At 66.9% G+C, this 56,903-nt stretch carries 52 protein-coding genes, 1 tRNA gene and 1 riboswitch (1 of these 54 cut by a window edge); of the genes, 15 read left to right on the top strand and 38 right to left on the bottom strand.

Annotated elements, in window-relative coordinates:
• From speB to ASF72_RS02085, 5 genes are all read right to left on the bottom strand, one after another.
• Positions 1-569 carry the 5' portion of an agmatinase gene (gene speB, locus ASF72_RS02105; RefSeq protein WP_050683939.1) on the bottom strand. It extends 496 nt beyond the left edge of the window, so 569 of the gene's 1,065 nt are visible here — the first part of the coding sequence; its start codon is at positions 567-569; the stop codon falls past the left edge of the window.
• 188 nt (positions 570-757) lie between these two features.
• Positions 758-2,836 carry an iron ABC transporter permease gene (locus ASF72_RS02100; RefSeq protein WP_056596137.1) on the bottom strand — a complete coding sequence of 693 codons (2,079 nt, stop codon included), beginning with the start codon at positions 2,834-2,836 and terminating at the stop codon, positions 758-760.
• Between the two features lie 4 nt (positions 2,837-2,840).
• Positions 2,841-3,806: an ABC transporter substrate-binding protein gene (locus ASF72_RS02095; RefSeq protein ID WP_050683940.1), complete on the bottom strand. Its 966-nt coding sequence runs from the start codon at positions 3,804-3,806 to the stop codon at positions 2,841-2,843.
• Positions 3,803-4,663 (bottom strand): ABC transporter ATP-binding protein, encoded by an 861-nt coding sequence (locus ASF72_RS02090; RefSeq protein WP_200933606.1) that lies wholly within the window; start codon positions 4,661-4,663, stop codon positions 3,803-3,805. The genes ASF72_RS02095 and ASF72_RS02090 overlap by 4 nt, the downstream gene beginning before the upstream one ends.
• Positions 4,664-4,724: 61 nt before the next feature.
• Positions 4,725-5,300, bottom strand: a complete 576-nt coding sequence (locus ASF72_RS02085; protein WP_050683941.1) for a cupin domain-containing protein — start codon at positions 5,298-5,300, stop codon at positions 4,725-4,727.
• Positions 5,301-5,561: 261 nt separating this feature from the next.
• Between ASF72_RS02085 and ASF72_RS02080 the strand changes: the two genes are divergently transcribed.
• Positions 5,562-7,082, top strand: a complete 1,521-nt coding sequence (locus ASF72_RS02080; RefSeq protein WP_056596134.1) for a sodium:solute symporter — start codon at positions 5,562-5,564, stop codon at positions 7,080-7,082.
• A gap of 105 nt (positions 7,083-7,187) precedes the next feature.
• Here ASF72_RS02080 and ASF72_RS02075 read toward each other — a convergent pair whose 3' ends face one another.
• Positions 7,188-7,412 (bottom strand): hypothetical protein, encoded by a 225-nt coding sequence (locus ASF72_RS02075; protein WP_056596132.1) that lies wholly within the window; start codon positions 7,410-7,412, stop codon positions 7,188-7,190.
• Between the two features lie 230 nt (positions 7,413-7,642).
• On the opposite strand from ASF72_RS02075, the gene ASF72_RS02070 reads away from it, so the two are divergent.
• From ASF72_RS02070 to ASF72_RS02050, 5 genes are all read left to right on the top strand, one after another.
• On the top strand, positions 7,643-8,827 hold the full coding sequence (locus tag ASF72_RS02070) for a VIT1/CCC1 transporter family protein (protein ID WP_442854146.1): 1,185 nt from the start codon (positions 7,643-7,645) through the stop codon (positions 8,825-8,827).
• Between the two features lie 31 nt (positions 8,828-8,858).
• A complete protein-coding gene (locus ASF72_RS02065; protein ID WP_050683944.1) occupies positions 8,859-9,782 on the top strand; it encodes a matrixin family metalloprotease in 924 nt (307 codons plus the stop codon).
• A 210-nt stretch (positions 9,783-9,992) separates the two neighbouring features.
• Entirely contained in the window at positions 9,993-10,733 is a 741-nt protein-coding gene (locus ASF72_RS02060) for a GntR family transcriptional regulator (protein ID WP_050683945.1), read from the top strand.
• A gap of 19 nt (positions 10,734-10,752) precedes the next feature.
• Positions 10,753-11,646, top strand: a complete 894-nt coding sequence (gene iolB, locus ASF72_RS02055) for a 5-deoxy-glucuronate isomerase (protein WP_056596130.1) — start codon at positions 10,753-10,755, stop codon at positions 11,644-11,646.
• A gap of 61 nt (positions 11,647-11,707) precedes the next feature.
• Positions 11,708-12,781: a LacI family DNA-binding transcriptional regulator gene (locus ASF72_RS02050; protein ID WP_056596128.1), complete on the top strand. Its 1,074-nt coding sequence runs from the start codon at positions 11,708-11,710 to the stop codon at positions 12,779-12,781.
• An 88-nt stretch (positions 12,782-12,869) separates the two neighbouring features.
• Here the strand turns inward: ASF72_RS02050 and ASF72_RS02045 are convergent, their stop codons facing one another.
• Positions 12,870-14,108, bottom strand: coding sequence for an MFS transporter (locus tag ASF72_RS02045; protein WP_056596125.1), 1,239 nt, complete (start codon positions 14,106-14,108; stop codon positions 12,870-12,872).
• 150 nt (positions 14,109-14,258) lie between these two features.
• Between ASF72_RS02045 and ASF72_RS02040 the strand changes: the two genes are divergently transcribed.
• A complete protein-coding gene (locus ASF72_RS02040) occupies positions 14,259-14,732 on the top strand; it encodes a MarR family winged helix-turn-helix transcriptional regulator (RefSeq protein ID WP_050683948.1) in 474 nt (157 codons plus the stop codon).
• A 33-nt stretch (positions 14,733-14,765) separates the two neighbouring features.
• Here the strand turns inward: ASF72_RS02040 and ASF72_RS02035 are convergent, their stop codons facing one another.
• From ASF72_RS02035 to ASF72_RS01970, 14 genes are all read right to left on the bottom strand, one after another.
• Positions 14,766-15,806: a Gfo/Idh/MocA family protein gene (locus tag ASF72_RS02035; RefSeq protein WP_050683949.1), complete on the bottom strand. Its 1,041-nt coding sequence runs from the start codon at positions 15,804-15,806 to the stop codon at positions 14,766-14,768.
• Between the two features lie 52 nt (positions 15,807-15,858).
• Positions 15,859-16,854: a Gfo/Idh/MocA family oxidoreductase gene (locus tag ASF72_RS02030; protein ID WP_056596122.1), complete on the bottom strand. Its 996-nt coding sequence runs from the start codon at positions 16,852-16,854 to the stop codon at positions 15,859-15,861.
• Positions 16,855-16,887: 33 nt separating this feature from the next.
• On the bottom strand, positions 16,888-17,790 hold the full coding sequence (locus tag ASF72_RS02025) for an ATP-binding cassette domain-containing protein (RefSeq protein ID WP_056596119.1): 903 nt from the start codon (positions 17,788-17,790) through the stop codon (positions 16,888-16,890).
• 12 nt (positions 17,791-17,802) lie between these two features.
• Entirely contained in the window at positions 17,803-18,846 is a 1,044-nt protein-coding gene (locus ASF72_RS02020) for an ABC transporter permease (RefSeq protein WP_050683952.1), read from the bottom strand.
• A gap of 54 nt (positions 18,847-18,900) precedes the next feature.
• Entirely contained in the window at positions 18,901-19,896 is a 996-nt protein-coding gene (locus ASF72_RS02015) for a substrate-binding domain-containing protein (RefSeq protein ID WP_157370870.1), read from the bottom strand.
• Positions 19,897-20,166: 270 nt separating this feature from the next.
• Positions 20,167-21,585, bottom strand: a complete 1,419-nt coding sequence (locus ASF72_RS02010) for a sugar porter family MFS transporter (RefSeq protein ID WP_056596116.1) — start codon at positions 21,583-21,585, stop codon at positions 20,167-20,169.
• Complete coding sequence (locus ASF72_RS02005; protein ID WP_050683954.1) at positions 21,582-22,457, bottom strand: sugar phosphate isomerase/epimerase family protein; 876 nt, start codon at positions 22,455-22,457, stop codon at positions 21,582-21,584. The genes ASF72_RS02010 and ASF72_RS02005 overlap by 4 nt, the downstream gene beginning before the upstream one ends.
• Positions 22,458-22,500: 43 nt before the next feature.
• Complete coding sequence (locus ASF72_RS02000; protein WP_056596113.1) at positions 22,501-23,514, bottom strand: Gfo/Idh/MocA family protein; 1,014 nt, start codon at positions 23,512-23,514, stop codon at positions 22,501-22,503.
• Between the two features lie 28 nt (positions 23,515-23,542).
• The gene (locus ASF72_RS01995; RefSeq protein WP_050683956.1) at positions 23,543-24,460 is read right to left on the bottom strand and encodes a sugar phosphate isomerase/epimerase family protein; all 918 of its coding nucleotides are present in this window, start codon (positions 24,458-24,460) and stop codon (positions 23,543-23,545) included.
• A 40-nt stretch (positions 24,461-24,500) separates the two neighbouring features.
• Complete coding sequence (locus ASF72_RS01990) at positions 24,501-26,015, bottom strand: CoA-acylating methylmalonate-semialdehyde dehydrogenase (protein ID WP_050683957.1); 1,515 nt, start codon at positions 26,013-26,015, stop codon at positions 24,501-24,503.
• Between the two features lie 55 nt (positions 26,016-26,070).
• On the bottom strand, positions 26,071-27,999 hold the full coding sequence (gene iolD / locus ASF72_RS01985) for a 3D-(3,5/4)-trihydroxycyclohexane-1,2-dione acylhydrolase (decyclizing) (protein ID WP_056596110.1): 1,929 nt from the start codon (positions 27,997-27,999) through the stop codon (positions 26,071-26,073).
• A gap of 48 nt (positions 28,000-28,047) precedes the next feature.
• The gene (locus ASF72_RS01980) at positions 28,048-28,998 is read right to left on the bottom strand and encodes a Cgl0159 family (beta/alpha)8-fold protein (protein ID WP_056596108.1); all 951 of its coding nucleotides are present in this window, start codon (positions 28,996-28,998) and stop codon (positions 28,048-28,050) included.
• Positions 28,995-29,999 (bottom strand): 5-dehydro-2-deoxygluconokinase, encoded by a 1,005-nt coding sequence (gene iolC, locus ASF72_RS01975; protein WP_050683960.1) that lies wholly within the window; start codon positions 29,997-29,999, stop codon positions 28,995-28,997. Before iolC ends, ASF72_RS01980 begins: the two co-directional genes overlap by 4 nt.
• 190 nt (positions 30,000-30,189) lie before the next feature.
• A complete protein-coding gene (locus tag ASF72_RS01970; RefSeq protein ID WP_050683961.1) occupies positions 30,190-30,594 on the bottom strand; it encodes a tautomerase family protein in 405 nt (134 codons plus the stop codon).
• A 189-nt stretch (positions 30,595-30,783) separates the two neighbouring features.
• On the opposite strand from ASF72_RS01970, the gene ASF72_RS01965 reads away from it, so the two are divergent.
• Both ASF72_RS01965 and ASF72_RS01960 read left to right on the top strand, forming a co-directional pair.
• Entirely contained in the window at positions 30,784-31,107 is a 324-nt protein-coding gene (locus ASF72_RS01965) for a metalloregulator ArsR/SmtB family transcription factor (RefSeq protein WP_082178144.1), read from the top strand.
• Positions 31,104-31,586 carry an SRPBCC family protein gene (locus ASF72_RS01960; RefSeq protein ID WP_056596105.1) on the top strand — a complete coding sequence of 161 codons (483 nt, stop codon included), beginning with the start codon at positions 31,104-31,106 and terminating at the stop codon, positions 31,584-31,586. Before ASF72_RS01965 ends, ASF72_RS01960 begins: the two co-directional genes overlap by 4 nt.
• Positions 31,587-31,732: 146 nt before the next feature.
• Here the strand turns inward: ASF72_RS01960 and sucD are convergent, their stop codons facing one another.
• The 6 genes from sucD to ASF72_RS01930 form a co-directional block, all read right to left on the bottom strand.
• The gene (gene sucD, locus ASF72_RS01955; protein WP_056596103.1) at positions 31,733-32,635 is read right to left on the bottom strand and encodes a succinate--CoA ligase subunit alpha; all 903 of its coding nucleotides are present in this window, start codon (positions 32,633-32,635) and stop codon (positions 31,733-31,735) included.
• Between the two features lie 11 nt (positions 32,636-32,646).
• Positions 32,647-33,816, bottom strand: coding sequence for an ADP-forming succinate--CoA ligase subunit beta (sucC, locus tag ASF72_RS01950; protein WP_056596100.1), 1,170 nt, complete (start codon positions 33,814-33,816; stop codon positions 32,647-32,649).
• A 233-nt stretch (positions 33,817-34,049) separates the two neighbouring features.
• Positions 34,050-34,745, bottom strand: coding sequence for a hypothetical protein (locus ASF72_RS01945; protein WP_056596325.1), 696 nt, complete (start codon positions 34,743-34,745; stop codon positions 34,050-34,052).
• A gap of 49 nt (positions 34,746-34,794) precedes the next feature.
• On the bottom strand, positions 34,795-36,084 hold the full coding sequence (locus ASF72_RS01940) for a glycosyltransferase (protein ID WP_056596098.1): 1,290 nt from the start codon (positions 36,082-36,084) through the stop codon (positions 34,795-34,797).
• A 117-nt stretch (positions 36,085-36,201) separates the two neighbouring features.
• Positions 36,202-38,709 (bottom strand): DNA helicase PcrA, encoded by a 2,508-nt coding sequence (gene pcrA, locus ASF72_RS01935; protein ID WP_442854148.1) that lies wholly within the window; start codon positions 38,707-38,709, stop codon positions 36,202-36,204.
• 82 nt (positions 38,710-38,791) lie between these two features.
• Positions 38,792-39,622 carry an inositol monophosphatase family protein gene (locus ASF72_RS01930; protein ID WP_056596092.1) on the bottom strand — a complete coding sequence of 277 codons (831 nt, stop codon included), beginning with the start codon at positions 39,620-39,622 and terminating at the stop codon, positions 38,792-38,794.
• A 32-nt stretch (positions 39,623-39,654) separates the two neighbouring features.
• Here ASF72_RS01930 and ASF72_RS01925 point away from each other — a divergent pair, with 32 nt between their 5' ends.
• Complete coding sequence (locus ASF72_RS01925) at positions 39,655-40,284, top strand: hypothetical protein (RefSeq protein WP_056596089.1); 630 nt, start codon at positions 39,655-39,657, stop codon at positions 40,282-40,284.
• Here the strand turns inward: ASF72_RS01925 and ASF72_RS01920 are convergent.
• Positions 40,281-41,024: a DUF998 domain-containing protein gene (locus tag ASF72_RS01920; protein ID WP_056596086.1), complete on the bottom strand. Its 744-nt coding sequence runs from the start codon at positions 41,022-41,024 to the stop codon at positions 40,281-40,283. The genes ASF72_RS01925 and ASF72_RS01920 overlap by 4 nt on opposite strands.
• Positions 41,025-41,105: 81 nt before the next feature.
• Between ASF72_RS01920 and ASF72_RS01915 the strand changes: the two genes are divergently transcribed.
• From ASF72_RS01915 to ASF72_RS01905, 3 genes are all read left to right on the top strand, one after another.
• A tRNA-Arg gene (locus ASF72_RS01915) sits at positions 41,106-41,178 on the top strand.
• Between the two features lies 1 nt (position 41,179).
• The gene (locus ASF72_RS01910) at positions 41,180-41,659 is read left to right on the top strand and encodes a DUF6314 family protein (RefSeq protein ID WP_050683972.1); all 480 of its coding nucleotides are present in this window, start codon (positions 41,180-41,182) and stop codon (positions 41,657-41,659) included.
• Positions 41,656-42,063, top strand: coding sequence for an NUDIX hydrolase (locus tag ASF72_RS01905; RefSeq protein ID WP_050683973.1), 408 nt, complete (start codon positions 41,656-41,658; stop codon positions 42,061-42,063). The genes ASF72_RS01910 and ASF72_RS01905 overlap by 4 nt, the downstream gene beginning before the upstream one ends.
• Positions 42,064-42,067: 4 nt before the next feature.
• Here ASF72_RS01905 and ASF72_RS01900 read toward each other — a convergent pair whose 3' ends face one another.
• Both ASF72_RS01900 and ASF72_RS01895 read right to left on the bottom strand, forming a co-directional pair.
• The gene (locus ASF72_RS01900) at positions 42,068-43,981 is read right to left on the bottom strand and encodes an ABC transporter ATP-binding protein (RefSeq protein ID WP_056596084.1); all 1,914 of its coding nucleotides are present in this window, start codon (positions 43,979-43,981) and stop codon (positions 42,068-42,070) included.
• A 52-nt stretch (positions 43,982-44,033) separates the two neighbouring features.
• Positions 44,034-45,689: an ABC-F family ATP-binding cassette domain-containing protein gene (locus ASF72_RS01895; protein ID WP_050686643.1), complete on the bottom strand. Its 1,656-nt coding sequence runs from the start codon at positions 45,687-45,689 to the stop codon at positions 44,034-44,036.
• Between the two features lie 239 nt (positions 45,690-45,928).
• Here ASF72_RS01895 and ASF72_RS01890 point away from each other — a divergent pair, with 239 nt between their 5' ends.
• Both ASF72_RS01890 and ASF72_RS01885 read left to right on the top strand, forming a co-directional pair.
• The gene (locus tag ASF72_RS01890; RefSeq protein ID WP_050686642.1) at positions 45,929-46,666 is read left to right on the top strand and encodes a hypothetical protein; all 738 of its coding nucleotides are present in this window, start codon (positions 45,929-45,931) and stop codon (positions 46,664-46,666) included.
• The gene (locus ASF72_RS01885; protein WP_056596082.1) at positions 46,663-47,400 is read left to right on the top strand and encodes a hypothetical protein; all 738 of its coding nucleotides are present in this window, start codon (positions 46,663-46,665) and stop codon (positions 47,398-47,400) included. The genes ASF72_RS01890 and ASF72_RS01885 overlap by 4 nt, the downstream gene beginning before the upstream one ends.
• A 233-nt stretch (positions 47,401-47,633) precedes the next feature.
• On the opposite strand, the gene ASF72_RS01880 is transcribed toward ASF72_RS01885, so the two are convergent.
• The 8 genes from ASF72_RS01880 to ASF72_RS01845 form a co-directional block, all read right to left on the bottom strand.
• Positions 47,634-50,678, bottom strand: a complete 3,045-nt coding sequence (locus tag ASF72_RS01880; protein ID WP_056596080.1) for an alpha-mannosidase — start codon at positions 50,676-50,678, stop codon at positions 47,634-47,636.
• 129 nt (positions 50,679-50,807) lie between these two features.
• Positions 50,808-51,686, bottom strand: a complete 879-nt coding sequence (fdhD, locus tag ASF72_RS01875) for a formate dehydrogenase accessory sulfurtransferase FdhD (RefSeq protein ID WP_056596077.1) — start codon at positions 51,684-51,686, stop codon at positions 50,808-50,810.
• Between the two features lie 51 nt (positions 51,687-51,737).
• Entirely contained in the window at positions 51,738-53,120 is a 1,383-nt protein-coding gene (locus ASF72_RS01870) for a molybdopterin molybdotransferase MoeA (RefSeq protein WP_056596074.1), read from the bottom strand.
• Positions 53,117-53,410: a DUF6457 domain-containing protein gene (locus tag ASF72_RS20880; protein WP_050686634.1), complete on the bottom strand. Its 294-nt coding sequence runs from the start codon at positions 53,408-53,410 to the stop codon at positions 53,117-53,119. Before ASF72_RS20880 ends, ASF72_RS01870 begins: the two co-directional genes overlap by 4 nt.
• Complete coding sequence (gene mobA, locus ASF72_RS01860) at positions 53,407-54,105, bottom strand: molybdenum cofactor guanylyltransferase (RefSeq protein ID WP_056596071.1); 699 nt, start codon at positions 54,103-54,105, stop codon at positions 53,407-53,409. Before mobA ends, ASF72_RS20880 begins: the two co-directional genes overlap by 4 nt.
• A gap of 62 nt (positions 54,106-54,167) precedes the next feature.
• Complete coding sequence (locus ASF72_RS01855) at positions 54,168-54,668, bottom strand: HNH endonuclease (RefSeq protein WP_050686630.1); 501 nt, start codon at positions 54,666-54,668, stop codon at positions 54,168-54,170.
• Positions 54,669-54,957: 289 nt separating this feature from the next.
• Positions 54,958-55,752, bottom strand: coding sequence for an NlpC/P60 family protein (locus tag ASF72_RS01850; RefSeq protein ID WP_050686628.1), 795 nt, complete (start codon positions 55,750-55,752; stop codon positions 54,958-54,960).
• A 164-nt stretch (positions 55,753-55,916) separates the two neighbouring features.
• Positions 55,917-56,615, bottom strand: a complete 699-nt coding sequence (locus ASF72_RS01845; protein WP_050686626.1) for a C40 family peptidase — start codon at positions 56,613-56,615, stop codon at positions 55,917-55,919.
• 61 nt (positions 56,616-56,676) lie between these two features.
• A riboswitch (cyclic di-AMP (ydaO/yuaA leader) is annotated at positions 56,677-56,851 on the bottom strand.
• Positions 56,852-56,903 lie beyond the last annotated feature (52 nt).

The raw sequence follows: 56,903 nt of genomic DNA, 5'->3' as shown, positions 1-56,903 counted from the left end.
ATGGCTTCCGTGTCCAGGATGCCTTCCTCCACGGCGCGGCGGAACGGGGTGCCGTGGGTGTATTCGGCGCCGAAGTAGGTGTCCCAGGTGTCCAGGTGCGCATCGAAGTGCAGCATGGCGATGGGCCCGCCGGCGCGTTCGGCAGCCGCGCGCAGCAGGGGCAGGGCGATGGTGTGGTCCCCGCCCAGGGTGACGAGCTTGCTGCCGCCGGCGGTGAGGTCGAGCGCGTTCTGCTGGACCGTTTCGATGGCCTCGTTGATGTTGAAGGGGTTGACGGCCATGTCGCCGGCGTCCGCCACCTGTATGTTTTCGAAGGGGCTGACGTCCCACGCCGGGTTGTACGGGCGCAGCAGCCGGCTGGCCTCGCGGACGTGGTTGGCGCCGAACCGGGCACCGGGGCGGTAGGAGACGCCGGAGTCGAAGGGAACACCCACAACGGTGACATCAGCCTTGGCCACCTGGTCCAGCCGCGGCAGCCGGGCATAGGTCGCGGCGCCGGCGTAGCGGGGAATTCGGGATGAATCGATGGGGCCAAGGTTGCCGTTGGCTTCGATGCGCAGCTCTTCCATGGGAGGGGCTCTCCTTCGCGGAGTTGGGGACTGATGTGATTGCCATCATACGCCACAGTTGTCTAATGGGCATCAAGTGTTTACAGAAAGTTGGCGAAACGTCCGACGACGGCAGCCCCGGAAACGGAAATGGCCGGGGCGGGTGCCGCAGCACCCACCCCGGCCATGGCCGGATTTTTCCGGCGTCGTCAGCCGGCCTGCCGGGCCCGCGAGCGCCACAGCAGCCAGATGAAGTACGGCGTGCCCAGTACGGCAGTGAGCAGCCCGGCGCCCAGTTGGGCGGGGGCAATGACGGTCCGGCCCAGCACGTCCGCGGCTCCCACCAGGATGGCGCCCAGCAGGATCGCCGTGGGCAGGACCCGCGTGTGGCGCCGGCCCACCAGGGCCCGGGCGGCGTGCGGCGCGATCAGCCCCACGAACCCCACGGCCCCCACCGCCGCAATGGACAGCGCCGTGAGGATCACGCTGACCACCAGGAACAGCAGCCGGGCGCGTGCCAGCGGGACGCCCAGCAGCCGCGGGGTGTCCTCGTCCAGGCTCAGGATGTCCAGTTCACGGTGCCGGAACGCCGTCATCGGCACAAAGACCAACAGCCCGGCGGCCAGGGGAAGGACGTCCAGGAAGGTGCGGCCGTAGGTGGAACCGGCCAGCCAGGTGAGGGCCTTGGTGGCGTTGAACGGATCCGTCAGCACAATCACGAGGCTGACCAAGGCCTGGGTGCCGGCGGAGACGCCCACCCCGATCAGCACCAGCCGGTTCTGCTGGTAGCCGCCCCGGGCTGCCAGCCCGAACACCAGGGCCGCCGCGAGCGCCGCCCCGGCCAGCGCCGCCAGGGAAATTCCCCATGGGCTGACCAGGGGAACGGTGGAGACCACCAGGACGGCGGCCAGTCCGGCACCGCCGGAGACCCCGAGCAACCCGGGTTCGGCCAGCGGGTTGCGGGTGATGGACTGGATCAGCGTTCCCGCCAGGGCCAGGGCCGCTCCCGCGGCCATGGCTGCGGCCACACGGGGCGCCCGGGTATCCAGGACAAAGCCCACCACTTTGCCGCTCTCCCCCGCCAGCCAGTTCAGGACATCCCCGAGCAGCAGCTTGGCATCGCCCAGCAGCAGGGAGCCTGCCAGCACAGCCAGGGCCACAGCAGCCAGGACGGCAACCGTCAGCAGGTACCGCCAGCGCGGCGGCAGGGGGTGGTGGTCCGTAGGGGTCACGGACCCGGAGTCCTTGGCCCGGAAAGCCAGGACGATCAGGAACACGGCCCCCACCAGCGAGGTGATGACGCCCGTGGGCACCCGCACCGATGCATCGGCGCCCACCACCGCGCGGAGCGCAACGTCCGAGGCGAGGATCAGGTTGGCGCCCATCAGGCCGGCAAGGGGCAGGAAAAAAACAGCCCGGCCCAGCCGCTGGACTCGGTTGGCCAGGGGCCGGACCAGGGCAGGTGCGCAGAGCCCCACAAAGCCGATGGGCCCGGCCAGGGTAACGGCCGCGGCCGACAGGAGGACGGCGAGCAGGACTGCACCAACCCGCGTGGACCGGACGTTGACGCCCAGGCTCCTGGCGGCGTCGTCCCCCAGGCCCAGCGCGTCCATGCGCCGGCCCAGCAGGAGCAGCCCGGCCAGGCCGATCACCAGCAGCGGCGCCACCTGGACCACGCCGGAGGTGCCGCCCTGGCTGATGCTGCCCTGGCCCCACTGGTAGAGGCCTTCGGTGGCCTGCGGATACAGCAGGAGCAGGGCGGACGTCATGGAGCCGAGGCCCAGGGCCAGGGCGCTGCCGGCCAGGACCAGCCGCAGCGCACCGGTTCCCAGCCCCGAGAGGCCCAGGACCACTGCGGCGGCTGCCAGGCCGCCAACAAAAGCCACTGCAGAGGATGCCAGCAGCGGGAGGGTGAAGCCGGTGACGGAGGCGATGCCCAGGGCAAAGTAGGCGCCGGCGTTGACCGCCAGGGTGTCCGGCGAGGCCAGGACGTTGCGGCTGATGGACTGCAGGGCGGCGCCGGCCACGCCCAGGGCCAGGCCCACAACGATGCCTGCCAGCATCCGCGGGAGCCGCGAGGCCATCACCACGGCTGCCGAATCCTGGTCCGCCGAGCCCAGGAACACGTTCCAGAGTTCCACCGGACCAACGGCCGCGGTGCCCTGGGTGAGGTCGATCAACGCGAGCGCTGCGCACAGGGCCAGCGCGCCGGCCAGGACCCCGGCCACGGCGCCGTTACCGCCGGAGCGCCGCCGGACGGGCGCCTCGGCGGTAACAGCGGCGCTCATGCGATCACTTGGTAAGGGCCGTAACGGCAGCATCGACGTAGGCCGTCATGGACGCCGGGCCACCGAACATCCAGATGCCGTCGGACAGGCGGTGGACGTTGCCGGCGGTGACGAACGGCAGGGACTGCCAGATCGGGTTGGCGCCGAGGACGTCGGCGAACGGGTCGCCGTCCACCTTGTTGGTGATGTAGAGGAACTCAACGTCGCTGAGGCTGGTCAGGCCTTCGACATCGGTGGATGCCAGGCCATAGTCCTTGTCGCCTTCCAGGGTCCACGCATTGTCGAGGCCCAGTTCCGCGGTGACGTCGCCGATCAGGGAGCCCTTGGTGTAGGGCCGGATGCCTACCTGGTTGCCCTGGGCGTAGCCGTCAGCGAAGGCGACCTTGGCTCCGGCGAGCCCTGCGGCCGCGAGCGTTTCGCGGCCCTTGGCCACGGCGTCGTCGAATGCTGCCTTGACCCCGGTGGCTTTGTCCTCCGTGCCGGTGGCCTTGGCGATCAGGTCCAGGTTGGTGTTCATCTGGGCGATCTGGCCTTCGCCGTTGGCGGAGCGGACCTGCAGGACCGGGGCGATCTTGCGCAGCTGCTCGACGGCGGCGGCAGGCAGGTCGGTGGTGGCCACGATCAGGTCGGGCGCCAGGGACGCGACGGTGTCCACGCTGGGCTCACCGCGGGTGCCGATGTCCTTGGGCTCGTTGTCGAGGGGAACGGCGGCGGCCCAGGCGCTGTAGCCGGGGACATCGGCAACACCTACGGGGTCAACGCCGAGGGAGACGAGGTTTTCCACGACGTTCCATTCGGTGCCCACCACTTTGGTGGCGGGGGCGTCGAGGGTGATGGTGGTGCCGCTGGCGTCGGTCAGCTCGATGCCGGCTCCGGAGGCCGAGGGGTTGGCGGCAGGTTCCGTGGTTCCACAGGCGGAGAGGGCCAGCGCCGCTGCAACAGCGGCGGAGGCCAGGATTGGCTTCTTCATGGGGATGTAACCAGTCTTTCGGTACGGGTGTGGTGCTTGCCGATGGCGCGGGTGCGCAACCGGCCGGTGCTTGGATCGGTGTCGACCTCGATCCGGATTCCGTAAACCCCGCTCAGAAGCGCGGAGGTGAGAACGGAGGCTGGTGTGCCGGACGCAATGACACGCCCCTGGCTCAGTAATACGACCCGGTCGGCGAGCGCCGCGGCCTGGTCAAGATCGTGCAGGACCACGCCCACGGCGATGTCCTGCTGGTCGGCGAGGTCCCGGATGAGGTCCAGGAGTTCCACCTGGTAGCGGAGGTCCAGGTAGGTGGTGGGTTCGTCCAGCAGCAGCACGCCGGTTTCCTGCGCCAGGCAGCTGGCCAGCCAGACGCGCTGCAGCTGGCCGCCGGAGAGCTGGTCAACGCCGCGGTCCGCCACTCCGCCGGTGCCGGTCAGGGCCAGGCACTGATTCACGACGGCGGCACCGGCCGGATCGGCCTTGCCCCAGCGGCCGCGGTGCGGGTAGCGGCCGAACTCGACAACGTCGCGGACGCTCAGGCCGGCGGGCGTGGGCCGGCTTTGGGTCAGGAGGGCCACGTGGCGGGCGAACTCGCGCGCCGAGAGGGAGAGTGCGTCGGCGGCTTCGTCACCGGGGCTCCCGCCCAGGGTCAGCGTCCCGGTCCTGGGGTCCTGCAGGCGGGCCAGCGTGCGCAGCAGGGTTGACTTGCCGCTGCCGTTGGGGCCCACCAGGGCGGTGACCTGGCCGGGCACCAGGGTCAGCGACGCATCGTGGACAACATCCGTGCCGCCATAGGCAACGGTGATGCCGGCGCCCTTCAAGGCGTGCGGGATCGCGGGGCTGGACTTAGGGTTCACATACTAAGGCTAGCCTATCCTTAGGGTTCCACCCGACCACGTTACGCGGAGTTGTCCCTGTTCAGCGGCTGGCCGCCGGGACCAGCACCCAGAGGACCTCGACCGGCTGGTCGGTGGGGTTCACCCAGGTGTGGGGCTCGCGGCCCGGGAACGTGACGGTGTCCCCCGCATCGAGGTCGTATTCCTCATTGGTCAGGATGAGCCGGATGCTGCCGCTGATCACGTGCAGCACGTCGACGTCGCAGTCCACGGCATACAGTTCGGACTCGCCGCGGCCGTGCGGCTCAATAACGGCCTGGATGATCTGGAGGCGGCGTTCGGACCGGGCAGTCAGGAGCCGCTCAACGATGCCTTGGCCGCCCAAGGAAATCCGCGGCCCGTCGTTGCGTTTGGTCAGGTGCGTCTCGGGGGCCGCAAAAAGCTCGCCGATGGAGATCGACAGGACCTGGCACAGGGTGACCAGCGAGGCCACCGACGGGGAGGTCAGGTCGCGCTCAACCCGGCTCAGGAAGCCCTTGGTCAGGCCGGTGGCATCGGCCACCTGTTCGATGGTGAGCCGCTGGGACTGCCGGGCCGCCCGGATCCTCGAGCCGATGGCCACCGGAACGTTGCTCGGTTCAACTGGCAGTGCCTTCATGTACGAACCTTTCATGGCCGGCCACCCGGCCCCACTCTGGAGCAATACTAATGGCCTGCTGCCACTGTGACGCTTCCATGGCGGGCGCGCCACGGCGCCTCAGGGCGCCCTTGACTGTTACGGCCGTCACAGCCTACGCTTTTGAAAACACTTGTTGCCTATCAGGCAATATTTGCGACTCCGCTCTCATCCGCACCCCCAGCAGCGGCGCCCCGGCTTTCCCCGCCCGGCCCGCTTAACAACCTGCTCCGAGGAGCCAACATGGATGCAAACGTCATCAACATCGCCATTGTGGTGGTGTACCTACTCGCCATGCTTGCCTTCGGCTGGTGGGGCAAGTCCCGCACCAAGTCCAACAGCGACTTCCTGGTGGCCGGCCGCCGCCTCGGCCCATTCCTCTATACCGGCACCATGGCCGCGGTGGTCCTGGGCGGCGCGTCCACCGTGGGCGGCGTGGGACTGGGCTACAAGTTCGGCATCTCCGGCATGTGGCTGGTGGTGGCCATCGGCGCGGGCGTCCTGCTCCTGAGCCTGCTCTTTGCCCCCATCATCCAGAAGCTGAAGATCTACACCGTCTCGCAGATGCTGACCCTGCGCTACGGCAGCAAGGCCACCCAGGCCTCCGGCATCGTGATGCTGGCGTACACGCTGATGCTGTGCGCCACGTCCACCGGCGCCTACGCCACCATTTTTGTGGTGCTGTTCGGCATGGACCGGGCCTTGGCCATCGCCGTCGGCGGCGCCATTGTGCTGGTCTACTCCACCGTGGGCGGCATGTGGTCCATCACCCTGGCGGACCAGGTCCAGTTCGTCATCAAGACCGTGGGCATTTTTTTCCTGATGCTGCCCTTCACGCTGAACGCCGCCGGCGGCCTGGACGGCATCCGCAGCCGCGTTGATGCGAGCTTCTTCCAGATCGACGGCATCGGTGTCCAGACCATCATCACGTACTTCGTGGTGTACACCCTGGGCCTGCTGATCGGCCAGGACATCTGGCAGCGCGTCTTCACGGCCAAGACCCCCACCGTTGCCCGCTGGGGCGGTGCCACCGCCGGCATCTACTGCATCCTTTACGGCGTGGCCGGCGCCCTGATCGGTATGGCCGCCAGAGTGGCGCTCGCCAACATCGAAATCGCCGCCAAGGACGACGTCTACGCGGAAGTGGCCCAGAACCTGCTCCCTGTGGGCATCGGCGGACTGGTCCTGGCCGCCGCAGTGGCAGCCATGATGTCCACCGCTTCCGGCGCCCTGATCGCCGCAGCGACAGTGGCCCGCGCCGACGTCCTGCCGTTTGTGGCCAGCTGGTTCGGCAAGGACATCAACACGGACGACACCGACAACCCGGAGCACGATGTCCGGGCCAACCGCATCTGGGTCCTGACCCTGGGCATCATCGCCATTGTGATCGCCATCGTCACCAAGGACGTGGTGGCGGCCCTCACCATCGCGTACGACATCCTGGTGGGCGGGCTCCTGGTGGCCATCCTCGGCGGCCTCGTGTGGAAGCGCGGCACCGGGATCGCCGCCGCCGCCTCCATGGCCGTCGGCTCGGTGGTCACCCTCGGCACCATGATCGTCCTGGAAATCAACGCCAAAGCTCCACTGGACGGCATCTACGCCAACGAGCCGATCTACTACGGGCTGGTTGCCTCGGCAGTCGTCTACGTTGTGGTGTCCCTGGCCACGAGGCCCACGGACCCGCACGTTATGCGGAACTGGCAGCGGCGCGTCGCCGGCCAGGACAGCGAGCCGGCGCCCGCAGACGCGGTCACCACCTCCTGATACCGGGTCGCACGACGGCGGCACCTCCTTTTGTTTCCCAGCAGAAGGAGGTGCCGCCGTCGTCAGTCCTGCCCGGTTGGTCCCGCACGTGGCAGTCCTGCCGGGTCAGTCCTGCTCGTCCCCGCGGACTTCGTCCGGGTCCATCGGGACCTCCCGGTCTTCGGCGTCGTTGACCGGCCGGGACCGGACCGCGGGCTCTTCCGCATCGGGGAAGGGATCTTCCGGGTCCAGGGCGGCGCCGGCGGGCGTTTCCCCGGCATAGTCGTAAGCGGGGTCCGCCTCCACGGCGTCGAGGTGCGGCATGTCCGGGTGCTGTCCGCTGGTGCTCATCACAGAACCTCCACTGATTGACGGTGTGGCACATCGGGTGGGCGCCGGCCGCGCCGCCCATTTCATCTCAGCACCACGCCCGGGGGCGGTCAAGGGGTCCCCGGCTGGCGTGCCGGCGGCTTCCCCACCTGATGGAAAAGTTACGGCGGACCGAAACCCCGGAGCTAGGGTTGCCAGCCGAAAAACCGCGGAAATCCGCAGTAAACTGGCGTGGCAATGGAGCCGAAACCGTGCCCCATCCAGCCCAGGAGTCCTCCGTGCCGCAGCACGCCACACCCAATCACCAACCGGCCCCCGCCGGACCCGCGGGCACCCCGGAAACCCCGGTTACCCCGGTTCCGTCGGCCGCCGACATCAGGCGCTGGCGCCAGTACCTCGCCGACGAACGGGCCGAGGCCGCCGTCTACCGCGACCTGGCCCAGAACCGCCAGGGCGAGGAGCGGGCCATCCTCCTGGCCCTGGCCGAAGCGGAAGGCCGGCACGAAGCGCACTGGCTGGGCCTGCTCGGGGACAACGCGGGCCGCACCCGGCCGGCATCGGTCCGCAGCCAGCTGCTGGGCTTCCTGGCCCGCCACTTCGGTTCGGTCTTTGTCCTGGCACTCGCCCAGCGGGCCGAGGGCCGCTCGCCCTACGCCAAGGACCCCAACGCCACCGAAGCCATGGCCGCTGACGAACAGATCCATGAGGAAGTGGTCCGCGGACTGGCCACCCGCGGCCGCAACCGGCTGGCAGGCACCTTCCGGGCTGCCGTCTTCGGGGCCAACGACGGACTGGTCAGCAACCTCTCGCTGGTAATGGGCATGGCCGCATCCGGCGTGGCCAGCAGCGTGGTGCTGCTCAGCGGCATCGCCGGGCTCCTTGCGGGTGCCATGTCCATGGGTGCAGGCGAGTTCATCTCCGTCCGGTCCCAGCGCGAACTGCTTGACGCCACCCGGCCCACCCAGGTCACCCTGGCTGCAGCACCGAAGCTCGACTTGGAACACAACGAACTCCTGCTGGTCTACCTGGCCCGCGGCATGTCCCAGGAAGCAGCCCAACACCGGGTGGCCGAGCGGATGGGACAGCTCTCCTGCGACTGCGACCCCAGCCTTTCGCTGCACCCGGAAGAGCCGGCGGAAGAGGACCAACACGAGGCCGTGGGCACTGCGTGGGGCGCCGCCCTCTCCAGCTTCTGCTTCTTTGCCTCCGGGGCCATCATTCCCATCCTGCCGTTCCTGTTCGGCCTGACCGGAGTTGCTACGCTGGTTGTGGCGGGCGCCCTGGTGGGCCTTGCCCTGCTGGGTACCGGTGGCATCGTGGGACTGCTTTCGGGGACGTCGCCGCTGACCCGGGGGCTGCGCCAGCTGGGCATCGGGCTCGGTGCCGCCGCCGTCACCTACGTCCTGGGGCTCGCCTTCGGCACCGTGGTGGGCTAGCTTTGGTGCATCCAACGACGGAAGGCTGACCATGCAGCGCCGGCCCCCACGCCATGCGGAGCCCACGTCGGGCCGCAGCGGGACGCCGCGACCACGCTACCGGCTGGTGCTGGTCGCAGGGCTTTGCGTGGCGGGCGTTTTTGGGGCCGCAGTGGTGCTGGACGATCCACGGGTCAAGCAGTTCCTGGACCTCCGGATCGGGCCCGGCACTCGGCAGGGCGCGGGACCGGGCGAAGGCGCCGTGCCGGGCGACGCCGAAGCCCCGCCGGCCGCAGAGGTCAGTACTGCGGCCCCGCCTGCCGGCGTCGAGGAGGCAGCCGAACCGCTCCTCACCCCGGCCCCGCCCGCCGTCGGAAGCGATGCCTACCATTTCCTGCTGGTCAACGGGGACGGCACACCTGTGGGCTACTCCCCCTGCCGCCCTCTGCACTATGTGGTCAACACGGACCTCGAACCCGACGGTGCGGCCGAGCTGGTGCCGAGGGCCATCGAGACCATTTCGGCAGCAACCGGCATCTCTTTTGTCTACGACGGCACCACTGACGAGCAGCCGTCGGCGCAGCGGCCGCCGTTCCAACCCGACGGGTACGGCGCCCGCTGGGCACCGCTTTTGATCGCGTGGACCACCCCCGAGGTGGCGCCGCAGCTGAAGGGTCCCGTGATCGGCACCGGGGGCAGCACCCACTTCAGTTTCGACGGCGGCCCCAAGACCTTTGTGACCGGAGGCCTGGACCTTGACGCCCCGCAGATCGCCGATGAACTGCTCAACCCTGACGGCGACAAATACGCCACCGCCGTCATCCTGCATGAGCTGGGCCATGTGATGGGCCTGGACCACGTTGATGACCCCGCCCAGCTGATGTATCCGGAGATCGGCACCCCGGAAGGCCTGTCCGACGGCGACCGCAACGGCCTGTATGAACTCAGCAAGGCTGCCTGCCGCAAGGACCTCTAACCCGCCCTGGTGGCATGTCCTGGAAAAGTCCTGATGTCACGACAGGTCAAATTGCCTGGTCACCGGCAGGGCAGGCCTTGACCCGCCGTCCGTCCCTGCTACCATCAGGGAAGAAACTATGTCCTATCAAGAGAACATATACCGGCAAAGCAGCCGCCTGCAGCCACCGCCGCACGGCGTCCGGCCGCAACCAAGGAACAGGAACGTACCGTGGCGAACAACCTGGGTGTCAGCATCGACCGCTCCTCTCCCGTGCCCCTCTACCACCAGGTGGTGCAGGGAATTGAGGCCGCCATCCACAGCGGCATCCTCGAACCGGGCAGCCGGCTGGACAACGAGATCGACCTGGCAGCCCAACTGAACCTTTCGCGCCCCACCATGCGCAAGGCCATGGACGAACTGGTCCGCTCGGGCCTGCTGGTCCGCAAACGCGGCGTCGGCACCCAGGTGGTCTCCAGCCAGGTCCGCCGGCCGCTGGAACTGTCCAGCCTGTTTGATGACCTCACCAACAACGGCAAAAAACCCACCACTGATGTGTTGAGCTTTTCCCACGTGGATGCGGACGAAGCCACCCTGGCCACGCTCCAGCTGCCGGCCGGCTCCAAGGTCTACCACTTCACCAGGCTGCGGAAAGTCGGGGGCAAACCCCTGGCCCTGATGGAAAACTGGGTCCGCGACGACATTGTGGGCATGGACGAAGCCCTGCTGGCAGCTGAGGGCCTCTACGCCGTGCTGCGCCGCGGGGGCGTCAACTTCCGGCTGGCCAATCAGCGGATCGGCGCCATGATCGCCAATGAATACCAGGCCTCGATGCTGGACACCAAAGCCGGCCACGCACTGGTGACCATGGAACGCACCGCAGTGGATGACACCGGCAGGCGGGTTGAAACCGGGCACCACGTGTACCGCGCCGATTCCTACAGTTTCGAAATGACACTCGTACAGCGCTGATTTATTAGGAGCAATCCCCATGACCAACTGGGTCTATCCCCTGGGTACCGCCGCCGACGGCCCGTGGGACGTTTCGATCGGCACGTCCGATTCCGTCCTGTCCGTTGCCGGTTGGGCGCATACGGGCCTGAAGGTTGCGACGCTGGCCGCGGGCACCGCCGTCGTTCTCCCTGCGGCGGACGAGGAACGCATTGTGGTGCCCCTCAACGGCGCCTTCAGCGTCACGGTTGACGGCACCAAGTACCACCTGGCCGGCCGCGGGTCGGTGTTCCATGGCCCCAGCGACGTCCTTTACTCCGGCACGGCGCGGGAAGTGAGCATTACCTCGGCCGACGGCGGCCGGGTGGCCGTGGCAACAGCCCCCGCCGGTGCCGGCTACCCCACGCGGCTGGTGACGGCGGCTGAAACCCCCGTGGAATTGCGCGGGGCCGGCAACTGCTCACGCCAGGTGCACAACTTCGGCACGCCCGCCGCCCTGGAAGCGGACCGGTTCATCGTCTGCGAAGTCCTCACACCCGCCGGCAACTGGTCCTCCTACCCGCCGCACAAGCACGATGAGGAAAAGGACGGCGAAACGTCCCTCGAGGAGATCTACTACTTCGAAACCCGGGTTGCGGCCGGCTCCGCAGCACCGGCGGACGCCGACGCGATCGGCTACCAGCGGGTCTACGCCTCGGACGAGCGGCCCATCGACGTCTCCGCCGAGGTCCGCACCGGCGACGTGGTGCTGGTCCCTTACGGCTGGCACGGCCCGGCCATGGCTGCCCCCGGCTACGACCTCTATTACCTCAACGTTATGGCCGGTCCGGGCCCGGTCCGGGAATGGCTCATCAGTGATGACCCGCACCATGGTTGGGTCCGCCAGGGCTGGGCGGCGCAGGATGTGGACCCCCGGCTGCCGTTCGGCGCCTGAACCCTGCCATGCCCCTGCTGCCGCGGCGGGGTACCTGGCCGCAATGGCATAGTGGAGTCTTGTGAAAGAGACTTCCGGCGCCCGCCGGCCCGCGACCATGGCGGACGTGGCGCGCGACGCCGGGGTAAGCCGTGCCCTGGTCTCGCTGGTGATGCGGGATTCCCCCAAAGTCTCGCCGGCCAGGCGGGCCGCGGTTGAGGCCAGCGCCAGCGCCCTTGGCTATTCGCCGAACAGGCTGGCCAGCCGGCTTGCCAGCCGCCGGACCAGGACGCTCGGAGTGCTGTTCCTTGACCTGCACAACTCCGTTTTTGCCGACATCTACGACGGCATCACCGAAGCCTTGGTGGACAGCGGCAACCAGGTGATGGTGGCGGTGGGATCCGCCGATCCCCGGACCGAGATCGAAGCGGTCAGGAACTTTGTTGACCTCCGCGTGGACGGCGTGATCCTGGCCGGCTACACGGGTGCTGCGAACGAACTGGCAGCAGCGCTTCGGGGGACGGATGCCGTGGTGATCACCCGGGACCTCGGCTTGCCGGGCGTGGGCTCTGTGATGACAGACGACTTCCGGTCCGGCGTTATGGCCGTGGAGCACCTGTACGGGTTGGGGCACCGCCGGATCGCCCATGTGGACATCTCGGAGTGGATCCCCTACACCGCCCGCCGCGAAGGGTACCTGCACGCCATGAAGGACCATGGCCTGCCGCCCCTGTTGATCCACAGCGACATGACCGAGCGCGGTGGCCGGACCGTGATGGAGCAGTTCCTGGCTACCGGGGCCGAGCTGCCCACGGCCGTCTTCGCGCACAACGACCTCACGGCGATCGGCGTAATGGAAGCACTCGCGGGGGCGGGGCTGCGGGTGCCGGAAGATATGGCAGTGGTGGGGTGCGACAACATCGAGGTGGCGGCGTCACCCCTGATCGGGCTGACATCGATCGACCAGCACCCCGGCGAACTCGGCCGGCTGGCGGCCCGGGCCATGCTCGACCGGATCGATGGTGCCGGCGGGGTTGGCGTTCCGGCCGTGTCCCGGAAGCTGGAGCCTGCACTGCTGGTACGCCGTTCGTCGGATCCCGCCGCCGGGAAACCTTTGCCGGGAGGGCTGCCGCCGGACGAGCTGCAGAAAGGCTGAAGCCGGGGCCCGCCGGGCTACCCGGTCAGCGCCGGGTTGCGGCCAGGTCTGCGGCCCCGCCAGCCAGCTGGCCGGCGTCGCGCGGGATTCACTGGTGCGGGCCGCCGTCGTCCGCTTCGCTGGCGACTACTCCGGCGTCACGAACCTCCCCCGCACTGTCCCCCGCGCCCTTGGCGCTGCCCCGCTTGGCGGCGGCTGCTGCAAACGCCATCACGCCCAACCCCAGGATGGTGATGCCGGCGCCGGCCCAGATGGGTGAGGTGTAGCCCAGCCCTGCGCTGATGGTGACCCCGCCCAGCCAAGCGCCCAGGGCGTTGCCCACGTTGAACGCGCCAATATTGGCGCCCGAGGCCAGGGCGGGGGCAGTGCTGGCGTACTTCATCACGCGCATCTGCAGGCCGGGAACCGTGGCAAAGCCAAAGCCGCCCATCAGCACCAGGGACACCACGGTCAGTACCTGGTTGCCGGCCGTCAGCGCGAAGGCCACCAGCACCACGGACAGGACGGCCAGGACCACCACAAGGGTGCGGTCCACATTGCGGTCGGCCGCCCGGCCGCCCACAGTGTTTCCCACAAACAGGCCCACTCCGAAGACGATCAGGAGCCACGGCACGGTGCTGGCGGCGAATCCTGAGACCTCGGTCAGTGTGTAGGCGATGTAGGTGAAGGCACCGAACATGCCGCCGTAGCCGAGGATGGTCACCAGGATGGACAGCCAGACCTGGCCGGAACGGAAGGCCTGCAGCTCCCCGCGGAGGCCGCTGGCTTCCGCCGGCGCCCCTGACGTCTTGGGAACCAGGAGCAGGATGCCGGCCAGGGCGATCACCCCAATGCCTGTGATGGCCCAGAACGTTGCCCGCCACCCTGCAGCCTGGCCCAGCAGGGTGCCGAAGGGAACGCCCAGCACGTTGGCCGCGGTCAGCCCGGTGAACATCAGTGCGATGGCCGCCGCCTTCCGGGTGGGGGCCACCATGTCCGCGGCCACCACCGCGCCGATGCCAAAGAACGCGCCGTGGGCAAGGGCCGCGAGGATCCGGCCTGCCATCATGGGCCAGTATTCCGGCGCGGTGGCGGAGAGCAGGTTGCCGGCGATGAACAGGACCAGCAGGGCGGCCAGCACCGGTTTACGGTCGAACCGCGAGAGCGCTGCTGTGAGTCCGAGGGCGCCCACCACCACGGCCAGCGCATAGCCGGAGATGAACCAGCCGGCTGCGGCTTCACTGACGGCAAAGTCCGCCGCCACCTCAGGCAGCAGTCCCATGATGACAAATTCGGTGAGTCCGATCCCGAACCCTCCGAGTGCGAGTGCTAGCAAGCCAACAGGCATGGCGGTGCTCCTTTGAGCTGTACGTTGGGTGGAAAGGCGCCTAAGATAGTTGCAGGCGCGGTATTTATTGTTGCACAAGCAACTATCCCGCGCAAGCAACTAATTTTGCCTGCACAACAGCAGCTTCCGGGCCGCAGCGAGGAGCACACCATGGGCATCAAGGACGACGCCGTCGAGGTCCGGGCGCAGGGGTGGCGCACGCTGGCGGCCCTGCACGGCCTGATCGAAGGTGAGCTGGAACGATCCCTGCAGGCCGAATCGAAACTGTCCGTTGTCGAATTCACCGTCCTGGACGCCCTGAGCCGGCAGGACGGCTGGCACATGCGGATGCAGCAACTGTCCCGGGCCACGGCATTGAGTCCCAGCGCCACCACCCGCTTGGTGAACCGGCTGGAGGACCGGGGACTCCTGACCAGGATCCTGTGCGACGATGACCGCCGGGGCATCTACACCGAGCTCACCGGCAGCGGCAGCAGCCTCCTTGCCGAAGCACGGCCCGTCCACGATGCAACCCTGGAACGGGCACTCGGCGAAGCCCAGGCGGTGCCGGAACTGGCTCCGCTGGTGGACGCGCTCCCCCGGCTGCACTCCGGGTCCCCGTCGGGCACACAAAACTCCCCCTAAGCGTGACTTATGGGGAGCCTGCTGGTGTCGCTGTTACAGCTGGACGGCTGCGGAAGTGTCGAGCCGCACCGGGGCCCCTGTAGCCAGGGATTCCTGGGCTGCGTCGGCCACCCTGGAGGCGGCCACAGCGTCCTCGGGGGTGCAGGGGTTTTCCCTGCGGCCCAGGACCAGGTCCACAAACGCAAGCATTTCGGCGCGATATGCCTGATGGAAGCGGTCGGCGAAGGTTCGGTGCGGTTCACCGGCGGGAAAAGCCACGCCGGCTTCGGCAGACTTCAGTGCTGCCTGGCCATCCAGTCCCACCATCATTGAGTCGGCTGACCCTTGGATCTCCAACCGGACATCGTGCCCTGCGCCGTTGTAGCGGCTGGCCGCGACGCTGCCCAGGGTGCCGTCGTCGAACGTCACGATGGCCAGCGCGGAGTCCACGTCGCCCACCGCCCCGATGGCGGGGTCGCCGTTGTTGGAACCCTTGGCGTAAACCTCGGTGATCTCCCGGCCGGTAAGCCATCGCAGGATGTCGAAGTCGTGGACCGAGACATCCCGGAACAGCCCTCCGGACGTGGCAAGGAAATCAACGGGCGGCGGCGCCATGTCGCAGGTCACGGCGCGCAGGGAATGGATCCAGCCCAGCTCACCGTCCCGGTACGCTTGCCGCGCCGCGAGGTAGCCTGCATCAAAGCGGCGCTGATGCCCAATCTGCACCACGCCGCCTTGTTCCCGGACGTAATCCAGCACCGGCAGCGAGTCAGGGACGTTCATGGCCACCGGCTTTTCGCAGAAAACCGGGATGCCCGCGTCCACGCCGGCCTTGATCAGCTCCGGGTGCGTTCCGGTGCCGGTGGCGATGACAAGCCCGTGGATGCCCGAGCTGACCAGGGCAGCCACGGACGGCACAAACTCTGCCCCCAACCCGTCGGCGACCGCGCGGGCGTGTTCCTGCGCGACGTCCGTCAGCCGGAGCTCCAACGCAATTCCCTCACGGTTCAGGTCGGCTTGGAGGCCGGCGATGTTAGTGGCGTGCATAACGCCGATCCGGCCTACACCCACCAGGCCAAAAACGATTTTTTTCATGCTGTCGCCTCCTTGGCGTTCTTGGGACGCCTGCGGCGTGCTGCCGGGCCGGTCAATACGACACCTTGGTGAAGGCGCCGTCGCTATGCAGGGAACGGGTCATGGCCTGGGCCACGAGCGCCGCGTTCAGGCCGTCCCGGGCCGTGGCAAGCGGGGGCGGTTCTGCGCTGCGGAGCGCGGATACCCAGGCCTGGAGCTGCAGCCGATAGGCATCGGCGAACCGCGGACGCCAGTCTTCCGGGATGCCGGCGCTGGTTTGGCCGTCCTGGCGGCTGGCAAGGGCCGGCGGTTCCGGCAGCGCCAGGGTGCCGCCTTCCGAGACGACCTCGCACTCCGTGGTGTAGCCGTATTGCGCATTGAGAAAGAGTTCCAGGGTCACCATGGTCCCGTCCCCGGTGCGCATCAGCATCAGCGCGGGGTCCCGCAGCCCGGCAGGGCTGTGCCGGGAACTGCGGCCTGCCTGCCAGGACACCTCGGTGATCGGCGAGCCCAGTAGCCAGGGAATCACATCAAGTTCATGGATCGCCGAGTTGGTGATGGCCGATTCGGTACTGGCGCCGGCGCCGGACGCTGCGGTCCGGCTGGTGCAGCGGACCATCAGCGGCTCGCCCTGCGACCTGGCCGCCACGGCCTCGCGAAGCAGGACGTACCCCGGATCAAAGCGTCGCATAAAGCCCAGCGACAGCAGCGAAGCACCGGTTGCCGCCACCATGTCAAGATCTGCCGCCACCACGTCCCGGCTTTCCAGCAGGGTGGGGGCCAGCGGTTTTTCGCAGAGCACCGGGGTCATCGCCTCAAAGCATTCGAGCACCAGGCCTGCGTGGGTGGAATCGTGGGATGCCACAACCACAGCGTCCACGTCGCTGGAGTTGATCAGCTCGGAGGGATCGGTGGTGGTCCGCGCCGTGGGCGGCGCAGCTTCCGCGGCGCGGACCGCGTCGAGGTCGGCCACAAACGTGACTTCAGCCCCGCTGATGGTGGTGGAGAGGTTCCGGACGTGGTCGGCGCCCATAACGCCGGCGCCGATAACGCCCACGCGGATTGGCATACTGTGTCCCGTCTTTTGTGGGTTTTGGTCCGGTCAGCGGTGTTCGTTGACGTCCGCGACGTCGGCCTGGACTTCCTTGACGATGTCGTTGTGGCCGCCGAGCTGCTGGAGCTCGTGGGCGAGTTCGGCGAGTTCGGCGCCGCCGGCCATCTGGGCGGTGAGTTCGTCCAGGGTGATGTCTTTTTTGTCGTAGTAGCCGATCGAGGTGCCGCGCTTGAGGAGCAGGAACCTGTCTCCGACGGGGAACGCGTGGTGCGGGTTGTGGGTAATGAAGATGACACCCAGCCCACGGTCGCGGGCCTGGAGGATGTAGCGGAGCACCACACCGGATTGTTTGACGCCCAGGGCCGCTGTGGGTTCGTCGAGGATCAGGACTTTCGCACCGAAGTACACGGCCCGGGCGATCGCCACGCATTGGCGTTCACCGCCGGAAAGCTGACCGATGGGCTGCTCAACATCGCGCAGGTCGATGCCCATCTCCGCGAGTTCCTTTTTGGTGATGTCCTTCATCTGTTGCACGTTCAGGCTTTTGAAAGGGCCAAAACCGCTGGTCAGTTCCGAGCCGAGGAAGAAGTTCCGCCAGATCGGCATCAATGGGACCACGGCAAGGTCCTGGTAGACCGTGGCGATCCCGGCGTCCAGGGCATCCCGGGGGGAGGTGAACTTCCGCTCCTCCCCCATGATCTTCAATGTCCCGGCGTCGTGCTGGTGCAGGCCGGCGATGATCTTGATCAGCGTTGACTTGCCTGCACCGTTATCGCCCAGGACGCAGGTAACCCGACCGTTGTCCACGGCCATCGTGACATCGCGAAGGGCCACGATGTTTCCGTAGTTTTTTCCCACCGCGTCAAGGGACAACAGGTGCACCGGGGTGTGCGTGAGCGGGTCCTGCTCGTTCTGCAGCAGGGTCTGCTGGTCAATTCTGTTGGCATTCATGGATCCGGGTCCTTACTTCAGCTCTGCACGGCGTTTGACGATCAGGTTCACGATGGTGGCCAGCAACAGCATCAGCCCCAGGAAGAACTTGAACCAATCCGGGTTCCACTGCGCATACACGATGCCCTTGTTCGCCATCCCGAAGATAAACGCGCCAACAGCGCCACCGACCGCCGAACCATACCCGCCGGTCAGCAGGCAGCCGCCGATCACCGCAGCGATGATGTAGAGGAATTCGTTGCCCACCCCCTCACCGGACTGCACCGCGTCGAAAGCGAACAGATTGTGCATGCCCAGCACCCAGCCGCAGAATCCCACGGCCATAAACAACCCGATCTTGGTGGCTTTGACCGGCACACCCACGGCGCGGGCGGCGTTTTCGTCGCCCCCGACGGCGAAGATCCAGTTGCCCACTTTGGTGCGGAGCAGGACCCAGGACGCCACCGCAACCAGCACAATCCAGATAAATACAGTGTTTTTAACTTCCACCCCGCCAATGTTCACCGAGGAGGAAAACACGGCCTGTGCGGACGCGAACCCGTCCATCGTCGAAATTGAGGGGGACGACACACCCCCGCCGATCAGCCGGGTCAGACCCAGGTTCAGGCCTGTCAGCATCAGGAACGTCGCCAGCGTCACGATGAAGCTGGGCAGTTTGGTCTTCATCAGGATCCACCCGTTGATGTAGCCGATCCCCAGTGATACCACCAGTGCCAGGACCACCCCGACCCAAACATTCACGCTGAAGTACCAGCTGAACATCGAGGCCGTCAACGCCGAACTGATCACCGCCACGCCGGTGGAAAGGTCAAACTCCCCACCAATCATCAGCAGCGAAACGCCCACCGCCATGATCCCGATCGTGGAACTGCCGTACAAAACCGTCGCAAACGCGTTGGGCTGGATAAACGTCTGGGATACGGACGCGAAGAATACAAAAAGGACAATCGCGCCCACGAGGGCACCGACCTCAGGCCGGCCCAACAGCTTCTGCAACGGATTCCGCCGGCCAACACGTTCATCCACTACGGGCGGCCTGGTCAAAGTTTGAGTCATGATGTTCTCCTTCGTGCGGGCCCGGGGTCTCCCCCGGGCCCGTGGACAAACTGTTTAGCGGACGCCCTGCTGGGCGAAGGTCAGGGCAGCTGAAGCAGCGGCCTTGTCAACGACGGTGGGGCCGGTCAGGACGGGCTGTCCGCCACCGATCTTGAACCCGCCGCGCTTGTTCTGCCAGAGCGCATCAATGGAGCCGTAGCCCTGCAGCCACGGCTGCTGGTCAATCGTGAAAAGGATCTCGCCGTCGGAGATTTTCTGGGCCAGGTCGGCGTTCATATCGAACGAGGCCACCTTGGCCTTGCTGCCTGCGGACGTTACGGCCTTGAGGATGGTCAGCGTGAACGGTGCACCGAGGCCGATGATCGAGTCGGCGTCCGCAGTGGCCTGGAGCTTGGCCGTCACGGTGGAGGAAACCTGGGTCATGTCCGTGCCGGCGACGTAAAGGATCTCGGTCTCCGGGAGCTTCTCCTTGACGCCTGCGCACCGGGCTTCGAGCCCCACGTGGCCCTGTTCCTGGATGACGCAGATCGGGTGCTGCAGGCCCTCGGCCTTGAGTTTGTCACCGGCTGCAGCGCCGGCCAGCTTTTCGTTGGAACCGAAGTGGGTGAAAGCGCCGAGCTGGGCCGAGACTGATTCGCCGGCGTTGAAGCTGACCACGGGGATCCCGGCGGCTGTTGCCTTCTTCAGCGCATCCTTGAGGGCGTCCGGCTTGGCCAGGGTGACGGCGATCCCATCAACCTTTTGGTCAATGGCCTGTTCAATCAGCTGGGCCTGGCGCCCGCCTTCCGGGTCGGAAGTGTAGAGGAGTTCAACGTTGTCTTTGGCCGAGGCTTCTTCAGCCCCTTTGCGGACAATGTCCCAGAAGGTATCGCCCGGAGCCGCGTGGGTGATCAGTGCGATTTTTATCCGGTCCGTCGTGGCCACCTGGCCGCTGCCTGCATTGCTGCCCGCATCAACCGGCTTGCCTCCGGTGCTGGAACAGGCGCTCAGGGCCAGCATGGGGACAACTGCAGCCATGAGTGCCGCCTTACGCCAGGAAAGCGTCTTCACGATAAATCTCCTTCGATTTTCCGGCTGGACCGGCGCATCCTTGCACCGGTTCGCTTGCCGTCTTCATTGATCATGGTGACTGGGACCACACATGTCAAGAGTTTGTACTGACATAAGTATGTACTTACGTGAGCAAATTGGCTTGAAGGCAGAAAATGACCTCAGAAGCATACTTTTAGCGCGCTCTATCCCTTATGTGGCACGGAACGCAGAACGGCCGCCCGTCGGATGACGGGCGGCCGTTTTGCGTTGTAAAAAGAGTCGTAAGGGCTACTGGCGCTCTTTCACCACAAGATTCCGGAAGTAGTGCTCCAGGTCCTCGAGGCTCTTGTCCTTGGTTTCCGGAACGTACCTGGCGGCAAATGCGATCGCACCGACCCCCAGGACCGCAAACACAAAAAACGTGTTGGACAAGCCAATGGCGGCAAGGAGTTGGGGGAAGCCGAAGCCCACCAGGAAGTTGACGATCCACAGGAGGAAAGCGGAGGCTCCCATGCCGAGGCCGCGGATCTTCAGCGGGAAGATCTCCGAGAGCATTAGCCACGTTACGGGCGAAATGGCACCCTGCTGGAACGCCAGGAACGTCACCGTCAGGGCCAGGATAACAAAGCCCCGGGCGGAACCCTCAGGCAGGATCAGCGAGAACACTCCGATCAGGACCAGGGCGGCGGTGGTTCCTATCTGTCCGGTGATCAGCATGCGGCGCCGTCCCACCCGGCCCAGCAACCAGATGCCTACAAACGTGGCAAGGACCGAAATCACGCCGTTTGCGATGTTCGCCGTCAGCGCGGCTTCACGGCCGAAGCCCGACTGCGCCAGGATCTGTGTGCCGTAATACATGATGGAGTTCACGCCGGTGATCTGCTGGATCACTGCCAGGCCCAGGCCCACAAAAAAGATGCGGCGCAGCCAGGGAATACCCAGGTCCTTCCACGTGCCCATTTTGGACTTGTAGTCCTCCACAGCCATGGCTTTGACCTCTTCGAACTCCGCCCGGGCCTCGGCTTGGGACCTGATGCGCTGCAACACGCTGAGGGTCTCCCCGAAGCTGCCCATGGAAGCCAGCCAGCGTGGGCTTTCCGGCATAAAGTTCATGCCGATCCACAGCGCGATGGCGGGCAGGGTGGCAATGACCAGCATCCAGCGCCAGATGCCGCCGGCTTCCCCGAAGGTGTTGCCCAGGTAGGCGTTGAAGATGAACGCCAGCAACTGGCCCGTGACGATCATCAACTCGTTCTGCGTGACGATCCGCCCGCGCCGGTCACTTGGCGAGACTTCGGCCAGGTAGACGGGTACCGTGACAGACGCTCCGCCCACCGCCAGGCCCAGGATGAACCTGGCCGCGATCATCACCTCGGTGGTGGGCGAGAAGGTGCAGGCCAGGGTGCCGATGAGGAATACCACGGCCAGGACCATGATCATCTTGCGGCGGCCGTTCCGGTCCGCCAGCCGGCCGCCCAGCAGCGCACCGAAGGCGGCGCCGAACAGCAGGGAAGAGGTGACCAGCCCTTCGGTCAGCGGCGTCAGGCCCAGGTCCTCCTGCATGTATGGCAACGCGCCGTTGATCACGCCGGTGTCGTAGCCGAACAGCAGGCCGCCGAAGGTGGAGATGATGGTGACCGTCCGGAGCGCCCGCTTGTGGTTGCCGGGCTGTTTGGTTGTGGTCTCCACGGGGATGGGGGACGTCATACGCTCACCTTTTGGATGTACTGGTTGATGGTGTCCAGCTGGTAGCGGGAGACCTCATCCGCGTGGTCGTCCTCCGCAAAGACACTGGAGACCATCACGGTATCGTCCCGGTCGAGGAAGCCGATTTCCTTCAGGCCGCCGAAGAACTCGTCCCAGTTGACGTCGCCGTCGCCCACTTTAAGGTGCTGGTGCACCCGGACCGGGTTTCCGGGTGGGTTGGTGATGTAGCGCAGCCCGTGCGAGGCGTGGTGGTCCATGGTGTCGGCGACGTGGACCAGGCGGAGCTTGTCGCCCGCTGCCCGCATGATTTCCAGGGGCGCGTCCTTCATGTGGAAGCTGTGCGACGCCACGTACACCAGGCCCACATTTTTGGAGTTCAGGCCCCGGATCACCCGGATCGCGGCCAGGCCTTCCTCAACGAAGTCGTCCGGGTGTGGGTCGATCAGCAGATCGATGCCTTCCCGTTCGATGATCGGCAGCAGTTCCTCCATGGAGCGGTAAAACGCCCGCTCGGATTCCTCGGCCTTTTCCGGCCGGCCGCTGAACTCGGTGTTCATGGTGCTGACGCCGAGGTCCACGGTGATCTGGATGGCACGCTTCCAGTACCGCACCGCGGCTTCCCGCGCGTCCTCGTCGGGCCCGGACCAGCGCAGGACCGGCAGCACGGAGGCAATCTCAATGTCCGCGTCCCGGCAGGCCTTCCGGAGCTGGCCCACCAGTTCATCATCCGCTTTGGGGTGGTTGTAAAACGGAATCAGGTCCTGGTGCGGAGTCATCTGCAGGTACTTGTAGCCGAGGTCCGCCACCACCTTCGGAAATTCAAGCAGGGTGTGCGAGTGGTGGTACGGCGTGGGGTCAAGGGCGATTTTCACAAAAACACTCCATTGTGGATCAGTTGGCGTGGCGGTCGAAGGACTAGTTGTAGAGGTCCGGCTTGGCCGCGAGCTTGACGGCAACCTTTTCGCCGTTCTTCTGCGCCTCGACGCCGGCTTCGCAGCAGGCAGCCGTCGCGTACCCGTCCCAAGCGGTGGGGCCGCCGATGCCGCCCTCAAGTGCCGCGTCCACCCAGGCCTGGATTTCGACGTCGTATGCGGCGCCGAAGCGCTCTTCGAAGCCGGGCGTGATGTTGCCTCCCCAGCGCCCGGCGCTGCGGGTGTAGGGTCCCTTGTCGCCGCCGATGCTGACGATGCCGTCCTCGAAGGACGCCTGGGTGGCAACTTCGTAGCCGAACCGGGCGTTGACGTAGATTTCGACGTCGGCCAGGACACCTGATTCGGTTTCGATCAGGACGTGCTGGGGATCGTGCTGGCCGGCGGGGGCATTTTTGGTGGCCTTGCCCATCCGGACCTGGACGCTGGTGATTTCCTCGCCGGTGAAGAACCGGATGGCATCAAATTCGTGCACCACGGAGTCGTTGATCAGCATCTCGTTGGTGAAGCCGGGCGGGGTGGTGGGGTTGCGGTGCTGGTGGTGCAGCATCAGCAGCTCACCGAGTTCGTGGTCGCGGATGATTTTGCCCAGGGACGCGTACTCGGCGTCGAAGCGGCGCATAAAGCCCACCTGGACGCGCTTGTGGCCCAGCGCCACTTCGGCTTCGACGATCTTCAGCGAGGATTCGGCGTCGGGGGTCAGCGGCTTTTCGCAGAGGATGGGGATGTCCTTCGCGATGGCCTTGAGGAGGATGTCCTCGTGCAGGAACCCGGGGGTGGCGATCAGGACGGCGTTGACGTCGCCGTTGTTGAGCGCTTCCCCGGCATCGGCCAGGGCCACGGCGCCGGGAATGCCTTCGATGGCTGCCTGGGCACGGGCCAGGTCAACGTCGACGACGGCGGCCACTTCGGCGCCGTGGATGCGGGTGTTGAGGCGCTGGATGTGGTCAGCGCCCATGCGTCCGGCACCGATGACGGCTACGCGCAGGGATTCAGTCATTGTTTTGTCCTTCGGAGTAAGTAGGGGTTCAGTTCACGACGGTGCGGGAACCGCACGAGAGCAGGTAGTTGCGGGTGCGCTTGGCGATGGGCATCGGCACATCGAAGGCCACGGGGTACATGTCCTGTTCCACGATCCCGAAAATGGGGCGGTTCAGGGCTTCCACGGCTTCGATGACGGCGCGCAGGTCCGGCAGCCCGTTGGGCGGCTCGGTCATCACGCCGGCCAGGTTGGCGGCCGCCCACGTCATGTTCTCGTCGTTGACCTTTTTGAGGATCTCCGGGTTGATCTGCTTCAGGTGCAGGTAGCCGATCCGGTCCGGGAAGTTCTTGATCAGTTCAAGGCTGGAGGCACCGCAGTATTCCGCGTGGCCGGTATCCAGGCACAGGTTCAGGTACTTGGCGTCCGTGGCGGCGAGCAGGTGTTCGATGTCTGCCTGCGCGCCCACGTGGGAGTCGGCGTGCGAGTGGAACTGCTGGTTCAGGCCGAAGTCCTCCAGCAGGGTCTTGCCCAGCCGGTTGTGTCCGGCGAACAAGTCGGCCCAGGCCTTTTCGGTGAGTTCGCCGCTTTCCACGGCTTCGCCGGTGACGTCGTCGCGCCACATGGCCGGGATGACCACGATGTGCTCGCCACCCATGGCAGCGGTCAGTTCCGCCACCTTGCGGGCCGGCTCCCAGGCGGTTTCCCACTGGTCAAGGCCACGGTGGAAGGCGGTGAAAACGGTACCGGCGGTGACCTTCAGGTCGCGCTGCTTCAGCTCCTCCGCCAGGCGGGTGGGGTCGTTGGGCAGGTAGCCGTAGGGGCCCAGTTCGATCCACTTGTAGCCGGACTCGGCTACTTCGTCCAGGAAACGCTCCCAGGGGGTCTGCTGCGGGTCATCCGCGAACCAGACACCCCAGGAGTCCGGCGCGGTGCCGATGATCAGTTTGTTCTCTACGTCGGTCATGACAGCGGTGTCTTTCTCTGGTGGGACGTGCGCCGGGGCGTCAGTTGGAGGGGAAGTTGTAGGAGGCGCCGGAGGCGGTTTTGGGTTCCGGCCAGCGGGAGGTGACGACTTTTCCGCGGGTGTAGAAGGAGACGCCTTCTGGACCGTAGATGTGCTTGTCGCCGAAGAGCGAGGCTTTCCAGCCGCCGAAGGAGTGGTACGCCACCGGGACGGGCAGGGGCACGTTGATGCCGATCATGCCGACGGTCACGGAGCGCTGGAAGGTGCGGGCGTGGGCGCCGGAGGAGGTGAAAATCGCGGTGCCGTTGCCATAGGGGTTGGCGTTGATGAGGTTGATGCCGGCGGTGAGGTCCGGGACGCGGACCACCACGAGGACGGGTCCGAAGATTTCCTCGTTGTAGGCGGTCATTTCGGTGTTGACGTGGTCGATCACGGTAGGGCCTACCCAGAAGCCTTCTTCGTGGCCGGGGACAACGAGGTCGCGGCCATCCACCACCATGGCGGCGCCGGCGGTTTCGGCTTCGGTGACGATCCGGATGATGCGTTCCCGGGAGGCGGGGGTGATGACCGGGCCCATTTCGGCGTCGGGTGCGGTGCCGTTGTTGACCTTGACGGCTTCGGCGCGTTCCTGGACCTTGCTGACCAGTGCGTCGGCGGCGTCGCCAACGGCGACGGCCACGGAGATCGCCATGCAGCGTTCCCCGGCGGAACCGAAGGCAGCGGCAGCGAGGTGGTCGGCGGCGTTGTCAAGGTCGGCGTCGGGCATGATGATGGCGTGGTTCTTCGCCCCGCCGAGGGCCTGGACGCGCTTGCCGTGCCTGGTCGCTGTTTCGTGGACGTACTGGGCGATCGGGGTAGAGCCGACGAAGGAGATGCCGTCCACGTCGGGGTGGGTCAGGAGGCCGTCGACGGTTTCCTTGTCGCCGTGCAGGACCTGGAAGACCCCGTCGGGAAGGCCGGCGTCCTTCCAGAGTTTCGCGAGGAGCATCGAGGCGGAGGGGTCACGTTCGGAGGGCTTAAGGATAAAGGCGTTACCGGTGGCAATGGCCATGGGTGCCATCCAGAGCGGAACCATCACGGGGAAGTTGAACGGGGTGATCCCGGCGACCACGCCGAGGGGTTCGCGGAAAGAGAAGACGTCGATGCCGGTGGAGACCTGGTCGGAATAGTCGCCCTTGAGCAGGGTGGGGATCCCGCAGGCGAACTCGATGACTTCCAGGCCGCGGCCGATCTCGCCTTTGGCGTCGGAAAGGACCTTGCCGTGTTCGGCCGTGATCAGTTCGGCGAGTTCGTCCACGTGCGCGGCGACGAGCTCACGGAACTTGAAGAGCACGGCGGTGCGCTTGGCCAGGGAGATGTCGCCCCAGCTGTCCGCGGCCTTGCGGGCGGCGGCGACGGTGGTGTCCAGGTCGGCACGGTTGGCCAGGCGGAGTTCGCCGGACACGGCACCGGTGGCCGGGTTGTAGACCGGCTGGGTGCGGGTGCCAACGCCGGCGGTCTGGGCGCCGTTGATGAAGTGGTTGATGGTGGTGGTCTGCGTGGAGGTGAGCGTCATGGGACTCTTCCTTGAGTGGTGGGAGGTTCGTATGCTGAAGTGCTGCCGGCCGGGTTCAGCCGAGGAATGTGCGTTGCCGGCTCTTGTGCTCGACGTAGGTCTGGAAGGCCGCTTTGGTGGAGTCCAGTTCGGAGACCTGGGATACGGGAACGTCCCACCAGGACTCGGAGGATGGGGCGTCCAGGAGCGGATCGGATTCGATGTGGATCAGGATGGGTCCGCCGCGTTCGGGGGCGGCCTTGGCGTCCCCGATGGCTTGTTCGAGCTGGGCAATGACCTTTTCGCCCGGCTCGATCCGGATGACCTTCACGCCCAGGGATTCGGCGTTCAAGGCAAGGTCAACAGGCAGGATCTCGCCGTCGTCGAACGAATGCTGCTCATTGTCCAGGACCCGGTACTGGGTCCCGAAGCGCTGGGACCCCAGGGACTCGGACAGGGAACCGATGGAGGCGTAGCCGTGGTTCTGGATCAGGACCACAATCAGCTTGATCCGTTCGGCGACGGCGGTGACGAGTTCGGTGTGCATCATCAGGTAGGAGCCGTCGCCCACCATGACCACCACGTCGCGGTCCGCGCCGCCGGCCGCGGCTTCGGCCAGGGCGGCACGTTTCACGCCCAGGCCGCCGGGGATTTCGTAGCCCATGCAGGAGTACGCGTATTCCACGTGGTAGCCGAACGGGTCACGGACCCGCCACATCTTGTGCAGGTCCCCCGGCAGTGACCCGGCAGCGCAGATCACCACATCCTGGGGGTCCATCGCCTTGTTGGTGGCGCCGATGATGGCGTTCTGGCTGACCAGCGGCGCGTAGTCCTGGGCGAACGCTTCGTCCACGGTGGCGTCCCAGCGTTTCTTCTCCGCTGCGACCTGCGCTTCCAGGTCGGCGCCCACGCGGTAGCCGCCCAGGGCTGCGTTGAGTTTGACCAGTGCCTTGCGGGCATCCGCGACGATCGGCAGGGACGTGCCGTGCTTGTACGCATCGATGGCTGCCACGTTGATGTTGATGAACCTGACGTCCGGGTTCGCGAAGGCTGTCCGGGATGCAGTGGTGAAGTCCTCGTAGCGGGTTCCGATCCCGATGATCAGGTCGGCTTCGGCAGCGATGGCGTTTGCCGCCGTCGTACCGGTTGAGCCGATGGCGCCAAGGGAGAACTTGTGGTCCCATGGCAGGACGCCGACCCCGGCCTGCGTGTTGCCCACCGGGATGCCGGTCAGTTCGGCGAACTTCGCGAGTTCCTCGTTGGCGTAGGCGTACAGGACGCCGCCGCCGGCGATGATCAGCGGGCGCTTGGCCGCGCGGATGGCCGCCACGGCGCGGCGGATGTCGTCGTCGTCTGCTTCGGGGCGGCGGATCCGCCATTCGCGTTCGGCCAGGAACTCCTCCGGGACGTCGAAGGCCTCGGCCTGGACATCCTGCGGCAGGGAGATGGTGACGGCGCCGGTTTCGGCGGGGTCGGTCAGGACGCGCAGGCCGTGGTGGAACGCGGAGAACAGCTGCTCCGGGCGGGTCACCCGGTCGAAGAACTTGGACAGCGGCCGGAAGGCGTCGTTGACGGTGAGGTCATACGCGTAGGGCTGTTCGAGCTGCTGCAGGACCGGGTCGGCGGCGCGCGTGGCGAAGGTGTCGGACGGCAGCAGCAGGACCGGGAGCCGGTTGGTGGTGGCCAGGGCGGCGCCGGTCAGCAGGTTCGAGGAGCCGGGGCCGATCGAGGTGCTGATGGCGAACGTCTGGCGGCGCCGGGTGTGCCGGGCGTAGCCCACTGCCTGGTGGACCTGGGCCTGCTCGTTGCGGCCCTGGTAGTAGGGCATGATGGCGGGGTCAAGGTGCTGGTACTGCTTGAGCGCCTGCCCAACACCGGCCACGTTGCCGTGCCCGAAAATGCCGAAGGTCCCCGGGATCAGGCGTTCGCGGTAGTCCACGCCGTTGACGGAATCGACGGTGTACTGCTTGGACAGGTATTCGACGACGGCCTGCGCCACCGTCATCCGGCGGGAACCTGTTGTCCCGGTTCCTGTGATGGTTGCCATGAGGGCCTACTCCGATGCTTCGGCGGTGTGGACTGATGTGGTGTGGTGCAGGAGGGAAGCGGCGGCCGCAACGGCGCCTGCCACATCGCCGTCCTGCGGGTAGAGCAAGGTGCGGCCCACTGTCAGGCCCTGTACGCCGGGCAACGCCAGCGCTGCCTGCCAGGTGGCAAACACCTCGTCCTGGGTCCCGGCAGGGTCCCCGCCCAGCAGGACGGTGGGCAACGTGGTGGCCGCCATCACGCGTTCCATGTCGGCCACAACGGGCAGCTTCATCCAGGTGTAGGCGCTGGTGGAGCCCAGGCCCTGCGCGATGCCAACGGATTTGACCACGGCGTCGGCAGACAGGTCGTTGCGGACCCGGCCCTGCCCGTCGCGGACCGACAGAAACGGTTCCACCATGGCGATGAGTCTGCGTTCGGCCAGGGAGTCGATGGCCTTGGCCGTGGCCTCGAGGGTAACCACCGTGTCCGGGTCGCCCAGGCAGATGCGGGTCAGCATCTTCCCGCCATCAGCACCCAGAGCCGCCAGCGCCGCAGCGGTGTGGCCGGTGAAACGGTCATCAAGCTCGTTGACCAGGCCGGCCAGGCCGCCCCGGTTCATCGAACCGAAAACGAGTTTGCCCTCCAGTGCGCCCAGGAGCAGCAGGTCGTCCATGATGTCCGGGGAGGCCAGCACCCCGTCAACGGCCGGGTTGGCCAAGGCGATCTGGAGCCGGTCCAGCAGCAGGCGGCGGTCCGCCATCGCTACCGGGTCGGGACCAACGGCCAGGGCGCCGCGGGCCGGATGGTCCGCTGCCACGATGAAGTTCTGCCGGCCGTATTTCAGGCCGGGGTGGCGGCGCCGGGCCTTCGCGGCGCGGGCCACAGCGTCCGGGTCTTCCAACCGCAGGGTGCTCAGGTGCGCGTAGCGGCGGGGATCATCATCGACCGCGGTGGTGGAGACGGACGTGACGGTCACAGCGTTGCTCCTTCGGTGGCGAACCGGCCGGGGACCAGGCGTCCGCGTTCGGCCAGCAGCGAGGTGACCTCGTCCGGCGTCGGCATGGCATCGGCGCAGGACAGCCGCGAGGCGACGATGGCCCCGGCAGCGTTGGCGTAATCCAGGACTTCAGCCAGCGGCCACCCGGAGAGCAGGCCGTGGCAGAAGGCACCGCCAAACGAGTCGCCGGCACCGAGCCCGTTTACGGTCTCCACGGGAACCGGGGCGGAGACAACACGCTCCGTGCGGGTCTTTGCCATCACACCCTCCGGGCCAAGCTTGACCACGGCGATTTCGACGCCGGCAGCGAGCAGCCGGTCGGCCTGCTCATCCGGGGTGCCCTCGCCCACGGCGACAGCGCATTCCTTGTCGTTGCCGATCGCCACGGTGGCGTGCGGCAGGATCTTTGCGACCTCCGAGCGGGCCTCTTCTTCAGATGCCCAGAACATGGGCCGGTAGTCGAGGTCCAGGATGGTGAACTGGCCCTCCTTCAGGCCTGTGCGGGGGCGGGCTTCGTGGGCGGCGGCGTGGGCGCTGCGGCTGGGCTCCTGGCACAGGCCGGTCACCGTGGACCAGAAGATCCCGGCATCGCGGATGGCGTCAAGGTCGAGCCCGGAGGCCTCGATCTGGAGGTCCGGCGCGGTGGGGAACCGGCCGTAGAAGTACAGCGGGAACTCGTCGGTGGCCGGCTTGATCGCGCAGAACGTCACGGCCGTGGGAAGATCCGGTACCGGGGAGACAAAGGCGTCGTCCACATTGAACTTATGCAGCTCACGGTGCAGGAAGTTACCGAACGCGTCATCGCCCGTCCTGGTGATCACCCCGGCCTTCCGGCCATGCCGCGCAGCAGCAACTGCCACATTCGACGGCGATCCACCAAGGTACTTCCCGAAGGACGTAACGTCCTCCAGGTCCACCCCGATATCGTTCGGGTAGATATCAACGCTGATGCGCCCGATCGTAAGAAGCTCATGGGTCACGGTAATCGTGGACCTTTCTGGTGTGAAACTCTGGACCTCTGAAACTGCAGGAGCTCCGGAACTGGCAGGCCGTGGCGGGGGCCACACGCACTACTTTGCCTTAGATCGAATGTCCTGTCAAAGGTTTGTACTGACATGCTTACAACAAACATTTCGGCGGCCGGAAAAGTCCACCGGCCCCGCCGCCGACCTACTTTGCCGGGACCGCCAATTCGCCGGTGACATACTGCGCGCGGCCGAATCCAAACGACCAGTCGCCGGCCGTATTTTCCACATAGCCGATAAAAACGTCCTCACCGGCGACACCCACCGTGGCGAGCTTTCCGGCCACGGCAGCGAACAGCCGCTGCTTGGCCTCCTGCGAACGGCCGCCCTGCGTGAAGATCTGGATCATCACCACTCCCCCGGTCCGCTCGAAGCCCAGGCCGGCATCCTGGGCAACGATCTGGCCTGCAGGGTGCTCGGTCAGGATATGGAAATAGTCCCGCTCCGGAATGCCGTACTCGCCAAGGATGGCGTCGTGGATCCCGCGGCTGAGCCGCTGCAGATCCTGGCGGCTGCGTCCTTCATTAACATCAATGCGTACCAGTGGCACCTTTTCTCCTTCAGCAAAGTTTGTACTGACATACTAACAAACTTACCCTGATTGCCACAAGGCTCGAAACCCTTGCGATGGTCCACCGCCGGGCGTACTCTTAATCAATCAAGTAGTTGATAAACAAATCAGTTGATTAGAAGGCAGGTTCCAGTGGACGCCAGGGACGAAGCTCTCGACTCGGCCTTTATGGCCCTGGCGGATCCCGTCCGGCGCGGCATCATCGCCCGGCTGAGCCGGGGGGCGGCCACAGTGAACGAACTCGCGGAACCGTTCGACATTTCCAAGCAGGCAGTTTCGCGTCACATCCAGGTGCTTGAGCAGGCGCAGCTTGTCACCCGCAGCAGGGACGCCCAACGACGGCCCGTCCATCTGAATCCCGCACGGCTCGAGGCGCTTACCGCGTGGATCGACCAGTACAGGCTGGTCCGCGAGGCGCAGTTCCGCAGCCTGGACGCCGTACTCCAAACCAACGCCGCCAGCCGCGGCACCCAGGAGAAGGAACCATCATGAGCAATCCACTCAACCTCACAATCCCCGAAGGCCTGCCCTTCATCGACTCCGAGCGGGAGTTTGATTTCCCCGTCGCCGATGTCTTCCGCGCGCACAAGGAGCCGGACCTGATCGCCCAGTGGCTCGGGCCGCGCGGGCTCAAGATGAAAATCGACCACTACGATTTCCGCACCGGCGGGAGCTACAGCTACCTGCACACAGGGCCCGACGGCGTGGCATACCAGTTCAGCGGCGTTTTCCATACCGTCAGGGAAAATGAGTTCGCCATCCAGACGTTTGAATTCGGCGGCTACCCTGACGTGGTCAGCATCGAGTTCATGACGTTTGAGGACCTCGGGAACGGCCGTACCCGGCTGAGGGGCCATTCGGTTTATCCGTCCCTAGAGGCCCGCGACGGCATGGCGCAGTCCGGCATGGAGGGCGGCATGACGGAGGGCTACGAACGCCTGGACGAGCTGCTCAGCGGCGCAAAAGTCTAGGCGCCAGCGGCACGGACCAGCGTACGACGACGGTCCGGCCACCTCCGCTGGGAAGGTGACCGGACCGCCGTCGTACTTAAACAAAAACGCGGGGCCACCTGCCGTCCAAGAGGATGGCAGATGGCCCCGCGCTCTGTGCTGTGAACCTAGAGGGCTGCGAAGACTTCGCGCAGCAGCGTGGCGGTCTCGGACGGCGTCTTGCCGACCTTTACGCCGGCGGCCTCGAGGGCTTCCTTCTTGGCCTGGGCGGTGCCGGCCGAGCCGGAGACGATGGCGCCTGCGTGGCCCATGGTCTTGCCTTCGGGAGCGGTGAACCCGGCCACGTAGCCCACAACGGGCTTGGTGACGTGGGCATTGATGTAATCGGCTGCACGCTCTTCGGCGTCGCCGCCGATTTCACCGATCATCACGATGGCCTTGGTCTCGGGGTCGGCTTCGAACGCGGCCAGGGCGTCGATGTGCGTGGTACCGATGACGGGGTCACCGCCGATGCCGATGGCGGTGGAGAAGCCCAGGTCGCGCAGTTCGTACATCATCTGGTAGGTCAACGTACCGGACTTGGATACCAGGCCGATGGGGCCCTTGCCGGTGATGTTTGCCGGGGTGATGCCCACGAGGGCTTCGCCGGGGGTGATGATGCCGGGGCAGTTAGGTCCGATGATGCGGGTGACCTGGTTGCCTTCTGCGTCCACCTTGGACTGGGCCAGGGCCCAGAACTCTGCGGAGTCCTGGACGGGAACACCCTCGGTGATGACCACTACAAGGCCGATGCCGGCTTCGATGGCTTCAACAACGGCGTCCTTGGTGAATGCCGGCGGAACGAAGACGATGGAGACGTCTGCGCCGGTTTCGGCGATGGCTTCCTTGACGGTGCCGAAGACGGTGATTTCCTTCTCGCCGTGCAGGACCGTGGTGCCGGCCTTGCGGGCGTTGACGCCGCCAACAATGTTGGTGCCGGCCTTGAGCATCAGGGCGGTGTGCTTGGTGCCTTCGCCGCCGGTGATGCCCTGGACGATGACCTTGGAGTCTTTATTGAGGTAGATAGACATTGTCGCGTCCCTTACTTCGCTGCGTTGGCGAGTTCGGCGGCCTTGTCGGCGCCCTCGTCCATGGTGGCGGCCAGGGTAACCAGCGGGTGGTTGGCCTCGGTGAGGATGCGGCGGCCTTCTTCGACGTTGTTGCCGTCGAGGCGGACCACCAGCGGCTTGTTGGCGGAGGAGCCCAGTTCGGCCAGCGCGCCGACGATGCCCTTGGCCACGGCGTCACATGCGGTGATGCCACCGAAGACGTTCACAAAGACGGCCTTGACCTGCTCGTCGCCCAGGATGACGTCCAGGCCTGCGGCCATGACCTCGGCGGAAGCTCCACCGCCGATGTCCAGGAAGTTGGCGGGCTTGACGTTGCCGTGGCTTTCGCCGGCGTAGGCCACCACGTCGAGGGTGGACATGACCAGGCCTGCACCGTTGCCGATGATGCCCACTTCGCCGTCCAGCTTGACGTAGTTGAGGTCCTGGGCCTTGGCCTTGGCCTCGAGGGGATCCGCTGCGTCCTTGTCTTCAAGGGCGGCGTGCTTGGGGTGGCGGAAGTCGGCGTTCTCGTCCAGCGAGACCTTGCCGTCCAGTGCCACGATGTCGCCGGCACCGGTGCGGACCAGCGGGTTGACCTCCACCAGGGTGGCGTCTTCCTTCTTGAAGACATCCCAGAGCTTGAGGATGACCGCGGCGACCTTGCCGCGCAGTTCCTCTGAGAAGCCCGCAGCGGCGACGATCTCGTCGGCCTTGGCCTGGTCGATGCCCACAGCGGGATCGACCGCGATCCTGGCCAGCGCGTCAGGGCGTTCGACGGCGAGCTGTTCGATTTCCATGCCGCCTTCAACCGAGCACATGGCCAGGTAGTTGCGGTTGGCACGGTCCAGGAGGACGGAGAAGTAGAATTCCTCGGCAATGTCGGCACCCTGGGCAATCATCACCTTGTTGACGGTGTGGCCCTTGATGTCCATGCCCAGGATGTTGGTGGAGTGCTCAAACGCCTCATCGGCGGTCTTGGCAACCTTCACGCCGCCGGCCTTACCGCGGCCACCGGCCTTGACCTGTGCTTTGACAACAGTCACGCCGCCGATTTTCTCGGCAGCTGCTTTTGCTTCTTCTGGGGTGTACGCCACGATGCCGGCAAGCACGGGTACACCGTGCGCCTCGAACATATCGCGCGCCTGGTATTCAAACAGGTCCACGGTTTAGTGTCCTTCTACGTCGAAGTAGTTTCTGTACAGTCGGGCACCATCGCAGATGATGACCGGGCTGCGGAATGCACGCACCGGCGGCCTGTTGGAAACAAGCCACGCGGCGTAATGCTCCATGGGGAACTCTAGTCCTTTGATGGGACCGGGCCGTTCCAGACTACCCCTTATGTGAGGAAGCACACTATTCTATGGGACGTAGAAAAACCGCGTGAATACGCGGAATTTCAGGGCTTGGCGGGCGCCGGAGAGGGGGTACCGGCGGGAGCCTGGATCAACTCGTATTTCCCGGGCGAAACGAAGAATCCGACGCCTGCCGAAATGTTTCCGCACGCCACCCCGCCGTTGTAGGCGGAGCAGCGCAGCCCGTTCCGTTCCAGGTTTTGGCCGTCCGCCAGGACGGGCAGTTCGGCCATCACGCCGGCCTTGGAACCGCGGGGTCCGTAGGCAGCCTCCAGCTGTGTGACGCCGGAGCGGCATTCACCGTAGCCCGCCTTGTCAGGGGACAGCAGCGCGACCCCACCCAGGTACCCCAGGCCCGTACCGGCGCAGTCGTCCTTGACGTCCTCCGGCAGGGGCGCCGGATAGGTGGCCAGTTCGCAATGGGCCACGGGGACGATGGCGAGTTTGTTGTTGGCGGCGTCGCTGTAGTTGTTCTGCTCGTACGGCAGGTCAAGGTGCTCGCCCCGGGCTGAGGTGAGGGCGCAGGCCACGGTCCGGTCAGCGGTGCTGAAAGCCAGGGCGTCCTGTCCGGACCCGAAAGGTTCCGGGTCAGCCAGTGGCGCCTGTTCCAGCTGCGCCAGGGGTGGCAGTGGAGCGGGCGGGACGTAGCCGGGGTCCTCGGTGGTGACCGAGCACGCCGAAACCCCCAGCAGCACCAGTGCGGCCAGGAACCCCAATACAGTCCGTCGCATGGCCTCCATTATGCCCGGCGCGGCGGCCAGGGGATGCCCGTCGGCCCGGGACAATCGCTCAGGTAGCCGCTTGCGGAACGGCACTTTCCACAACGTCCGCAGCCACATCCGCTGGATCTGCCGCGGCTGGTTGCTCCTGCACTGTCAGGGCCCGCTGCCGCCAGCCCGGGTCGCCGAGGATCCGGGTGACTGCTGCGGCAATGGCTGCAGGTGCGGGCCGTTCCGTGCGGAGGTTGATGCCAACCCGCGCATATTCCACCCGGGCGTTGACATCGCTTTTGCCTTCATTGATGCCGGCCACCACCAAGGGCACGCCTTTGGACAGGCTCAGCTGGACGCCGCCGAATCCGCCGTTGGAGACGAAGACGTCAGTGAATTCGAGGACGCGCGGGAAATCGACGTAGTCGCGGATCACCACGTTGGGCTGCGGGTAGCGTGCCTGGAGGGCTTCGGTTCCGCGTCCGCCGGTGGCAACAATCACCAGCATGGCAAGGTCTTTGAGGGCTTCGAGGGCCGGCACCATAAGCTTGTCCGGGTCCACATTGTCCACGGTCCCCTGCGTGACCAGCACAGTTGCGGCGTACCCGGTGGGCCAGTCTTCTTCCCCCGCACCGGGCTGCGGTGCCCGGTACGGCAGCAGCGAGCCAACGTACCTGACCTTCGGGTTCGCGTGCCGGCGGGGAAAGTCGAAGGACTCCGTACCGGTCTGGATGATTGCGGCCGAACAGCGGTACGGTTCATCGGTCAGCCGTCCCTCCCGGGGTACCGGCTGGCCATAGGCGGCGTGTTGCCGGCGATAGCTCTGGTTGGCCGGCCGCAGGATGACGTTGTCGGACAACAGGCCTGCGGCGGCCTGCACCATCCGTTCGACAGGGTTGCTTGGCGGCCGGAAGCCGAAAAAGAGCGGGGGTACCAACGGATCGCTCTCCAGGTTGGGAACCGCCACAAAATTGATCACCGGGGTGCCCAGCAGATGGGACAGCAGGCGGTGGACGAACATGGTGGCATCCACCACAGCCACGTCGAAGGGAAAGTCCGCGCGAATCCCGCTGATGTCCTCGAAGAAATTGGTGATGTTGCTGGCGAAGACCTTCTCCCCGTCGAAGCCGATTGCCCGCGGGCCTTTCAGCCTGGCGCGCTCCGGGTAGAGCTCCGTAAGGTTATCGGCCCGGTGTTCGATGGCCCGTGTGAACGGGAGCAGGGGGATGCCAAGGTCGCGCAGCTTCGCTGTGAAGACGGGGCCGGTGTACCAGCGAACGTCGTGCCCGCGCTCCTTGAGGCGCATGGCCAGGCCCGTCATGGGGTTGAAATGGCCGTCAATCGCCTGGCTGGCAAAAAGGACTTTCATCGTCCCGCTCCGTTGTGAGCCGAAATCCCGCGCCGAAGTGCTGTGGCGGCGCCGGTTCCTGAAGAATAGCGCTGCCTGCGCGGCCGGACAAGGCTGCCAACCCGGCGGCGCGGGAGCCTACGCGTCCAGTTTGGTCAGTGGCGCGTAGCGGAGCAGCAACCGCTTCTCGCCGACGTCAAACTTCACCTTGGCAACGGTTTTATCCCCTGTTCCTTCCAGGGCCAGGACCGTGCCGTTGCCGAAGCTGGTGTGGTTGACCTTGTCCCCCACACTGACGGCGATGACTTCCTTTTGCGGCTGCACCCGGTTTTTCGCGATGATCGCGGGAACATCGGCATTGAACCCTGCCGAAGAGTCGGCGGCGGCCCCGCGGGACGTCCCGGCGCCCCAGAACGAGCCGTTGTAGCGCCCCGAGCCGATGGCTCCGCCGCTGACGAAGGATTGCCTGCTGCTTCCTTCCCGCTTCCAGTCAACGAGGTCGGCGGGGATTTCCTCCAGGAACTGGCTGGCGGGGTTGTACTGGCTTTGGCCCCACATGCTGCGGACCTCCGACCGGGTCACGTACAGGCGCTTGCGGGCCCGGGTGAGGCCCACGTAGGCCAGCCGGCGTTCCTCGGCCAACTCCTTGGGGTCGGTGGCGGAGCGCTGGTGCGGGAAGAGGCCGTGCTCCATACCGGTCAGGAAGACCACCGGGAACTCGAGCCCCTTGGCCGTGTGGAGGGTCATGAGGGTCACCACGCCCAGGCGTTTGGCCTCGGCCACGGCGGCGTCGATGTCGGCACCGGGCGCGTCCGGGATCTGGTCCGCGTCCGCCACGAGGGAAACCTGTTCCAGGAAGGCGCCCAGGGAGCCTTCCGGGTTTTCCTGTTCGTATTCGCGCACCACGGCCACCAGTTCGGCGAGGTTTTCCACCCTGGACTCGTCCTGCGGATCGGTGCTGGCGCGCAGGGTTGCCAGGTAGCCGGTCTGTTCCAGGACAGCTTCGAGGGCTGCTGCGGCGCCGGAGCCGGCGGCCACCTCGGCGAGGTCGTCCAGGAGTTTCACAAACCCCAGCACGGCGTTGACAGAGCGGGTGGCCATGGCGGGGGCCTGTTCGGCGCGGCGGGCTGCGGCCATGAACGAGATGCGTTCGCGGCTGGCGAGGGCCGCCACCGCCCCTTCCGCGCGGTCGCCGATGCCGCGTTTGGGTTCGTTGAGCACCCGGCGGAGGTTGACGTCGTCGTCCGGGTTCACCAGGACGCGGAGGTAGGCCAGGGCGTCCTTGATTTCCTTGCGCTCGTAGAAGCGGGTTCCGCCCACCACTTTGTACGGCAGGCCCACCCTGACCAGGACATCCTCGATGGACCGGGACTGGGCGTTGGTGCGGTAGAAAATGGCGACATCGCCGGGGCGGAGGTTGTCCTCGTCCTGGAGCCGGTCGATCTCCTTGGCGATGAACTGGGCCTCGGCGTGTTCGTTTTCGCCCACGTAGCCGATGATTTTGTGGCCTTCGCCTTCAGCGGTCCACAGTTTTTTGTCCGGCCGGTTGGGGTTGCGGGAGATCACCGAGTTGGCCGCGCTGAGGATGTTCTGGGTGGAGCGGTAGTTCTGCTCCAGCTTGATGGTCCGGGCCTGCGGGTAGTCCTTCTCGAACTCCACGATGTTGCGGATGTCGGCGCCGCGGAAGGCGTAGATGGACTGGTCGGAATCGCCGACGACGGTGAGTTCGGACGCTCCCGGGCCCTCACCCACGATTTCCCGGACCAGGGCGTACTGGGCGTGGTTGGTGTCCTGGTATTCGTCCACCAGGACATGCCGGAACCTTCGGCGGTAGGAGTCGGCGAGCGCCGGGAAGGCCCGGAACATAAAGACGGTCTCGGCGATGAGGTCATCGAAGTCCATGGCGTTGGCTTGGCGCAACCGCTGCGTGTAGCCCTTGTAGACGTCCGCAACGGCACGTTCAAAGGGGTCGTTGTGGTTGGCGTCGGAAGCATACGAATCGGCGTCGATGAGTTCGTTCTTCAGCGCGGAGATTTTGTGCTGGATGGCTTTGGGCGCGAACTTCTTGGGATCGAGGTCGTGCGCCTTGGACACCTGCGTGACCAGGCGGAGGGAATCCGCGGAGTCGTAGATGGAGAAGTTGGATTTGAGGCCCACGTTGGCCGCCTCCTGCCGGAGGATCCGCACGCAGGAGGAATGGAACGTGGAGATCCACATGATCTTGGCGCGGCCGCCCACCAGCACTTCGATGCGTTCGCGCATTTCGGCGGCAGCTTTGTTGGTGAAGGTGATGGCCAGGATCTCGCCGTGGTGGGCCCGGCCCGTGGCGATCAGGTAGGCGATCCTGTTGCTGAGCACGCGGGTTTTGCCGGACCCGGCACCAGCCACGATCAGCAGCGCCGACCCGGCGTGCCTGACGGCTTCGTCCTGCTCCGGGTTCAGCCCTTCCAGCAGCTTGGCTGGGTCCAGGCCGTGGTGTCCGTGGCGCTGCCCGGCCGCGTTGCCGCCGGCGTTGTGCCGGTCTCCGGCGGGCAGGCTACCGCCCGGTCCGGCCACCGTGGACGTCCCTTCGGGGACCGCCCTGGTGTGGGTTGGCGCTGCGGGGGCGGCCTTGAAAGGTCCGTCGGAGTAGGGGTCAAACAACATATCCATGGTGCCTACAAGTCTAGGCGGTGGGACTGACACCCACTTCCAGCCTGTGGATGACGCGGCCGGAACGGGACCCCGGCTAGGCCACCGACGCGGACTCGAGGGCCGCACGCAGCTCGCGGACCGCCGTCGTTCCGCCTGCCACAAACCATTCCAGCCCGTTGACCCGGACGGTGTCCACGGCCCCGCCGGCCGCGCGGACAATCGCCTTTCCGGGCAGCCAGTCCCACTCCGGGCAGCTGTGCTGGAACCAGCACCCCAGCTGCCCGTCGGCCACGCGGCCCAGGTCGCAGGACCCGGACCCCAGCATGCGGAGGGCAGCGGCGGTGGTGGCGGCAGCGTGCCAGGGCATGGCGCACATGGGGTCCATCAGCCAGTTGGGGTGGATGTAGGTGGCGGCGCCGAGTTCGGCTGCCGGCGTGGCGTTGCGCTGTCCGCCGTTGTCCCGGAACACGGTCAGGACCTCGCCGTTCAGGGTGGCCGGGCGCGCAGTGCCGCCCAGCCACAACTTGTCCTCCTCAGGCTGGAAGATGGCGCCCAACACCACGTCGGAGGAGTCCTTCAGCGCGATGGCGGAGCACCAGTAAGTGGAGCCGTGCAGGAAGTTGTACGTGCCGTCCACGGGGTCGATCACCCAGGTCCGGCCGCTGGTGCCCGGCACGGAGGCGCCTTCCTCCCCCAGGATCCCGTCCTGGGGCCGGCAGCGCTGCAGCTGCCCCAGCACATAGGCCTCCGCGGCGTGGTCCGCTGCGGTCACCACGTCCGAGACGGAGGTCTTCTGCTGCGACTGGAGCCCGGCCATCCGCATCAGCAACGCAAGGATTCCGGCTTCCCGGACCAGGGCTGCCGCCAGCTGGTAATCGTCCAATGCGGGGTCAAGTTCAACGGCGCTGTGCCTGCCAATGGTCATGGTTTCAGTTTATGGGGCGGGATAATGGGGTTATGGCCAAAACCCCCGCCCAGCGCATCAGGAAGCACGGATCCAAAGCGGTGGTGCCGCAGCACCGGCTCCCGCCGGTGCTGAACCCCACCACCTCCCGGACGCCGGAGAAGGCGCAGAACAACACCAACCTGATCCTGATCGCGGGCGTGGTGGCCAGCCTTTTCCTGTTCTGGTACGTGCACCTGCTGACCCTCGACCAGCTCCGCCAGCTGACCGTTGGCCTGGCGATGCCCGACTCGCTGGTGGGCGGTTTTGATCCCGCGTACATCGACCGGCTGCACAGTGTGATGAATGACGACGCCCGCGGGCAGTTGAACTACGTCCACAAGACTGCCGGCACCCTGTTTCCCCTGATTTTCGGGTTTACGTGGCTGCTGCTGATCGGCACCAACGTTGCCCGTAAGGCCCTCCGGTGGGCGCTTTGGGCCCTGCCGCTGCTGTTTGTGGTGGTCCGGCTCTGGGCCAACGTGGCCATTGACGGCATATTGGCCACGGAACCAGCCGACCCCGGGCAGGTGGCCCTCGCCTCGGTTCTCACCGTGGCGGGCTGGGTGCTGCTGGTCCTCAGCCTGCTGGCCGGTGGTGCAGCAGTGGTGCTGCGGACCCGGAAGCGCAAGACCGCAGCCTAACCCCGCAGCTGCTTGCGCTGGCGGTGGACCCGCCGCGCGATGACCAGGCCTGCCGTGGCAATGCCCATTGTCACCGGATAGCCCATCAGCCGTTCCAGGGTTCCCGGCTCGGGCACGTCCATGCCGGTAAGTCCGCCCGTCGCCAGCGCGGCAAGGGACACCGCGCCGCAGGCGAGGATGAACCAGGCCATGGCTGTTTTCCGCAGCCACAGTCCGCCCAGGACCAGCAGGGCCGCCGCCCCGGCCAAAAAATACACCACAGCGCCGATGTAGTGCCACGCGGATCCTGCGTCCTCGGGCACCAGCCCCACCACCACGGTGCCCACACCGGCTGCGCCCGTCAGCAGGCGCACGGCGATGGCAGCCCGCCAGGGTGCGCGTCGGCCCGGCTCAACGCGGGCCCCGGGCCGGGCCGCTACGCACAGCAGCCCGGAGGTGAGCAGGATGGCGCCCAGCACCATGCCCAGCCCCTGGACCACAAAGGAAGCGTTCATCAGCCAGTTCAGGGGCGAACAGACGTCCCGCCCGTCGTACACACCGCAGTGCAGCGCGCCGAGGTCGCTGATGTAGCCGGTCCGCAGGTCATAGGGCAACGGTCCCGCCCACGCGGCGATCACCGCCGCTTCGGCGGCGAAATACTGCAGGACGCTCAGCACCGCCCACGCGCCCACGTACTGGCGGGTGGCGGCGGTGTCCGGAACCAAGGCTGCCGCGGGCGCGGCGGACGGGGCGGAATTCATGCCTTGAGCGTAGTACGGCTCCGCACCTTGTATGCTTGTATCCGTGTCCGGCCGGACTGCCTCGCGGTTCACGGAACGCCCGCCCTCGTAGCTCAGTGGATAGAGCACGGCTCTCCTAAAGCCGGTGTCGTTGGTTCGATTCCAATCGAGGGCACTTGAATGAACTGCCTCCGGAGTTTGATCTCCGCGCCTACCTCCTGGGTGGCCCGGCCAGCCCGGTTACCGGCACCTGGGTGGTGGAAAGGGACCTCCTGGACCGTGCAGCAGGCACCCGCGGAACCTTCGCCGGCGTCGTCCGCTTCAGTCCCACGCCCGACGGCGGCCTGGCCCTCCGGGAAGAAGGCACCATGCGCTGGCCTTCCTTCGTGGGCCCCGCCTCGCGGGAGTACCTCCTGCGCCCCGCCGGCCGGGCCGACGCGCTGGACGTGTTTTTCCCGGACGGCAGGCCTTTCCACCGGATGGGCTTTGCCCCGGAGGCCAACGCGGCCAGCCACTGGTGCGACCCCGATGCATACCGCGTGGCGTATGCCTACGAAAACGCTGACCGGTTCAGTTACACCTGGGATATCACCGGCCCCCGCAAGGACCTGGAACTCGCCTCGCGCCTGCACCGCAGCCAGGGGACGGACGCATGAAGCACCGCATTGTGGTGTCCGCCGTCTGCGTTTTTGATCCTGCCGGCCGGCTCCTGACCGTCCGGAAACGCGGCACCGGCATGTTTATGCATCCCGGCGGCAAGCCCGAAGCCGGCGAGACGGCGGTCCAGGCCGCTGCCCGGGAACTGGCCGAGGAAGTGGGCATCGGTATCGACCCGGCGCTCCTGCAGCCCATGGGCGTGTGGATCGCCGACGCCGCGAATGAGGCGGACACGGACATCGAAGCCACCGTGTTCCTGGCGCCGGGAACCTGGCAGGCCAGCCCGTCCGCCGAGATCGCGGAAATCCGCTGGCTGGACCTGGCCGCGGCCTGGCCCGCGGACCTGGCCCCGCTGCTCACGGACCACATCCTGCCGGCACTGGCCGCGGGCCCGGCCCGGTAACCTGCTACGTCTCCGGGACGGCTTCCTGCGCCACTGCGGTGGCTTCGGCGAACTGGGTCCGGTACAGCTCCGCGTACCGGCCGTCGGCTGCGAGCAGGCCGGTGTGGGTGCCCCGCTCCACGATCCGGCCGTCCTCCACCACCAGGATGGCGTCGGCGGCACGGATGGTGGACAGCCGGTGGGCGATGACCACGGCAGTGCGGCCTTCAAGGGCTGCACCCAGCGCAGCCTGGACCGCGGCCTCGTTGGTGGAGTCCAGGGCTGCGGTGGCCTCGTCAAGGATCACCACGCGCGGCTGGGCTATCAGCAGCCGGGCGATGGTGAGGCGCTGGCGTTCGCCGCCGGACAGCCGGTAGCCGCGCTCCCCCACCACGGTGTCCAGTCCGTCCGGCAGGGACCGGATCATCGTTTCCAGCCGGGCCTGCCGGATGGCCTCCCACATGTCCTCCTCCGTGGCGCCGGGGCGGGCCAGCCGCAGGTTGGACGCGATGCTCTCGTGGAAGAGGTGGCCGTCCTGCGTGACCATGCCCAGGGTGTCCCGGAGCGAGTCGAAGGTGGCATCGCGGACGTCCAGCCCGGAGCCGGCTGCCCCGCCGCCCAGCCTGACGGCGCCGGAATCCACGTCGTACAGCCTGGTCAGCAACTGGGCGATGGTGGACTTGCCGGCACCGGAGGAGCCCACCAGGGCAACGGTCTGGCCGGGTTCCACCCGGAAGCTGATGCCGTGCAGGACCTCCTCGCCGCCGCGGGTGTCCAGGGTGGCAACCTCTTCGAGGGAGGCCAGCGAGACCTTGTCGGCGGACGGGTAGGCGAAGCGGACGTCGTCGAATTCCACGGCCACCGGACCGGCGGGAACCGCCGCGGCGTCCGGTTTCTCGGCGATCAACGGCTTGAGGTCCAGGATCTCGAAGACCCGCTCGAAGCTGACCAGCGCGCTCATGATCTCCACCCGGGCGTTGGACAGGGACGTCAGCGGGGCGTACAGCCGGGTGAGGAGCAGCGCGAGCACCACCACGTCGCCGGGTGCCAGCTGGCCCGCGATGGCCAGCCAGCCACCCATTCCGTAGACCAGGGCCAGCGCCAGCGCCGAGACCAGGGTCAGGGCGGTCACAAACGTGAACTGCAGCATGGCGGTCCGGATGCCGATGTCCCGCACCCTGCCGGCGCGGACGGCGAACTCGCGGGACTCGTCGGCAGGCCGGCCAAAAAGCTTGACCAGGGTGGCGCCGGGGGCCGAGAACCGTTCGGTCATCTGCGTGCCCATCGCGGCGTTGTGCTCCGCCGCTTCCCGGCGCAGGTCGGCAAGGCGCGAGCCCATCCGGCGGGCCGGGACCAGGAAGATGGGCAGCAGGATCATGGCCAGCACCGTCACCTGCCAGGAGGTGCCCAGCATCACGATGAGGGTAAGGATGAGCGCCACCACGTTGCTGACCACCCCGGACAGGGTTCCGGCGAAGGCGGACTGGGCGCCGATCACGTCATTGTTCAGGCGGCTGACCAGGGCTCCGGTCCGGGTCCGGGTAAAGAACGCGATGGGCATCTTCTGCACGTGGTCAAAGACCCTGGTGCGCAGGTCAACAATGACGCCTTCACCGATCACCGAGGACAGCCAGCGGGTCACCAGGCCCAGGCCTGCCTCCGCGACTGCCACGACGGCGATCAGAACGGCCAGCCGGATGACCTCGTCAATGCCGGCCTTGGCCACGATGGTGTCCACCACCTGCCCTGCCAGGACGGGGGTGGCGACGCCCAGGAAGGCCATGGCCACGGACAGCAGCACAAAGGCCAGCAGCTTGCCGCGGTAGGGCCGGGCAAACGCGAGGACCCGCTTCAGGGTTGCCTTGGAGAACGGCTGGGAACCGCTCTTGGCCCGGGTGATGTTGTAAAGGGAGCCCCAGGCTACCCGTTCCATGCTCATGGTTGCTGCTCCGCGCCTAGATTGGTGGTGGTTCCCCCGGGGTGCTTCAGTTTCAGGAACTGCTGCCGGTGTGCTGCTCGGTGACCTTGCCGCTGTCCACGTCCCAACGTACATCCAACCGGACGTTCTCCAGCAGCCGCCTGTCGTGCGTCACCAGCAGCAGGGCGCCGTCGTAGCTGTCCAGGGCATCTTCGAGCTGCTCGATGGCCGGCAGGTCAAGGTGGTTGGTGGGTTCGTCCAGGACCAGCAGGTTCACCCCGCGCGCCTGGAGCAGGGCCAGGGCCGCCCGGGTCCGTTCGCCGGGCGAGAGGGAGTCCACGGGACGTGCCGTGTGGTCCGCCTTCAGCCCGAACTTGGCCAGCAGGGTGCGGACCTCCGCGGCGGTCAGGTCCACCAGGACGGATTCGACGGCGTCTGCCAGGGGCAGGTGCCCGGCCAGCAGGCCGCGGGCCTGGTCAATTTCGCCCACGGCCACCGAGGCGCCCATGGCTGCGTTGCCGGAGTCCGGTTCGATACTGCCAAGGAGCAGGCGCAGGAGCGTGGACTTGCCAGCCCCGTTGGGTCCGGTGATGCCGATCCGCTCCCCCGCGTTGAGCTGGAGGTTCACGGGCCCCAGGGTGAAGCTGCCCTGCCGGACCACGGCGTCGCGGAGGGTCGCCACAACGGCGCTGGACCGGGGGGCCTGGCCGATGGTGAACTGCAGCTGCCATTCCTTGCGCGGCTCCTCCACGGTGTCCAGCCGGGCGATCCGGGATTCCATCTGCCGCACCTTCTGGGCCTGCTTCTCCGAGGACTCCACGCTGGCCGCACGGCGGATCTTGTCGTTGTCTGGGCTCTTTTTCATGGCGTTCCGGACGCCTTGGGAGCTCCATTCGCGCTGGGTCCGGGCCCGGGACACCAGATCGGCCTTGGTGGCAGCGAATTCCTCGTACTTTTCGCGGGCGTGGCGCTTGGCCACCGCGCGTTCCTCCAGGAAGGCGTCGTAGCCGCCGTCGTAGACGGCCACGGAGTTCTGGGCCAGATCCAGTTCCACCACGGTGGTGACGCAGCGGGCCAGGAATTCGCGGTCGTGGCTGACCAGGACCACTCCGCCGCGCAGGCCGGTCACGAAGGCCTCAAGCTTGGCCAGGCCTGCGAGGTCCAGGTCGTTGGTGGGCTCGTCCAGAAGGACGACGTCGAAGCGGCTCAGCAACAGGGCGGCGAGCGCCACCCGTGCGGCCTGGCCGCCGGACAGCCCGGTCATGGCCGAGTCAGCACCAGCGGTCAGTCCAAGGTCGGCCAGGACCCCTGGAATGCGGTCGTCGAGGTCCGCGGCACCGGATGCCATCCAGCGGTCGAAGGCGCGCGCGTAGTCATCGTCGGCGCCGGGCGCGCCGGCACCCAGGGCCTCGGCAGTGGATTCCATCTCGATGGTGGCCTGCGCGCAGCCTGTCCGGCGCGCGATGTAGCCTGCCACTGTTTCGCCGGACACCCGTTCGTGTTCCTGGGGAAGCCAGCCCACAAAGGCGTCAGCGGGGGCCAGGCTAACGGTCCCCTCCTGCGGCTTGTCCACACCGGCGAGGAGCCGCAGCAGGGTGGACTTCCCGGCGCCGTTGGCACCCACCACGCCCACCACATCTCCCGGGGCAACGGTCAGGGAAAGATTGGCGAAAAGTTGGCGGTGGTCATGCCCGCCGGCAACATCCTTGGCAACCAGGGTGGCAGTCATCCGTGTGTCCTTTCGCCGGCGCATCCGCAACCGGATTCCTGCCTGGCAGCTGCCGGCAAAAGCCATGCGGTTCAGGCATTGCGGCCGCAGGACATAAAAGAACCCGCTGGTCCGGACTTGGGGGGTGTACGGACCAGCGGGCTCGACGTTCAAGCATAGTCGAAGCGGAGGCCTGCGTAAAATCCGAAGATTCCGGCAGGCTAAAATGGGTACACCGTCCGTTCTGCAGAGAGCTGTCCATGCCACTCCCCGCCAAGGCGTTCCAGCGCTGGCTGCAAGGCATCGCGCCCAACGCCAGCACCGCCGACGTCTGCAGGGTTTCCGGAATCAAGCGGACCACCCTCGCCCAGCAGCTGGTCCGGGGCAAGGTATCGGAAAGCACCCTTGTCAGCATCAGCCGCGCCTACAACATCGGCCCGGTCGCGGCCCTCGCGGATTTCGAGGCGTACCGCGAGCTGGCCGGCCCGCCCCGGCTGCCCACCCGGGGCGAACTGGTCAGCCAGATTTCCACCCCCGACCTGCTGCGGGCCGTGCTGTCGCGGACCGCGGTGGAGCCTGAGGGCGCAGCAGCCGGACTGCCACCGGCGCTCAGCCCGGCCCCGCACGCCACCTCGGTTAAAAACTGGGTTGATGCCATTGACGACGGCGAGGTGCGGCACCGCGTTTCAGCCGCCACCGGCATCGCCCCGCAGAACTACTCAGCCCAGCTGACCGCCAACCGGTTGACGCCGGAGCTGGCCCTGGCCACTTCACAGGCGGCCGGGGTGGGGCCAGCAGGGGGGCTGGTTGCCACGGGCCTGGTTACGGAGGAGGAGGCCGGCTGGCCACCCGGGGCGCGGCAGGCAGCACTGGAGGGCATGTCCGACGCCGACCTGACCGTTTTGGCGGGCGAGCGGCTGCAGGCCCTCGGCAAGGTGCTGCGGCGCCAGGAGCAGGACCACGAGCAGGCAGAAAAGATCTGGGAGAACCTGGGATGATCGATATTCTTCAGTGGACAACGCTGGCCGTGTGCGGGCTGGTGGCCCTGGCCCGGATCCCCAGCGCCCTCCGGGGGGAAAACAGGTCGCTGTTTTCCATCTTTGCGCTGATGACCCTTGCCATCCTGCTCAGCATCGAAGCACCATACGTGTGGATTGATGCGGCCCTGGGCGGCATCAACCTCACCAACCTGGCGCTGCGCTTCATCATTTTCGGAGCCGTGTTTTTTATCGGCGTACGGACCACCCGTGGGTTCGGCGCCGATGGTGCCTACCGGCTTTTGACCGGCCGGGTGGGGATGGCGGCCCTGCTGGTCATCTCCGTAGCGGTGGTGGGCGTGTTCCTGCTGATGGATACCACCGGTTCCTCGGCGGGTCTCTCGGCAGTCTCCGACAGGGACGCGCGGCACGCCATGCTGGCCGAGTACTACGGGGCGGCAGGACGGGCCTATCCCGCGTTTGTTGCCCTGGTCCTGCTTCCGGCCATGGTCCGGGCGGCGCTGGGCCGGCTGCCCGTTCCGGTGCGCTTTGCGGCTGCACTCCTGGGCCTTGGCGCCATCGCCACTGCGCTGTCCCTGCTGTTCCCATTCCTGCCGCCGAATTCCGACGCCGTGGCCTTTGTGGTCAACTACACAGCCATCCTGTGCTTCGTTCTTGGCCTCGCGCTGATCTGGGCGGCAAAGGTCTGGACCCGGCGAAAAAGCTGCCGACGCAGGAAATATACCGAAAAGTAATCTCCCGACCTTTCACAAAATCATTAGAATGTGAAACAATCATGAATGTGTGAAGGTGGGGCGCAGCGCGTTTCTGAACGGGGATAAATTTCTTTAGCGTCGTTCGCCCCGGGGGCCTTTGCACACATTGGGGGGATGAGTGGTGGCGGCCGTTGGGGACCGCCCCCACTCAGCCTGTTTAAGGCTGTTTTGCCTTGCCGCGCTTCCCGTTGGCTGCGCGGCAAGGCAAAAAGTCAGGACGCGGGCAGCTGCTGCCGGACGAACCGCAGCGTCACCAGCTGGAAGGGCCGCAGCCGGAGGCCGGCGCCGTCGGAGCCGGCATCCACGCCGGGAGCCTCAACGGGGCGTTCCAACAGATCGACGGCCTGCACCGTGGTGCAGGGGAAGCCTGCCGTGATCCTGGCCGTGGAGCGCCGGCCCAGCGACTCGTACAGCCGCACCACCACATCGCCTGAGCCGTCCTCGGCAAGCTTCACGGCTTCGACCACCACAGCGTCGTTGCTCACGGCCACCAGCGGCTCCACCGGCGCCGCCCCGCTGACCAGCCGGGGCACCAGGTTGGTCCGGTAGCCTTCCTGGACGGCGTCGGCGATTGCGGCACCGGGCCGGATGGTGACGGTGAACTCGTGGCGGCCGCGGTCCGCTTCGGGATCGGGGAACTTCGGAGCCCGCACCAGGGACAGCCGGACGGTGGTGGTGGTCCCGCCGTCGGCCCTGACGTTCCTGGTGACGTCGTGGCCGTAGGTGGACGAATTGGAGACCGCCACCCCGTAGCCGGGTTCGGCAACGTGGATCCACCGGTGGGCGCAGACTTCAAACTTCGCTGCTTCCCAGGACGTATTGGTGTGCGTCGGCCGGAAAACGTGGCCGAACTGCGTCTCCGCGGCGGAACGGTCCGCCCGGACGTCCAGGCCGAAGCCGAGTTTGAGCAGCTTCTCCCGCTCCTGCCAGTCGACCGTGGTGGTGATGGACAGCGCGGGGCTGCCCGGGGCAAGGGTGATGTGCTGCGTTACCGGGGACGTGCCGGCCAGCCGCTCCACCACCACGCCGGCGTCCGGCCCGTGGGTGGACACCCGGACGGACGCCGCAGCCGTCAGCGGTGTGACATTGCGGCGGTAGAACTCATCGATGTCCCAGGCGTCCCATTCATTGGGGGTGTCCCGGTGCAGCTCCAGGAGGTTACCCGGCTGGCCGGGGGCGATGGCCTCACGGCCGCTGGCATGGTCCACCAGGGAGACCAGTAACCCCGCCCCGTCCAGCTCTGCCCTGATAACGCCGTTATCCAGGACGTAACTGCCGCCCTGGGCCTGGGCCGTCGCCGGCACGGGCACGATCGACCGTTCGGCCGCGCCCAGGGCCGGCACACCGTCCCTGGCGTGCGGTGCTGCGTTCAGCAGGAACTGCCGGCCGCCCTGGCCCAGCATCGCAGCAGCGGCTGCGGCGATAACGGCCTCCAGCCCGGCCGCGACGGCGGCGTAGTTGCGTTCGGCATCCTGGTGCACCCAGGCGATCGAGCTGCCGGGCAGAATGTCGTGGAACTGCTGCAGCAGCACCAGGCGCCAGAGGCGCTTGAGCTCGGCTGCGGGATACTCGAAGCCGCCATGGGTCCGGACTGTTGCGGTGGCGCACCAGAGTTCCGCTTCGCGCAGCAGGTGTTCACTGCGCCGGTTGCCTTTTTTGGTGTTGGCCTGGCTGGTGTAGGTGCCACGGTGCAGTTCAAGGTACATTTCACCCACCCAGACGGGCAGGCCCTGGTAGTCGTCCTCGGCCTGCTGGAAGAAGCTCTCCGCGGATCCCAGGCGTACCTTCGGGGACCCTTCGAGGTCAGCGGTGCGGGCAGCGGCTGCAAGCATCTCCCGGGTGGGTCCGCCGCCGCCGTCACCGTAGCCGAACGGTACCAGCGAGACTGAGCCGCGGCCGTGGTCGCGGTAATTGCGTTCCGCGTGGGCCAGGTCCGCTCCGCTGAGTTCGGAATTATAGGTGTCCACCGGCGGGAAGTGGGTGAACAGGCGGGTGCCGTCGATGCCCTCCCAGTTGAACGTGTGGTGCGGCATCTTGTTGGTCTGGTTCCAGGAAATTTTCTGGGTCAGGAACCAGCGGCTGCCTGCTTCTTTGACGATCTGCGGCAGGGCGGCTGAGTAGCCGAAGGAATCGGGCAGCCAGGCCTCCCGGCATTCGACGCCGAACTCGGCCAGGAAAAAGCTCTTGCCCTCAAGGAACTGGCGGGCCATGGCCTCGCCGCCGGGCATGTTGGTGTCCGACTCCACCCACATGCCGCCCACGGGAACGAACTGGCCCGTACGGACCTTCTCCCGGATGCGGGCGAAAAGTTCAGGGTAGAACTCCTTGATCCAGGAAAGCTGCTGGGCGGAGGAGCACGAAAACACAAAGTCCGGGTCCTCGTCCATCAGGGCCACCACGTTGGAGAACGTCCTGGCACACTTGCGGATGGTTTCCCGCACCGGCCACAGCCAGGCCGAATCGATGTGCGCGTGCCCGGTGGCCACCAGCTGGTGCGCGGATCCGTACGCGGGCCGGGCCAGGACCCTGGCCAGGACCTCCCGTCCGGCGGCGGCAGTCCCGGCGATGTCGTCCGGATCCATCAGATCGAGCATGCGTTCCAGGGCGCGGAGTATTTCGTGCCGGCGGGGAAGCTCAAGGGGCAGCTGCGCCATCAGGCCCGCCAGGGTCAAGATGTCCTGCTGCAGCTCCCAGACCTCCTGCTGCAGTTCGGCGATCGCGATGCGTCCCAGCCGGTACTGCGGAGCCGTTCCGGCCGTCGCCTTGTCGCCGTAAGGAGTGGCCGCAAACGTCCACCCTTGCGCCACATCGGGGTTGGCTGCAGCCTCCACGTAGAAGTCCACCGCCATGCCGCTGCCCAGCAGCTTCAACGGGATGTACTGGTTGCGGGGCGAGATGGCCTTGATGATGCTGCCGTCTGCCCGCCAGGCGATGCCCTCGCACTGGAACCCCGGCACCTCGGTGGTGAAGCCAAGGTCAACCACCACCTCGACGGCGGTACCAGGCCCGGTGCCCCACGTTTCGGGGACCTCGCCCTGCACGCGCAGCCAGGTGGTCCCCCACGGCTTGCCCCAGGCGGCGTTGTGCTCCTGTGGAAGGAATTCCTGGCGCATGGCCTCCAGCGCGGGGACCGGCTCGTCCGGAACCTCCCAGCTGGTCAGCGTCAGCGGCAGGCTGCGGCTGTATACGGCGGGGTTGATGCGCTCACGCAGGAACCTCTCAAGGCGGACTTCCGTGATCCGGCGGTCGTCATGCAATCTGGGTCCTCTTTAGCGCTGGGAAGTGGACCAAGATGTCCATTCGATGGATAAATCTACCGGGTGCTTTCGGTGATAGCTACCCCGGCACACGGGCCGCGGGTAGCCCGGGCTGCAGCTCCCGGGCCCTCAGGATGGCTGAACAGCAGCGCCGGGTGGGGCAATGCGGCCGGCCCCGGCATAGACGTTAAAGCTGGTGCCCCGGCTGAAGCCGGCCAGGGTCAGCCCGCTGGATTCCGCGAGCTCCACTGCCAGGGACGACGGCGCACTGACGGCGGACAGCACCGGGATACCTGCCAGGGCCGCTTTCTGGACCAGTTCAAAGGAGGCGCGGCCGGAGACCTGCAGGACCGTCCCGCGCAGCGGAAGGAGGCCTTCCCGGAGGGCCCACCCCACCACCTTGTCCACGGCGTTGTGCCGGCCCACGTCCTCCCGGACGCACAGCAGCCGGGCGCCGCCGTCGCCGTCTATGGTGAACAGTCCGGCGGCGTGCACACCGCCGGTGCGTTCGAAGACGGCCTGCCCTTTCCTCAACTGGTCCGGCAGGGACGCCAGGACTTCCGCGGCCACGGTGAGCGGATCGCCGGCGGGGCTGTAGTGCGAGGACCTGGTCACCGCATCCACCGAGTCGGTGCCGCAGATTCCGCAGGCGCTGGAGGTATAGGACCGGCGTCCGTGGTCCGGGACGGTGACGTCCGGGCGGAGCTGGGCTTCGACCACGTTGAAGGTCTGGACACCGTTTTCGTCTTCGCCGGCGCAGAAACGCAGGGACGGCAGCTGTCCGGGCTCCCAGATGATGCCCTCGGAGACCAGGAAACCAGCCACGAGGTCAAAATCATCGCCCGGCGTGCGCATGGTGACCGAGTGGCTCAGGCCGCCCAGCCGGATCTCCAGCGGTTCCTCCACCGCCAGGATGTCCTCCTTGTGCCGCACCGGGAACTCGAGGGCAGCCGCTGAGCCGTCCAGGACATACCTGTGCACCTTGCGGCGCTGTGTCACCCTGCCCATGTCTGCTCCGTCCTGCTCATCGATCCATCATCCCAACGTGGCGGCCGGCGCTCAACCAAGGAGTGCGCTCCAGTCCACCGGGCCGGCCGCAGCTGGTTTTGCCGCCGGCCTGGCTGGCCGGGTGGCAGTCCTGGGTTTGGCTTTGGCCTTGGCGGCCGGGTCGGCGGGGGCCGGCAGGTCCGGACCCCAGGGCAGGGCGAAGGCCGGGACCGGTTCGCCCAGTTGGACCCCGTGCGGCGGCACCACCAGCACGCCGTCGGCGGCGGCGAGGCCGCGCATCATGCCGGGCCCGGTGTGCTGCGCGGGTGAGGCCATCCCATATACGAGCCGGAACGGCATCAGCCGGGTGCGCCCGGGCTCGGGTTCGATCATGGTTCCGCACGGCACCTCCTGCACCGGCGGCAGCGGCGCGTGCCCCAGCGCAGCCAGCAACGGCCCGCCCACGGTGGACAGCGCCAGCATGGCGGCCAGGGGGTTGCCGGGCAGCCCCAGGATAAAGCGGCCGTCGGGCAGTTCGGCGAGCACCACCGGGTGCCCGGGCCGCATCGCGATGCCGTCGATCAGCAGCCGGCCGCCCAGCCCGGCAACGGCTTTGCGGAGGTGGTCGGTGCCGGAGAGCCCGGTTCCTCCGGTGGTGATCACGACGTCGGCCGGCAGGTCCGCCGCACCGGCCACCTCCGGAACGTCGTCCTCCAGGGCTCCCAGCCAGTCGTCGTAGGCATCGCCGATCCGTTGCCGGCCGCCGTCCATGCCGCCGAGCATGGCCACCGCCCCGGACAGTTGCGGGCCGAAAGTGTCGCGGACCTTGCCCGGTCCGGGCACGCCGTTGTGGACCACCTCACCCCCGGTCAGGAGCAGCCTGACCAGCGGTTTGCCCTGCACCTGCAGGGTATCGTGGCCGGCGAGGGCCGCCAGGGCGATGTGCGCGGGGTTCAGTGTCACACCGGCCTTCACCAGGACGTCTCCGGTCAGCGCTTCCTCACCGGCCTTGCGGATGTGCTGGCCGTTCCGGGGTTCGCCGGGCCGGGCCGCACGGCCGCTGGTGAGGACGGGCAGGCCGTCCTCGTCGCTGGTCAGCACGGCGGCCTCGGTGCGCAGGATTGCCTTGGCTCCGGGCGGGATGAGTCCGCCCGTGGCGATGGGGCTTGCCTGGTGGGGCGCCAGCCGGGTGCCTTGCTCCGCCAGGATCCACGGCCCGCTGCCGTTGACCGCCCAGCCATCCATGGCCGAGGAGGCGTAGTGCGGCATGTCCTGCAAGGCCACAATGTCCTGTTCCAGGCGCCTGCCCAGGGCGAGGTCCAGCGCCACCGGTCCGGCCGGAATCGGTGTGGCTGCGTCGAAGGCGGCCTGCCGCGCCTCTTCCCACGTGTGGGCAAGGCGTGTTGGCGGCTCCGTTTGCTCGGGCTCCTGCGTTTCCTGGTGGGCTTCGGTCATTCGCCGGCTGTCCCGGCGGCGTCCTCGGCATAGGCGACGGCCAACCCCCGGGCCACGGCCAGGACGGCGTCCATGGCTGCCGGATCCTGGACCTGGCCGGGTGCCGACGCCAGGCCTGCGGCGTAACCGGCAATAAACGTTGTCAGGGGCGCGGCCGGGCGGACCACCGAGTGCGCTGCTACGCCGGCGAGCGAGAGGACGGCGTTCACATCCACGTGGAAGCCCTCAAGTTCGTAAGCCTGCAACAGTGCCCGGCACCATTCCTCGAGGGTCTCTTCCTGGCTTTTCACGTGCTGCCTCCAAGGTAGCTGCGGCCGCGGGCGTCAGGGCCCGTATGTGGTTCCTGACCTTCAGCGGCAATTCCTAGTGCGGCGGCGTCGTCCCACGTATCCACATCTGCTGTGGAGCCGGCCGGGACGGTGACGGGCTGCACGTCAAGACTAGCAAGGAGGGACCGGACCGAGCCGTTCGTCAGGCGGCCATCGGCGGCCAAGGCAGCGGCCGCCTTTTTTAGCCCATCTGTGCTGTAAAGGCCGGCCAGCGGCTGGTTGGTGCCGTCGGCTGCCCGGGCGATCACCCCCTGCTTTCCCGCGTCCGCCGCATCGGGGAGCGCCGCGCACAGCACCCGAACGGCTTCCGCGGCGTGCGGCATATCGCAGGCAAGCACCAGGACAAAAGCGGCCGGGGCGTGTGCGTGCGGTCCGGCCAAGGCTTCCAACCCGGCCAGGGCGTCCAGTCCGGCCGCGATGGCAGCTGCCGGCCCGGCAAAGGCCGGCTCCTCCCGGCAGGACTGCACACCGTCCGGCAGGGTTCCGGGGTCCGGCCCCACCACCACCCTGCGGGCCGCGCCGGAGGCTGCTTCGAGGGCACGGTCCAGGAGGCTGGCAGCGCCAAGAACCAGGTCCTGTTTGGGGGTTCCGCCCAGCCGGGATGACCTGCCGCCGGCAAGGATTACAGCATCAAATTCAACCGGGGTACCGTCCACTCCCCCAGCCTAGCCACGGACGGCTCCGCCCGCACAGCCGGTATGTGCTGCCGTGGCAGCGGTCAGGCAGCGCGCTCCGGCAACAGGAAGGGGTCCCAGGCGGGGGTCGGCTTTTCGAGTTCCTTGATCTGCCAGATGGCGCCGCGGGGCGGGGCAGGCACAAACCGCAGTTTCCAACCCATTTCGCCGGGCGTGTGGTCACCCTTGACGTTGTTGCAGCGCAGGCAGGCCGCCACCAGGTTCTCCCACGAGTCGGCTCCGCCGCGTGATTTGGGCTGGATGTGGTCTATGGTGTGCGCTGCCTTGCCGCAGTAACCGCAGGCATGTCCATCCCGGCGCAGCACCCCCCGGCGGCTTACCGCTGTTGACTGGTTATACCGGGGACGGATGTAGCGGTTCAGCAGGATAACGGAAGGCCTGCCCAGGATCTCCTGCGGACCCACGACGGGATCGTCGCCTTCGGCCACAACGCTTGCCTTGCCCGTGAGCACAAGCACCAGCGCCCGGCGGAAGGTGATAACCGCCAGCGGTTCATATCCAGCATTCAGAACGAGAGTGCGCATGCACGTACCTCCGGCCGCACCCGTCAGGGGCACGAGGGCCGGCTGCCCCCGGCGTGTCCGGGCTATGGATCGACATGACAAGAGTAAACAACGAAACGCGCTATCAACTAATTCCGGAGTTCACCGGTTCCGTGTCGTTGCGGCAGCTCCCTGCGGGGCGGCATCACATGGCAGGGCCTGGCGGCGGATGCACGAAGGACCCCCGCACCGTGGTGCGGAGGTCCTTCGGAGTGTGGCCTTTGGGCGGTTGACGCCGGCCGGGCCTGGGGTTCCCGGGAACCCGCTGGAATCAGCTGACGCGGATAAACACGGGGCCGGAGCCCACGTTGGCACTGAACACGATGGTCTGGTTGCCGTTGAAGCCGCCGTGAACTGCCTGGCCGTTGCCTGCGTAGACAGCGATGTGGGCCATGCCCGAGCCGCCGTTGGCGTAGTAGATCAGGTCACCGGGCTGAGCCTCGGCGGCACTCACGGTGCGGCCCAGGGAGAGGTAGCCTGCAGGCCAGTCGTGGAAGTTGATGCCCACTGCTGCGAGGGAGTTGGTGACCAGCATGGTGCAGTCCTGGACCACACCCAGCTGGGCGTAGGCGGCGGAGAGGATAGCCGCGCCCTTGCCGCTGGCGGGGGCCTGGGCTGCGGGTGCAGCCGCCGGAGCGGGAGCCGAGGCAACGGTGGCCGTGACCTTCGGTGCCGCAGCAGGCTGCGCAGCAGGGGCTGCGGCGGCGGGCGCTGCGGGCTCGGCTTCCTGGACGGTAACTTCGGGCTCGGGCTCAACAACGGGAGCCGGCGTGGTGGTCACGGCCGGTTTCTCGAAGGTGATGGCGATGGTCGAAGCGGCGGAGATGGGGGCGTCAACCGTCGATTCAACTTCCAGGCCGGACAGCGGCGCTGATTCACGCTGGGTGCTGGCGTCTGCAGCGTTGGCTGCGATTCCGCTGGTGAGGACCAGGCCGGAAGCTGCGGCAATGACGGCAGCCTGGCGTCCGAAGACTCCGGCGTTGCTGCCGACAGCCTTGGCAATGACGGTGATCGAGTTGGTTTTGGTGACCTCGGCGCGATGCCGTGCGATTGCACGAGTAGTCATCAGTTCTCTCTTTCGTTGTCCCGGGCCCTGCTGGTGGGCAGGCCCGGGGCGTTGGCCGCGCCGGCATCTTGGGGGTATTCCGGCGCGTCCAGAACGGGGATTTGGTGATTGGCGTGAAGCGGTTTCGAGCAAAGAAAAAGTTCCCGGGGCCGAAGCCCCAGGAACTACTTGCCGAGCGTGTAGAACGATGAGGAGCCCGTGGCTGCCACTGCGTGGAGCAGGGTGCCCTGGGAGGGGTTGAGCGCGCTGATCATCATGCCGTTGCCGACGTAGATACCAACGTGCGCGCCGCCATTCTGCATGACTAGGTCACCCGGCTGCGGGTTGGACGTGGGCGTCATGGCGTTCCAGGCATTCGTGCGGGGAATGCTGATGCCGGCCTGGGCGTAGACCCACTGGGTGAATCCGGAGCAGTCCCAGCCATTGGGGCTGGTGCCGCCCCAGACGTAGGGACGGCCGATGCCCGTGTAGGCGATGGCTGCGATGCCGGAAGTCGAAGCCGCAACGGGCGCGGCCTTCTCTGCCGGCGCTGCTGCCGCGGCCGTAGCTCCGGCTGCGGCCGGGGCTGCTGCCGTTGCGGTGGCTGCGGGGGTGGCCTGGACTCGGACCGGCTCCGGCTTCGGCGCAGCAATGGTTGTGACCACTGTGCGTTCGAAGGAAACGGTGGCGGTGGGAGCGGCGGTGACTGCCAGCGCGGTCTGGGCGGTGCCGGACTCGGTGGAAGCGGACACTCCGGCAGTGGTGTCAGCAGCTGTGGCAGGCAGTCCCATGGTCAGGATCAGGCCCGACGCGGCGGCGAATACTGCCGCCTGGCGACCTACTGTCCCGGCATTGGCACTGACGGCTTTGGAAACACTGTCCAAAGGGCTGGTGCGAACCGTGAGCGCACGGTGGCGCGCAGAATTGTGGCGTGAAGACAAGAAGGTGGCCTCTCCCAATGCCTGCGAGGTGAGCTGTCGGATTCGGATGGGAGTCACCCGGCCGCGCTGCTTCCTGGGAAGCTTTGCGACTTAACCCCAAGGCCTTCGATACCGCTGAAGGCCAAAATTGGTTCCCCCGCCCCTGCCAGACGATGAAATGCGAACGGACCTTGAGCGGTGGCAGAGCTAGGCAATCCACTCAAGAGCGTCAAGTTCGGAAAACTTGACGCA

This window comes from Arthrobacter sp. Leaf141 (genome assembly GCF_001424565.1).
GTDB lineage: Bacteria > Actinomycetota > Actinomycetes > Actinomycetales > Micrococcaceae > Arthrobacter.
Note: the sequence above shows the minus strand (reverse complement) of the source record. Positions and strands in the feature narration are given on the sequence as shown.

Excerpts from the sequence above, each read along its gene's own strand:
- ASF72_RS01920 (WP_056596086.1), bottom strand. The coding sequence starts at position 41,024 with ATGAATTCCGCCCCGTCCGCCGCGCCCGCGGCAGCCTTGGTTCCGGAC.
- ASF72_RS01900 (WP_056596084.1), bottom strand. The coding sequence starts at position 43,981 with ATGAGCATGGAACGGGTAGCCTGGGGCTCCCTTTACAACATCACCCGG.
- ASF72_RS02075 (WP_056596132.1), bottom strand. The coding sequence starts at position 7,412 with ATGAGCACCAGCGGACAGCACCCGGACATGCCGCACCTCGACGCCGTG.
- ASF72_RS01885 (WP_056596082.1), top strand. The coding sequence starts at position 46,663 with ATGATCGATATTCTTCAGTGGACAACGCTGGCCGTGTGCGGGCTGGTG.
- ASF72_RS02100 (WP_056596137.1), bottom strand. The coding sequence starts at position 2,836 with ATGAGCGCCGCTGTTACCGCCGAGGCGCCCGTCCGGCGGCGCTCCGGC.
- ASF72_RS01925 (WP_056596089.1), top strand. The coding sequence starts at position 39,655 with ATGGCCAAAACCCCCGCCCAGCGCATCAGGAAGCACGGATCCAAAGCG.
- ASF72_RS02085 (WP_050683941.1), bottom strand. The coding sequence starts at position 5,300 with ATGAAGGCACTGCCAGTTGAACCGAGCAACGTTCCGGTGGCCATCGGC.
- ASF72_RS02035 (WP_050683949.1), bottom strand. The coding sequence starts at position 15,806 with ATGAAAAAAATCGTTTTTGGCCTGGTGGGTGTAGGCCGGATCGGCGTT.
- ASF72_RS01930 (WP_056596092.1), bottom strand. The coding sequence starts at position 39,622 with ATGACCATTGGCAGGCACAGCGCCGTTGAACTTGACCCCGCATTGGAC.
- ASF72_RS02045 (WP_056596125.1), bottom strand. The coding sequence starts at position 14,108 with ATGCCTGTTGGCTTGCTAGCACTCGCACTCGGAGGGTTCGGGATCGGA.
- ASF72_RS02040 (WP_050683948.1), top strand. The coding sequence starts at position 14,259 with ATGGGCATCAAGGACGACGCCGTCGAGGTCCGGGCGCAGGGGTGGCGC.
- ASF72_RS01965 (WP_082178144.1), top strand. The coding sequence starts at position 30,784 with ATGGCCCTGGCGGATCCCGTCCGGCGCGGCATCATCGCCCGGCTGAGC.
- sucD (WP_056596103.1), bottom strand. The coding sequence starts at position 32,635 with ATGTCTATCTACCTCAATAAAGACTCCAAGGTCATCGTCCAGGGCATC.
- ASF72_RS01945 (WP_056596325.1), bottom strand. The coding sequence starts at position 34,745 with ATGGAGGCCATGCGACGGACTGTATTGGGGTTCCTGGCCGCACTGGTG.
- ASF72_RS01905 (WP_050683973.1), top strand. The coding sequence starts at position 41,656 with ATGAAGCACCGCATTGTGGTGTCCGCCGTCTGCGTTTTTGATCCTGCC.
- ASF72_RS01990 (WP_050683957.1), bottom strand. The coding sequence starts at position 26,015 with ATGACGCTCACCTCCACGCAGACCACCACCATCAACCACTTCATCAAC.
- iolD (WP_056596110.1), bottom strand. The coding sequence starts at position 27,999 with ATGACGGTGGCGCAGGCCGTCGTCGAATACCTGTCCAAGCAGTACACC.
- fdhD (WP_056596077.1), bottom strand. The coding sequence starts at position 51,686 with ATGGGCAGGGTGACACAGCGCCGCAAGGTGCACAGGTATGTCCTGGAC.
- ASF72_RS02080 (WP_056596134.1), top strand. The coding sequence starts at position 5,562 with ATGGATGCAAACGTCATCAACATCGCCATTGTGGTGGTGTACCTACTC.
- ASF72_RS01940 (WP_056596098.1), bottom strand. The coding sequence starts at position 36,084 with ATGAAAGTCCTTTTTGCCAGCCAGGCGATTGACGGCCATTTCAACCCC.
- iolB (WP_056596130.1), top strand. The coding sequence starts at position 10,753 with ATGACCAACTGGGTCTATCCCCTGGGTACCGCCGCCGACGGCCCGTGG.
- ASF72_RS02025 (WP_056596119.1), bottom strand. The coding sequence starts at position 17,790 with ATGAATGCCAACAGAATTGACCAGCAGACCCTGCTGCAGAACGAGCAG.
- ASF72_RS02000 (WP_056596113.1), bottom strand. The coding sequence starts at position 23,514 with ATGACTGAATCCCTGCGCGTAGCCGTCATCGGTGCCGGACGCATGGGC.
- ASF72_RS01960 (WP_056596105.1), top strand. The coding sequence starts at position 31,104 with ATGAGCAATCCACTCAACCTCACAATCCCCGAAGGCCTGCCCTTCATC.
- ASF72_RS01890 (WP_050686642.1), top strand. The coding sequence starts at position 45,929 with ATGCCACTCCCCGCCAAGGCGTTCCAGCGCTGGCTGCAAGGCATCGCG.
- ASF72_RS02095 (WP_050683940.1), bottom strand. The coding sequence starts at position 3,806 with ATGAAGAAGCCAATCCTGGCCTCCGCCGCTGTTGCAGCGGCGCTGGCC.
- pcrA (WP_442854148.1), bottom strand. The coding sequence starts at position 38,709 with ATGTTGTTTGACCCCTACTCCGACGGACCTTTCAAGGCCGCCCCCGCA.
- ASF72_RS02065 (WP_050683944.1), top strand. The coding sequence starts at position 8,859 with ATGCAGCGCCGGCCCCCACGCCATGCGGAGCCCACGTCGGGCCGCAGC.
- ASF72_RS01870 (WP_056596074.1), bottom strand. The coding sequence starts at position 53,120 with ATGACCGAAGCCCACCAGGAAACGCAGGAGCCCGAGCAAACGGAGCCG.
- ASF72_RS02010 (WP_056596116.1), bottom strand. The coding sequence starts at position 21,585 with ATGACGTCCCCCATCCCCGTGGAGACCACAACCAAACAGCCCGGCAAC.
- ASF72_RS01895 (WP_050686643.1), bottom strand. The coding sequence starts at position 45,689 with ATGACTGCCACCCTGGTTGCCAAGGATGTTGCCGGCGGGCATGACCAC.
- ASF72_RS01855 (WP_050686630.1), bottom strand. The coding sequence starts at position 54,668 with ATGCGCACTCTCGTTCTGAATGCTGGATATGAACCGCTGGCGGTTATC.
- ASF72_RS02020 (WP_050683952.1), bottom strand. The coding sequence starts at position 18,846 with ATGACTCAAACTTTGACCAGGCCGCCCGTAGTGGATGAACGTGTTGGC.
- ASF72_RS01995 (WP_050683956.1), bottom strand. The coding sequence starts at position 24,460 with ATGACCGACGTAGAGAACAAACTGATCATCGGCACCGCGCCGGACTCC.
- ASF72_RS01850 (WP_050686628.1), bottom strand. The coding sequence starts at position 55,752 with ATGACTACTCGTGCAATCGCACGGCATCGCGCCGAGGTCACCAAAACC.
- ASF72_RS02030 (WP_056596122.1), bottom strand. The coding sequence starts at position 16,854 with ATGCCAATCCGCGTGGGCGTTATCGGCGCCGGCGTTATGGGCGCCGAC.